Annotated in this window: 39 protein-coding genes and 4 pseudogenes; 27 read left to right on the top strand and 16 right to left on the bottom strand. The window is 71.1% G+C overall.

What is annotated here, in order from left to right:
• Positions 1 to 470 precede the first annotated feature (470 nt).
• On the top strand, positions 471 to 1,475 hold the full coding sequence (locus H8R17_RS26470; protein ID WP_187825713.1) for a substrate-binding domain-containing protein: 1,005 nt from the start codon (positions 471 to 473) through the stop codon (positions 1,473 to 1,475).
• 549 nt (positions 1,476 to 2,024) lie between these two features.
• On the opposite strand, the gene H8R17_RS26465 is transcribed toward H8R17_RS26470, so the two are convergent.
• Complete coding sequence (locus tag H8R17_RS26465; protein WP_187825712.1) at positions 2,025 to 3,023, bottom strand: LacI family DNA-binding transcriptional regulator; 999 nt, start codon at positions 3,021 to 3,023, stop codon at positions 2,025 to 2,027.
• Between the two features lie 191 nt (positions 3,024 to 3,214).
• On the opposite strand from H8R17_RS26465, the gene H8R17_RS26460 reads away from it, so the two are divergent.
• The 7 genes from H8R17_RS26460 to H8R17_RS26430 all read left to right on the top strand — a co-directional run bounded on the left by H8R17_RS26460 (position 3,215) and on the right by H8R17_RS26430 (position 10,154).
• On the top strand, positions 3,215 to 4,165 hold the full coding sequence (locus H8R17_RS26460; protein WP_187825711.1) for a TIM barrel protein: 951 nt from the start codon (positions 3,215 to 3,217) through the stop codon (positions 4,163 to 4,165).
• 10 nt (positions 4,166 to 4,175) lie between these two features.
• On the top strand, positions 4,176 to 5,603 hold the full coding sequence (locus H8R17_RS26455; protein ID WP_187825710.1) for a sugar porter family MFS transporter: 1,428 nt from the start codon (positions 4,176 to 4,178) through the stop codon (positions 5,601 to 5,603).
• A 21-nt stretch (positions 5,604 to 5,624) separates the two neighbouring features.
• Positions 5,625 to 6,644 (top strand): Gfo/Idh/MocA family protein, encoded by a 1,020-nt coding sequence (locus tag H8R17_RS26450; RefSeq protein ID WP_187825709.1) that lies wholly within the window; start codon positions 5,625 to 5,627, stop codon positions 6,642 to 6,644.
• A complete protein-coding gene (locus tag H8R17_RS26445) occupies positions 6,641 to 7,510 on the top strand; it encodes a sugar phosphate isomerase/epimerase family protein (RefSeq protein WP_187825708.1) in 870 nt (289 codons plus the stop codon). Before H8R17_RS26450 ends, H8R17_RS26445 begins: the two co-directional genes overlap by 4 nt.
• Before the next feature lie 94 nt (positions 7,511 to 7,604).
• A complete protein-coding gene (locus tag H8R17_RS26440) occupies positions 7,605 to 7,892 on the top strand; it encodes an AbgT family transporter (RefSeq protein WP_316959538.1) in 288 nt (95 codons plus the stop codon).
• Between the two features lie 44 nt (positions 7,893 to 7,936).
• The gene (locus H8R17_RS26435; protein ID WP_187825717.1) at positions 7,937 to 8,122 is read left to right on the top strand and encodes a hypothetical protein; all 186 of its coding nucleotides are present in this window, start codon (positions 7,937 to 7,939) and stop codon (positions 8,120 to 8,122) included.
• 406 nt (positions 8,123 to 8,528) lie between these two features.
• Positions 8,529 to 10,154 (top strand): hypothetical protein, encoded by a 1,626-nt coding sequence (locus tag H8R17_RS26430; RefSeq protein ID WP_399477293.1) that lies wholly within the window; start codon positions 8,529 to 8,531, stop codon positions 10,152 to 10,154.
• Here the strand turns inward: H8R17_RS26430 and H8R17_RS26425 are convergent.
• Positions 10,111 to 10,344, bottom strand: a pseudogene (locus H8R17_RS26425) (GNAT family N-acetyltransferase); the annotation flags it as partial. The gene H8R17_RS26430 and the pseudogene H8R17_RS26425 overlap by 44 nt on opposite strands.
• On the opposite strand from H8R17_RS26425, the gene H8R17_RS48830 reads away from it, so the two are divergent.
• Positions 10,240 to 10,542 carry a cytochrome P450 gene (locus H8R17_RS48830; RefSeq protein WP_187825707.1) on the top strand — a complete coding sequence of 101 codons (303 nt, stop codon included), beginning with the start codon at positions 10,240 to 10,242 and terminating at the stop codon, positions 10,540 to 10,542. The pseudogene H8R17_RS26425 and the gene H8R17_RS48830 sit on opposite strands and share 105 nt — an antisense overlap.
• A gap of 67 nt (positions 10,543 to 10,609) precedes the next feature.
• Here the strand turns inward: H8R17_RS48830 and H8R17_RS26415 are convergent, their stop codons facing one another.
• Together H8R17_RS26415 and H8R17_RS26410 are read right to left on the bottom strand one after the other, a co-directional pair.
• Complete coding sequence (locus H8R17_RS26415; RefSeq protein ID WP_187825706.1) at positions 10,610 to 11,401, bottom strand: hypothetical protein; 792 nt, start codon at positions 11,399 to 11,401, stop codon at positions 10,610 to 10,612.
• Entirely contained in the window at positions 11,367 to 12,632 is a 1,266-nt protein-coding gene (locus tag H8R17_RS26410; RefSeq protein ID WP_187825705.1) for a glycosyltransferase family 4 protein, read from the bottom strand. The genes H8R17_RS26415 and H8R17_RS26410 overlap by 35 nt, the downstream gene beginning before the upstream one ends.
• Before the next feature lie 551 nt (positions 12,633 to 13,183).
• Between H8R17_RS26410 and H8R17_RS26400 the strand changes: the two genes are divergently transcribed.
• A complete protein-coding gene (locus H8R17_RS26400) occupies positions 13,184 to 14,185 on the top strand; it encodes a serine protease (RefSeq protein WP_187825704.1) in 1,002 nt (333 codons plus the stop codon).
• Positions 14,186 to 14,661: 476 nt separating this feature from the next.
• On the opposite strand, the gene H8R17_RS26395 is transcribed toward H8R17_RS26400, so the two are convergent.
• The 4 genes from H8R17_RS26395 to H8R17_RS26380 form a co-directional block, all read right to left on the bottom strand.
• On the bottom strand, positions 14,662 to 16,068 hold the full coding sequence (locus tag H8R17_RS26395) for a cytochrome P450 (RefSeq protein ID WP_187825703.1): 1,407 nt from the start codon (positions 16,066 to 16,068) through the stop codon (positions 14,662 to 14,664).
• Between the two features lie 263 nt (positions 16,069 to 16,331).
• Positions 16,332 to 16,916 carry a hypothetical protein gene (locus tag H8R17_RS26390; protein ID WP_187825702.1) on the bottom strand — a complete coding sequence of 195 codons (585 nt, stop codon included), beginning with the start codon at positions 16,914 to 16,916 and terminating at the stop codon, positions 16,332 to 16,334.
• Positions 16,906 to 17,526 carry an RNA polymerase sigma factor gene (locus H8R17_RS26385; RefSeq protein ID WP_187825701.1) on the bottom strand — a complete coding sequence of 207 codons (621 nt, stop codon included), beginning with the start codon at positions 17,524 to 17,526 and terminating at the stop codon, positions 16,906 to 16,908. Before H8R17_RS26385 ends, H8R17_RS26390 begins: the two co-directional genes overlap by 11 nt.
• Positions 17,527 to 17,671: 145 nt before the next feature.
• Positions 17,672 to 18,385 (bottom strand): GntR family transcriptional regulator, encoded by a 714-nt coding sequence (locus tag H8R17_RS26380; protein ID WP_187825700.1) that lies wholly within the window; start codon positions 18,383 to 18,385, stop codon positions 17,672 to 17,674.
• A 119-nt stretch (positions 18,386 to 18,504) separates the two neighbouring features.
• On the opposite strand from H8R17_RS26380, the gene manD reads away from it, so the two are divergent.
• From manD to H8R17_RS26345, 8 genes and pseudogenes are all read left to right on the top strand, one after another.
• On the top strand, positions 18,505 to 19,713 hold the full coding sequence (manD, locus tag H8R17_RS26375) for a D-mannonate dehydratase ManD (RefSeq protein ID WP_187825699.1): 1,209 nt from the start codon (positions 18,505 to 18,507) through the stop codon (positions 19,711 to 19,713).
• Positions 19,710 to 21,161, top strand: coding sequence for a mannitol dehydrogenase family protein (locus H8R17_RS26370; RefSeq protein ID WP_187825698.1), 1,452 nt, complete (start codon positions 19,710 to 19,712; stop codon positions 21,159 to 21,161). Before manD ends, H8R17_RS26370 begins: the two co-directional genes overlap by 4 nt.
• Before the next feature lie 103 nt (positions 21,162 to 21,264).
• Positions 21,265 to 22,659 carry an MFS transporter gene (locus H8R17_RS26365; RefSeq protein WP_187825697.1) on the top strand — a complete coding sequence of 465 codons (1,395 nt, stop codon included), beginning with the start codon at positions 21,265 to 21,267 and terminating at the stop codon, positions 22,657 to 22,659.
• Positions 22,656 to 22,916 (top strand): annotated as a pseudogene (locus H8R17_RS48825) (alcohol dehydrogenase catalytic domain-containing protein); the annotation flags it as partial. The gene H8R17_RS26365 and the pseudogene H8R17_RS48825, both read left to right, overlap by 4 nt.
• A 34-nt stretch (positions 22,917 to 22,950) precedes the next feature.
• Positions 22,951 to 23,211, top strand: a complete 261-nt coding sequence (locus H8R17_RS48820; protein WP_223125487.1) for a hypothetical protein — start codon at positions 22,951 to 22,953, stop codon at positions 23,209 to 23,211.
• A complete protein-coding gene (locus H8R17_RS48815) occupies positions 23,208 to 23,990 on the top strand; it encodes a zinc-binding dehydrogenase (protein ID WP_316959539.1) in 783 nt (260 codons plus the stop codon). Before H8R17_RS48820 ends, H8R17_RS48815 begins: the two co-directional genes overlap by 4 nt.
• A 158-nt stretch (positions 23,991 to 24,148) precedes the next feature.
• The gene (locus H8R17_RS26350) at positions 24,149 to 25,156 is read left to right on the top strand and encodes a sugar kinase (protein WP_316959536.1); all 1,008 of its coding nucleotides are present in this window, start codon (positions 24,149 to 24,151) and stop codon (positions 25,154 to 25,156) included.
• Positions 25,157 to 25,186: 30 nt separating this feature from the next.
• On the top strand, positions 25,187 to 25,510 hold the full coding sequence (locus H8R17_RS26345) for an SDR family NAD(P)-dependent oxidoreductase (RefSeq protein WP_187825696.1): 324 nt from the start codon (positions 25,187 to 25,189) through the stop codon (positions 25,508 to 25,510).
• Here the strand turns inward: H8R17_RS26345 and H8R17_RS26340 are convergent.
• The 5 genes and pseudogenes from H8R17_RS26340 to H8R17_RS26320 form a co-directional block, all read right to left on the bottom strand.
• Positions 25,507 to 27,549 carry a glycoside hydrolase gene (locus H8R17_RS26340; protein WP_187825695.1) on the bottom strand — a complete coding sequence of 681 codons (2,043 nt, stop codon included), beginning with the start codon at positions 27,547 to 27,549 and terminating at the stop codon, positions 25,507 to 25,509. The two genes, H8R17_RS26345 and H8R17_RS26340, sit on opposite strands and share 4 nt — an antisense overlap.
• Positions 27,550 to 27,678: 129 nt before the next feature.
• Positions 27,679 to 29,273: pseudogene (locus tag H8R17_RS26335) on the bottom strand (beta-galactosidase).
• 490 nt (positions 29,274 to 29,763) lie between these two features.
• Positions 29,764 to 31,104, bottom strand: a complete 1,341-nt coding sequence (locus tag H8R17_RS26330) for an ABC transporter substrate-binding protein (protein ID WP_187825694.1) — start codon at positions 31,102 to 31,104, stop codon at positions 29,764 to 29,766.
• Between the two features lie 77 nt (positions 31,105 to 31,181).
• A complete protein-coding gene (locus H8R17_RS26325; protein WP_187825693.1) occupies positions 31,182 to 32,126 on the bottom strand; it encodes a carbohydrate ABC transporter permease in 945 nt (314 codons plus the stop codon).
• A gap of 3 nt (positions 32,127 to 32,129) precedes the next feature.
• On the bottom strand, positions 32,130 to 33,056 hold the full coding sequence (locus H8R17_RS26320) for a carbohydrate ABC transporter permease (protein WP_187825692.1): 927 nt from the start codon (positions 33,054 to 33,056) through the stop codon (positions 32,130 to 32,132).
• Positions 33,057 to 33,290: 234 nt separating this feature from the next.
• Here H8R17_RS26320 and H8R17_RS26315 point away from each other — a divergent pair, with 234 nt between their 5' ends.
• The 7 genes from H8R17_RS26315 (at position 33,291) to H8R17_RS26285 (ending at position 43,329) form a co-directional block, all read left to right on the top strand.
• Complete coding sequence (locus H8R17_RS26315) at positions 33,291 to 34,442, top strand: LacI family DNA-binding transcriptional regulator (RefSeq protein WP_399477286.1); 1,152 nt, start codon at positions 33,291 to 33,293, stop codon at positions 34,440 to 34,442.
• A 712-nt stretch (positions 34,443 to 35,154) separates the two neighbouring features.
• Complete coding sequence (locus tag H8R17_RS26310; RefSeq protein ID WP_187825691.1) at positions 35,155 to 35,928, top strand: sulfite exporter TauE/SafE family protein; 774 nt, start codon at positions 35,155 to 35,157, stop codon at positions 35,926 to 35,928.
• A 303-nt stretch (positions 35,929 to 36,231) separates the two neighbouring features.
• Positions 36,232 to 37,953, top strand: coding sequence for a hypothetical protein (locus tag H8R17_RS26305; protein ID WP_187825690.1), 1,722 nt, complete (start codon positions 36,232 to 36,234; stop codon positions 37,951 to 37,953).
• Between the two features lie 9 nt (positions 37,954 to 37,962).
• Positions 37,963 to 40,968 (top strand): DEAD/DEAH box helicase, encoded by a 3,006-nt coding sequence (locus H8R17_RS26300; RefSeq protein ID WP_187825689.1) that lies wholly within the window; start codon positions 37,963 to 37,965, stop codon positions 40,966 to 40,968.
• Positions 40,965 to 42,179, top strand: coding sequence for a hypothetical protein (locus H8R17_RS26295; protein WP_187825688.1), 1,215 nt, complete (start codon positions 40,965 to 40,967; stop codon positions 42,177 to 42,179). The genes H8R17_RS26300 and H8R17_RS26295 overlap by 4 nt, the downstream gene beginning before the upstream one ends.
• Entirely contained in the window at positions 42,176 to 42,703 is a 528-nt protein-coding gene (locus tag H8R17_RS26290; protein WP_187825687.1) for a hypothetical protein, read from the top strand. The genes H8R17_RS26295 and H8R17_RS26290 overlap by 4 nt, the downstream gene beginning before the upstream one ends.
• Before the next feature lie 98 nt (positions 42,704 to 42,801).
• Positions 42,802 to 43,329, top strand: coding sequence for a hypothetical protein (locus tag H8R17_RS26285; RefSeq protein ID WP_187825686.1), 528 nt, complete (start codon positions 42,802 to 42,804; stop codon positions 43,327 to 43,329).
• A 34-nt stretch (positions 43,330 to 43,363) separates the two neighbouring features.
• Here H8R17_RS26285 and H8R17_RS26280 read toward each other — a convergent pair whose 3' ends face one another.
• Positions 43,364 to 43,786, bottom strand: coding sequence for a secondary thiamine-phosphate synthase enzyme YjbQ (locus H8R17_RS26280; RefSeq protein ID WP_187825685.1), 423 nt, complete (start codon positions 43,784 to 43,786; stop codon positions 43,364 to 43,366).
• Between the two features lie 45 nt (positions 43,787 to 43,831).
• Here H8R17_RS26280 and H8R17_RS26275 point away from each other — a divergent pair.
• A pseudogene (locus H8R17_RS26275) lies at positions 43,832 to 44,449 on the top strand (FAD-dependent oxidoreductase); the annotation flags it as partial.
• 12 nt (positions 44,450 to 44,461) lie between these two features.
• On the opposite strand, the gene mltG reads toward H8R17_RS26275, so the two are convergent.
• The gene (gene mltG, locus H8R17_RS26270; protein ID WP_187825684.1) at positions 44,462 to 45,319 is read right to left on the bottom strand and encodes an endolytic transglycosylase MltG; all 858 of its coding nucleotides are present in this window, start codon (positions 45,317 to 45,319) and stop codon (positions 44,462 to 44,464) included.
• 43 nt (positions 45,320 to 45,362) lie between these two features.
• On the bottom strand, positions 45,363 to 47,165 hold the full coding sequence (locus tag H8R17_RS26265) for an ABC transporter ATP-binding protein (RefSeq protein ID WP_187825683.1): 1,803 nt from the start codon (positions 47,163 to 47,165) through the stop codon (positions 45,363 to 45,365).
• A 114-nt stretch (positions 47,166 to 47,279) separates the two neighbouring features.
• Between H8R17_RS26265 and H8R17_RS26260 the strand changes: the two genes are divergently transcribed.
• Entirely contained in the window at positions 47,280 to 47,735 is a 456-nt protein-coding gene (locus tag H8R17_RS26260; protein ID WP_187825682.1) for a MarR family winged helix-turn-helix transcriptional regulator, read from the top strand.
• Positions 47,736 to 47,803: the final 68 nt, after the last annotated feature.

The following is a 47,803-nucleotide window of genomic DNA, read 5'->3' as shown; positions in this document are numbered from 1 at the left end:
AACGAACCGATCAACTCATCGAAGCGACCCATACCGCATCAACGAGCCCAACTACCGCAAGAAACCCACTAATTCATCGACAGGCCCGATCAAGACCCAGTAACGGACGATTTGCGGCATCTGCGCCGATCACGCCTGCCGCCTGCGCCGTCGGGGGACGGGGGCTCTACCGGATCGAATGATTTGTTGGTACGTCCTGACAAAGCTGTTGACTTCGCCCTCGGGCCGACCCATAGTACCTGCCACTAGAGCGCGCTAATGACGCGCTCTAGTACAACCAGGCGGTCCCCGACCCCCGACTGCCGCACATGCGCGCCCCCGCCTCGACCAAGGGCACACCCACACCACCCACGTGCCCGCCTTCCCTGGCACGAGCCCGGGGGCCGCGAACGACCGTCCGTTCACACCCGGGGCGTCGCCGCCTCCCCCCAGCCGACACACCCCGACCAGCACACAGAGGTGCAAGGAACATGTACAGACACCACCGAGCCGCCGCCCTGACCGCCACGGTTCTCGCCGGCGCCCTGTTCGCCGCCGGCTGTTCCAGCAGTTCCGGAGGCAAGAAGTCCGAGGAGGGTAGTGACACCGCCGCGGCGGGGAAGGCCAACACGCCCCGCATGACCGTGGCCATGATCACCCACGCGGCCCCCGGCGACACGTTCTGGGACCTGATCCGCAAGGGTGCCACGGCCGCCGCCGCCAAGGACAACGTCAAGCTCGTCTACTCCAGCGACCCCAACGCGGGCAACCAGGCCAACCTGGTGCAGAACGCCATCGACCAGAAGGTCGACGGCATCGCGCTCACCGCGGCCAAGCCCGGCGCGATGAAGGCGGTGGTCGCCAAGGCCAAGGCGGCCGGCATCCCGGTCGTCGGCTTCAACTCCGGTCTGGACGACTGGAAGAAGCTGGGCATGCTGGAGTACTTCGGCCAGGACGAGAACATCGCCGGCCGGGCCTTCGGCGAGCGCCTCAACCAGGAGGGCGCCAAGCACGCCCTGTGCGTCGTCCAGGAGCAAGGGCAGGTTGCACTGGAAGCACGGTGCGCGGGTCTGGAACAGGGCTTCAAGGGCAAGACCGACAACGTGTACGTCAACGGCACCGACATGCCGTCGGTGAAGGCGAGGATCACCGCCAAGCTCCAGCAGGACTCCTCCATCGACCGGGTGGTCACGCTGGGCGCCCCGTTCGCGATGACCGCCACGCAGTCGGTGTCGGACGCCAGCAGCAAGGCCAAGGTCGCCACCTTCGACCTCAACAAGGAACTGGTCGGGGCCATCAAGGACGGCAAGGTCGAGTTCGCCGTCGACCAGCAGCCCTACCTGCAGGGCTACCTCGCCGTGGACGCGCTGTGGCTCTACAAGACGAACGGCAACTTCAGCGGCGGCGGCACCGCTCCGGTACTGACCGGACCGGCCTTCGTCACCAAGGACAACGTCGACGCCATCTCGAAGTTCGCCGCGAAGGGAACCCGCTGACGCTCGGGCCACCGCCGCCCGCAGCATCCAGACCGCCTGAGAGGGCCACTGCCCGCCGCATCGCTGGCACCGTGCGGCGGGCATCGGCCTGCCGGGAAGCCAACGCCCGCGCACCGCTGCACCCGACGACGGCGCCCAGCCATGCCGCGATCCGCAGGCACGCATGCCGCCGGTTCTGCCGTAGTGCCGGCGTTGCGGCTGGCCGGAGGTTGGGTGCGCAGCCCGGCACTGACGGGGTGCCGCCCGCGCCCACCCGTGCCGCCCTGGGGAGTGCCTCCCAGGGCCTTAAGGCGCCTTAAGGCACCGGGGGAGGCACGCATGCCCGCGGCTTGCGAACACCTTGCGCGCCGTCGTCGGCTGCGGCGGCGCGGGCTTGCGGCTGCGGTTGCCCCTCGTCCCAGTGTCCGCGCGGCGTCGCTGACAGCCGTAGCCGCGGACAGTCGTGCCGCTGGGGCGGCACGGGTGGGCGAAGCGGCACCCCGTAGCGCCGGGCTGGCGCCTCCACCCCGGCCCACACCAACCCGACAGTCACCCCGTAACCGGCACCGCTCAGACGGAGTCCTTCGGCGGCGGCCCGCTCGTCCCCCGTACCACCAGCTTCGGGTCGATCACGGCTTCCCGCGGCTCCAGCTCCCGGTTCTCCAGCCGTTCCACGGCGAACCGCACCGCATGCTCCGCCATCAGCCCCGAGTCCTGGCGGACCGTGGTCAGACCGATCGGCATCAGATGGGAGAGGTGGCTGTCGTCGTAGCCGACGACGGACAGGTCGCGCGGCACCTCGACCCCGGCCCGTGTCATGGCGATCAGCACACCCATCGCACACCGGTCGTTCCCGGCCAGCACCGCCGTCGGCAACGGCAGCCCCCGGTCACGTTCCGCGAGCAGCATGCGCCCGGTCTCGATGCCCGACCCCTCGGTGTGCTCGCCGGGTATCACCCGCACCTCGAACTCCAGCCCGTGCCGGCGCATCGCGGCCCGGTAGGCGCGCCGCCGGTCCGCCGAGCCGGGGCCGCGGCCGCCGTCGATGTGCACGATCCGGCGATGGCCGAGTTCCACGAGGTGGTCCATGGCCTGCCGGATGCCCTTGCCCTCGGCGGAGTGCACGAAGTCGACGCGGGCGTGCGGCACCCGGCGGCTGACGGAGACGGCGACCGTGCGGCGGCCCAGCTCGTCCAGGTAGCCCGGTTCGTCGGGCCCGAGCACGATCACCGCCTCGCAGCGGTGGCTGAGCAGCGCCTCGACCGCCTTGGCCTCGCTGCGGCCCTCGGTGGCGGCGGAGAGCAGCACGTCGTAGCCCAGCCGCTCGGCCTCGGGATAGATGCCCTGGATGAGGTCCGTGTGGAAGGTCTGCTGCACGATGAACATCACGCCGATGGTGCGGCTGCGGCCGCGGGCCAGCAACCGGGCGGCGTTGTCGGGACGGTAGCCGATCTCGTCGGCGACGCGGAGCACCCGTTCGCGGGTCTCCTGGCTCGCTCCTGGCTGGTTGCGGAAGACGATCGAGACGAGCGCGCGGGATACGCCCGCGCGCTGTGCGACATCTGACATGGTGGGCCGCTGCTTGCCCGATGCATCCACCTGTGAACCACCCTTCGACTCCGCCCCAACCTTACGGGCGTCGCGAAATCTGCCGGCAACAAGCTATTGACATGACATTTGGGCAGGACCATCGTACTCGTCTAGAGCGCTCTAGTAGAGCGCGACAGCCGCCGTCCGTTCCCGACCGAAGGACACGCACCATGGCAACGGCGCCTCCCCCGCTGCGCACCACCGCGGGCAACCTGTGCCTCGGCTCCGCCCCCGATTCCTGGGGCGTCTGGTTCCCCGAGGACGAGCACCAGGTTCCCTACACCCGCTTCCTCGACGAGCTGGCCCGGGCCGGCTACGAGTGGCTGGAGCTCGGGCCGTACGGCTATCTGCCCATCGATCCGCAGCGGCTCCGGGAAGAGCTGGACGCGCGGGGCCTGAAGGTCTCCGGCGGCACGGCGTTCGGCGCGCTGCACCGGCCTGAGGCCTGGGACGAGATGCTGGCCCACGTCCGGCAGGTCGCCGCGCTGACCGCCGCCGCGGGCGCCCACCACCTGGTCTTCATCCCGCCGATGTACCGGGACGAGAGGACCGGTGAGTTCACCGAGTCGCCGGAGCTGACCGCGGAGCAGTGGGCGGGCTTCGGCCGCGCCGCCGACCGGCTCGGCAAACTGCTGCTGGAGGAGTACGACGTACACCTCGTCGTCCACCCGCACGCCGACAGCCACATCCAGACCCAGCCGCAGATCGAGCGGCTGCTGAACGAGTCCGACAGCCGCTACACGAACCTGTGCCTGGACACCGGGCACGTCGCCTACGGCGGCGGGGACAACCTCGACCTGATCAGCCGCTACGGCGAGCGGGTCGGCTATGTGCACATCAAGCAGATGGACCCGGAGATCCTCGCCCAGGTCGCCGCCGAAAACCTCTCCTTCGGCGAGGCCGTCAAGCGCGGCGTGTGCGTCACCCCGCCCGCCGGCGTGCCCAAGCCGGCCGACGTGGTGACCGAACTGGCCCAGCTGGACGCCGAGTTGTTCGTGATCGTCGAGCAGGACCTGTACCCGTGCGCGCCCGACGTGCCGCTGCCCATCGCTGTACGCACCCGTGAGCACCTGGCCGGCTGCGGTCTCGCGGGAACCCGACGCCCGAAACTCCACCCGTAGGAGGCGGCCCATGGAAGTCACGCAGCCCAACGCTCAGGGCCCGGCCACCGCCGTCGCGGACGACCCCTCACCCGCGGTCTCCCGGCGACTGCGGGTCATCACCATCATCGCCACCTTCGGTGGCCTTCTCTTCGGCTACGACACCGGCGTCATCAACGGCGCACTGCCGTACATGACCGACGACCTGGGCCTGACCCCGGTCACCGAGGGCATGGTCACCAGCTCGCTGCTGCTCGGCGCGGCGCTCGGCGCCGTCGTCGGCGGGCGCTTCTCGGACGCGCGCGGGCGGCGTCGTACGATCCTCGCCCTCGCCGTGCTGTTCTTCGTCGGCGCGCTCGGCTGCACGCTCGCCCCGACCACCGCGGTGATGGTGGTGGCGCGGTTCGTGCTCGGCCTCGCGGTCGGCGGCGCGTCGGTGACCGTGCCGGTCTACCTCGCGGAGGTCTCGCCGGCCGAGCGGCGCGGTGCGCTGGTCACCCGCAACGAACTGATGATCGTCAGCGGTCAGCTGCTGGCCTTCACGTCCAACGCGATCATTGCTCGGGTGGGCGGCGAGTCCGGTGGCGTGTGGCGCTGGATGCTGGTGATCGCCACCATTCCGGCCGTCGTGCTGTGGTTCGGCATGCTGGTGATGCCGGAGAGCCCGCGCTGGCTGGCGTCCAAGAGCCGCTGCACCGACGCCCTCGACGTGCTCAAGCAGGTGCGCTCGCAAGCGCGGGCCGAGGCCGAGCTGAGCGAGGTGACCGCGCTCGCCGTCAAGGAGGAGCAGGAGAAGCTCGGCGGCTGGCAGGACATCAAGAGCGTGCCGTGGATCCGCAAGCTGATGTTCGTCGGGTTCGGCATCGCGATCGTGCAGCAGATCACCGGCGTCAACACGATCATGTACTACGGCAGCCAGATCCTCACCGACGCCGGCTTCGCCTCGGACAGCGCGCTGACCGCGAACATCGCCAACGGTGTGATCTCGGTACTGGCCACCTTCGTCGGCATCTGGCTGCTGGGCCGTGTCCCGCGCCGGCCGATGCTGATGACCGGCCAGGCCGGCACCACCGTCGCGCTGCTGCTGATCGGCATCTTCTCGCTGGTGCTGCCCTCCGGCGACCCCCGCGCCTTCGCCGTGCTCGCCATGACCGTCACCTTCCTCGCCTTCCAGCAGGGCGCGATCTCCCCCGTGACCTGGCTGATGCTCTCGGAGATCTTCCCGATGCGGACGCGCGGCTTCGGCATGGGTGTCGCGGCGGTGGTGCTGTGGCTGACCAACTTCGTGATCGGGCTGGTCTTCCCGTCGCTCGTGTCGGGCATCGGGATCTCCAACACGTTCTTCCTGTTCGTGGTGGCGGGGATCTTCTCCCTCGGCTTCGTCAAGTTCTACGTCCCCGAGACCAAGGGGCGCACGCTGGAAACGCTGGAAGCCGAGCTCCGGGCCCGCTTCTCCTGACCTCTCTGTAAGGAATCGACCATGCCTGTACGTGTAGGCGTCATCGGCGCCGGAATGATCGGCCAGGACCACATCCGCCGGCTCACCGAGGTCGTCACCGGGGCCACCGTCACCGCCGTGACCGACATCGACGCTGAGCGGGCCGCGGAGGTCGCCGTCCGCGTCGGCGCGAGCGCGCTGCCCACCGGCGCCGACCTGATCGCCTCCCCCGACGTGGACGCCGTACTCGTCACCTCGTGGGGTCCCACGCACGCCGAGCACGTGCTGGCCGCGATCGCGGCCGGCAAGCCCGTGTTCTGCGAGAAACCCCTCGCCACCACCGCCGAGGACTGTCTGCGCATCGTCGAGGCCGAGCGCGCGCACGGCCGCCGCCTGGTCCAGGTCGGCTTCATGCGCCGCTTCGACCCCGGCTACCGCCAGATGAAGGAGCTGCTCGCCTCCGGCTCCCTCGGCACCCCGCTGATGGCCCACTGCGCGCACCGCAATCCGACCGTCCCGGACTCGTACCACTCCGCGATGGCCGCGCAGGACACCGCCGTACACGAGATCGACGTGCTGCGCTGGCTGCTGGACGACGAGATCGTCTCCACGCAGGTGGTCACGCCGCGCGCCACCACCAAGCGGTTCCCGCACCTCAAGGACCCGCAGATCATGATCTTCGAGACGGCGAACGGGGTCCGCATCGATCTGGAGGTCTTCGTCAACTGCCAGTACGGCTACGACATCCAGTGCGAGGTCGTCGGCGAGGACGGCCTGGTACGGCTGCCCGACCCGGCCGCCGTCGGGGTGCGCACCGCCGGCCGGCACGGCACCGCCGTCCTCCAGGACTGGAAGGGCCGGTTCGCCGAGGCCTTCGACACCGAGTTCCGCGAGTGGATCAACGCCGTCGCCACCGGCACCGAGCCCACCGGCCCGTCCTCCTGGGACGGCTACGCCGCCACCGTCATCACCGACGCCGCCGTCCGCTCCCTGGAGTCCGACGGCACCGTCGTCCCCGTCGACATGAAGCCCCGCCCAGCCTTCTACGGAGGCACCGCATGAAAATCGCCCTCGACCCGTACATGCTCCGCGCGCTGCCGATGGACGAGATGGTGCGCACGGTCGCCGAACTCGGCTACGAGTACATCGAGTTGTCCCCACGGGACGACTTCATGCCGTTCTTCCTGCACCCGCGCGCGGACGCCGAGCGCATCGCCACGCTGAAGAAGTCCCTGCGCACCCACGGTGTGCAGCTCTCCTCGGTGCTGCCGCTGTACAAGTGGTCGTCGCCGGACGAGACCGAGCGGCAGGCCGCCGTCCGCTACTGGAAGCGGATGATCGAGATCACCACGGACCTCGAGTGTCCGCTGATGAACTCGGAGTTCAACGGCCGCCCCGAGCGGGCCGCCGAGAGCGAGGCGGCGTTCTGGCGGTCGTTGGAGGAACTGCTCCCCGTGTTCGAGCGCGAAGGCATCGCCCTGAACCTGGAGGCGCACCCGGACGACTTCTGCGAGGAGAACACCCCGGCCGTCGATCTCGTCCGCGCGATCAACAAGCCGTGGGTGAACTACCTCTACTGCGCCCCGCACTCCTTCCACCTGTCCGGTGCCAAGGAGGTCGGCGCGGACATCGCGGCGATGATGCGCTACGCCGGCGACAAGCTCCGGCACGTGCACATCGCGGACTCCTTCAACCACAAGGGGTCCTCGGGCCTGCGCTACATCATGAACCCGCCCGGCACCCCGGCCCGCATCCACCAGCACCTGGACATCGGCCAGGGCGAGGTGGACTGGGACGCCTTCTTCGGCACCCTGCGGGAGCTGAACTTCGACGGCGTCGCCACGTCCTGTGTCTTCGCCTGGGAGGAGCGGGCCCGCGAGTCCTCGGCGTTCATGCTGGACAGGATCACGAAGGAGCTCGCCGGATAGCCCCCGAGGGCTGCTCACCGAGGTCCCAGAACAGGCCCGCCATCATGGCGAGCCCCTCCCGGGCCACCGGCGCCAGCAGGTGTTCGTCGGGGGCGTGCTGGGCGCACGACGGGTGGGAGTGCGGGATCCACACGGTGGGCAGGCCGAGGATGTCCGCGAAGGCGTCATCGCCGACTCGTGCACCAATGCGGCGACCCCGATGAGCGCGTACTTCGTCACGACGCTCGGTGTCGTCCAGCGCTACCGGCGCTCGGCCGGCATCGGCACACTGCTGTCGCTGACGCTGCCGCTGTGTCTGGTCATGCTGGTGGCGTGGACGCTGCTGTTCTACGCGTGGTGGGCGCTGGGCATCCCGCTCGGCCCGGGGGTACCCGTCCGGTGACCGCCGCCCCGACGTACGAAGGTCACGCGGAAGGAGTGCCGCCCGTGCCGCTGCGCGCCGTCGAGTCCCGGGCCCGTGCCGCCCTGCCGGAGATCACCGGCGATCTGCGCACGCTGGTCGAGCTGGAAACCCCGAGCGACGACAAGGAGTTGCTCGACCACGTCCCCGCGCGCACCGCCCTGCTCGCCGGGCTCCTCATGGCGTGCGCGGGGTCGCCTGCGGCGGGCTGAGCGGGCTGGGCATCAGGTTCTCGTTCTCGGTCAGCACCAAGGGGTGGCGCTGCGCGGCATGCGGGGCGAACCGCCGTCGCCCCGATGCGGCACCTCGACCACGAGCGGCCCCGTGCCACCTTCTTTCTCCCCGTCAGCGCAGCATGCCTGTTTGAGTCGCCGGAGTGCCACAGCACAGCGCGCGCCACTCCACCGCCTGCGCGGGCCACCGAGTGCCACCCCTGCAACGCACACACCTCCACAACCTGCACCCCACCGACCTCAGGGCCCCGACGGACGGCAGCCCGCTTGAGCCGCCGGAGTGCTGTGTACCGCTCTGCCGATGACCTTCCGGCCCCGGTGCGGGTTGAGAGGGGCGGGCTCGTCTGACGTGGCCCGCCCCGTATCGACCCCGCGACCGAGCAGGATGTCCGTGACGCCACCGGCCGACGCCGCCCCGCACCTCCGCGCGCACCCGCCCGCGCCACCGGTCGCCGGACTCCGGCACCGGTACCGCGTCCCGCTGCTCGCCACCCTCGCGGCGCTCCCGCCGTACGCGGTGTGGTGGGCGTTCCTCGCCACCGGCGGCGGCGACCTGGCCGCCCAGCGGGCCTGGGCGGACTTCGCGGCGCAGTACGGCGGGTCGGCGTACCCGCTGTTCTGGTACGGAGGGACGCACACCGCGAGCTACAGCGTGCTGTCGCCCTATGTGATGGCCGCGTTCGGCGTGCGTGCGGTGAGCGTCGGCTCCGGCCTCGCGGCCACCTGGCTGACCGCGTTGCTCCTCGTCCGCGCCGGGGTGCGCAGGCCGCTCGGCCCGGCGCTGCTCGCCGCGCTGACGCTGTGGTGCGACGTCGCCGCGGGCCGGACGACCTTCGCGCTGGGCGTGGCCCTCGGGCTCGCCGCCTGTCTGCACGTGACCGGCGAGCGGCGCCCCGGCCTCGCGGCGGCGTACGCGGCCCTGGCCCCGCTGGCCTCTCCGCTGGCCGGGCTGTTCCTGGCCGTGGTCGGGGCCGCCTTCCTCGCCGTACGCGACCGGGGCAGCGCGCTCGCCCTCCTGGTGCCGCCGGCCGTCGCCGTAGCGGCGACCACGGCGCTGTTCCCGTTCACCGGCGAGCAGCCGATGCCCCTCCCGCGGCTCCTGCCGCCCGTGCTGCTCGGGTCGGCCGTCGCCGCGCTCGTCCCGCGCGGCTGGCGCGTGGCCCGGTGCAGCGGGGCCGTCTACGCCGCCGGCGCCGTCCTGGTCCACCTCGTGCCCTCACCGGTCGGCACGAACGTCGAGCGGCTCGCGGGCCTGTTCGCCGCGCCGGTGCTGCTCGCGGCGCTGGCGGCCACACCGCGGCGGCCGCTCGGGCGGCGTACCGCTCTCGGTGCCGCGCTCGTGTTCTCCGTCGCGTGGATCCTGCCGGGGACGCTCGCCGACCAGCGGGTGACCGCGCCGGTACCGGCCTGGGCGTCCGACACGCACGGCGTCGTACGGGCCCTGAAGGGGCTCGGTGCCGACCGCACCCGCGTCGAGGTGGTCCCGGCCGCCAGCCACCGCGAGGCCGCCCTGTTCGCCCCGCACGTCCACCTGGCCCGCGGCTGGAACCGCCAACTCGACGTGGAGCGCGGGCGCCTGTTCTACGACGGCACCTTCTCGGCCGCCGCCTACCGGGCCTGGCTGGACCGCTGGGCCGTCGGCTTCGTCGTCCTGCCCTCGGCCGCGCCGGAGCGCCATGCCGAGGCCGAGGCGGCGCTGCTCCGCGAGCACCGGCCGCGCTGGCTGGAGCCGGTGTGGCACGACCGTCACTGGCACGTGTACCGGGTCCGTGACGCGGTCCCCCTGGTGTCGCCGCCCGCCGTGGTGCTCCGCACCACGGGTGCCGCGCTGGAGGTGCGTCTCCCCCGCCCCGGCACGGTGACCGTGCGCATCGCCCACTCGCCCTGGCTGCGCTCGGACGGCGGCTGCCTCACCCGCGACGGCGCGTTCACCCGCCTGACGGCCGCCGCGCCGGGCGAGTACCGGATCAGCTCGGAGTACCGCCTGCCACGGACCGGGGGTACGTGCTGACGTCGCCCATCCCGTGCAGCCGGGCGAACTCGTCGGCGAGCATGCCCATCAGCACGACATCGCGGTGCCGGCCGGCGAGAAACGCGTGATCGCGCAGGCGGCCCTCCGGAACGAACCCGAGCCGCCGGTGCAGGGTGAGCGAGGCCTCGTTGTAGGCGTAGATCCGCACCTCGCACTTGTGGCAGCGCCGCGCAGATGGGCCTCCGCCTTCAGCCTGCTGGCACAGCATCCGGAGGCGGAGCGCCGGCTGCACGCCGAGGTCGACGACATGCTCGCCGGCCGGCAGCGGCTGAGCCACGACGATCTGCCGCGTCTCGTCTACACCCGGGCAGTGATCAACGAGACGCTGCGGCACTCGGCCAGGCGCTGCACGCGCAGGCCGACGTGACCAGCGGCAAGGTGGCGCTCGACCTGCACGCGGAGGCCATCGACCACCTGGAGCAGTCCCCGGCCGCCTACGAACTGGCCCGCGCGCTGGTCCACCATGGCTCCGCGCTGGCCCGCAACGGCCGGCTGCAGGAGGCGCCGAGCGGCTCTACCAGGGCCTGGAGGGCGCCGTCCACCGCCCTGGCCGACGGATGGACGAAGACCGCCTTGCGGTCGGCCACGTCGTCGAGGAGCCGGCCGATCCGGATCAGCGGGGCGTCCGCGGCGGGCTGGACGGAGAGGTCCCAGATGCCGGCCGTCAACTGCCCGTGGTCCACGGTGAAGGAGAACCCGCGGCCGTCGCCGTCGGCCCGTGCCCCGGCGGACAGCGCGGTGCCCTTGCCGCCGCGCAGCCGCAGGCGCACGACGGCCCCGTCGGCGAGCGAGGCGCCGTGCAGCCGGGCCCGGACGGTGGTCGACCCGTCGGTGACGTGGAGGCCGTGGACTTCGGCGTGGGCGGTGCGCAGCCAGGCCCGGACCGCGAGGTAGCCGTCTTTCGTCGCGTACGGCACGCGCACGGCGACCGGCGACGTGCGTTCCCGCAGGTGTCCGTCGACGAGGGCCCGCACATCCCGCGGTCCGGGGCGCAGCCGCTGCCGCTGCGCACCGGGCCCGGAGAGCAGGTACAGGTCCCATCGGCCCTCGGCGAGGACGGGCAGCGGCTCCAGGACGGCGTGGCAGCGGCCGTCGCCGCCCGGTTCGGGATCGAGGGTGTGCAGGACCTTCTCGGGCTCCCCCGGGTCTCCGTGGCGTGGTCCCTGCGGGTTTCCGTGGCGCGTTCCATGGTCAGCTCCGTCCCTTCCGTACGGCGCGCAGGGCACTGCCGGCCGCGGCGTGGGCGGCGTCGCGGGCCGCGCAGCCCTGGCTGACCAGGACGCGCTGCACCGACCCGCGTTCCGGTGCGACCGGTCTCCCGTTCTTCCGCGCCGTGATCGCCTCCTCGAACAGCTCCTCGGCCAGGGGCACGACCGGGCCGGGTGCGAACCGGCGCGCGTTCTGCATCGCCGTACGGCCCATGCGCCGGCGCAGTTCGCCGTCGCGGACCAGGTCCAGCAGGGCGGCGGCCAGCGCGTCGCGGTCACCGACCGGCACGAGGCGGCCGTCGGCGCCGTCCGCGATGATCTCGCGGGGGCCGTGCGGGCAGTCGGTGCTCACGACGGGCAGTCCGCAGCGCATCGCCTCGACGATCGTCATGCCGAACGGCTCGAAGTTGGACGCGGCCGCCCCGATCGAGCCCTTGACCCACTCCGCCTCCATGGGGGCCGCCGCGCCCATCAGGAAGACGTTGCCGTCCAGGCCGAGGCGCTCGATGAGCTGCCGCAGCCGGTCGTGTTCCTCGCCCTTGCCATAGATGCGCAGCCGCCAGTCCGGGTGTTCGGCGGCGACCCGGGCGAAGGCCTCGACGAGCAGGTCGTAGCGCTTCACCGGGACCAGGCGGCCGGCCGCGATCACGATCTTCGCGGTGCCGTCCGAGGGCGGCAGCACGGGGTCGGGCACGCTGTTGGGCAGCGCCGCCACGCGGACTCCGGGCAGCCGCATCTTGCGCCGGTAGGCGGTGGCGTCCGCCTCCGTGACGGTGGTGAGCACGTCGAGCCCGCGGTAGGCGCGGCGCAGCGCGTTCCGCAGGCGGGGATGGTGGTTGTCGAGGGTGAGGTGCTCCTGCCCGACTCGGACGACTCCGGGCGGGGCCTGGAGCGCGAGATGCACGTTGAGCCCCGGGCGGGTGCCGATCACCACGTCGGCGTCGGTCACCGCCAGGGACTCGGCTATCCGCTCGTCGGTCAGCTCGCTGTACTGGTGGTGGCGGTACTCGGCGGAGGGGAAGACCCTCGCCGGTCTCAGATGCAGCGGATGCTCCTTCTCGTGCCGCAGATCCACCAGCGGTCTGAGCGTCACTCGCGGGTCCAGGGCGAAGTTGGGGCGTTCCCGGTGCCGCAGCACGGAGACGATCTCCACGTCGTGCCGGTCGGCCAGCGCCCCGGCCAGGTTGAAGGTGGTGGTGATGGTGCCTCCGATGCCGTAGGCGTTGTGAATCAGGAAAGAAATCCTCATGGCGGACCAGACCGAGCCAACTCCCCCAGGGTTGCCCGCCGTTACCGCATCGTTCCCCCGAAGGTCACGCTGTGTTGTGTACTGTGCGGGAGATCCCGTTATGTGTCGTCGGTGCGATGATCGCCCTGCTCATGGCCATCGCCATGGCACTTGCGGGGCGACCCCAGCCCTGGTCGCACCCTCCTGCCTCCCCCTGCGCTTCGACTGCATCCGCGCCGACGGCACCAGCTACTCCGGCAAACCCGACTACACCTGAATGAACTGGACTTCCCTGATCCTCGCCCTCGTCACCGCCCTGCTCACCACCGGGGCCGGATATGTCATCGAGTTCCGGGCGCGGATGGCCATGCGGTGCTCCGGCAACTGGCGCTGACCAGGACCTTCGCGTGTCGTCCATGCAGAGAGAGTGTGGCTTTTCGGTCATCATCATGACGCGTACCTGTCCAAGACGCGTTCCCGGTGACACGCTGCCCTTCCTGACCGCTCACAGGAACAGTCCCTGCATGCCTGGCCGGACGGTCCGCCCGGCCCTCACCGCAGAAGGAGACCGCGTGATAGGCAGCCTCCGCATACGCCGCCCCTCCGACGGCACCCGCCGCAGCGTCCTCGGCACGCTGGCCGGCGTCGCCGCGCTTCTGGCCACCGGTGTCACCGCCGCGCCGGCGAACGCCGCCGACGCGGCGCCGGGAGTGAGGACACTCTCGGCGCAGGAACACGCCCGTGACTTCTGGACCTCGGAGCGGATGCGTCAGGCAACTCCCCTCGACGTGCTGTCGGTCGACCGCTCCGACGTGCGGGACTCGGCCCCGCGCAGGGGCGACAAGACCCTCATCCAGCCGTCCGCGCCGAACTCCGCCGCCGGGCTGCTGGAGCTTCCCCACAGCGGTGGCCCCTGGACCGGCGGCGGAGCCGTCGTACAGACCGCCGGGCGGGTGTTCTTCACCTACCAGGGCCGCACCGCCTCCTGCTCCGGCAACGCGGTCACGAGCGCCAACAAGAGCACCGTGATGACCGCCGGCCACTGCGTGAAGCTGGAGGGCTCCTGGCACACCAACTGGGTGTTCGTGCCGGGCTACCACGACGGTCAGGCCCCGTACGGCAAGTGGGCCGCCTCCAAGACCCTGTCCACACCGCAGTGGACGGCCAGTGAGGACATCAACTACGACGTCGGCGCGGCCGTCGTCGCGCCGCTGGACGGCAAGGAGCTGACCGACGTCGTCGGCGGCCAGGGCCTGGCCTTCAACACGGGCTACAACAAGACCATGTACGCCTTCGGCTTCCCGGCCGCGGCGCCGTACGACGGCGAGAAGTTCATCTACTGCAGCGGCACCACGTACCGGGACTTCCTGCTGTCCGACGACCACGGACTGACCTGCGACATGACCGGCGGCTCCAGCGGAGGCCCGTGGTTCACGCAGTTCGACGAGGCCACCGGCAAGGGGCTGCAGTCCTCGGTGAACAGCTTCAAGTACAACTTCCTGCCCACCGCGATGTACGGGCCGTACTTTGGCGCGGACGCGCAGAAGCTGTACCAGACCGCCGAGTCCTCCTGACGGTCGGCGCAGCGGAGCGGTGAGCCGGACGGTGACGAACTCCTTGCCGTCCGGCTCACCCGGCGTGCGCGCCGAGGAGAACGGGACGTTGCCGCGGCAGGAACGGGTTCAGGCATCCCTTCCCGGCCGGACCAGGCCGCCCGAGACCGGCGCGGCGCCGAGGTCGCTGTCACCGTCCGCGGGCGCAGTACCCAGTCGCCGAGTGGCGGCCTCGAAGAACCGCTACTAGGCAAGCAGCCACGGCGCGGCGGCGTCGAACGACGCGGCGGGCAGCGCCAGCAGCAGACGGCACCGACGGCGCCGCCGGCCGCACTGGTCGCGTTCGCCGGCCTCAGCCTCCTCGTCACCCTCGCCGCCGCCGGGCTGGCCGTCGTACCGCTGCGCGCCGCCGCCTGCTGCTGGCCCGGGGCGGCAAGGACAGCGCCGGGTCGGCGGGCGCCGCAGCGCTCGCCGGGCACCTGCGCCGGGCGGCGGGGTCAGCGGCCGCCACGGATGAGGTCGGTCAGGTAGCGCCACAGGGATGAGCGCTGCCGGGCGGACGCGTCCGGCGTCACCGGTTCCCCGGCCGACTCCGGTGCGGGGTGGGCCGGCGACGGCGGCGGCCCGGGCGCCGGGCCGAGTTCGTACCGTACGGGCAGCGAGCGCAGGCCGCGCATGAACGGCGAGGAGCGCCACGGCAGTTGGTCGGCCGGGAGCGCCAGGTCCAGCTGGGAGAACCGCTCGAACAGGCGGCCCACCCCGACCGCGGCGACCGTCGATGCCAGCTCGCGCGCCGGGCACTGGCGGCGGCCCGCGCCCCAGGACAGGTGGGCCCGGGTGCTGATCGTGGTGCCGGAGGCCACGTGGTCGGCGAAGAGCGGGTCGGCGTGCGCGGCGGCGGAGGACACCCACACCGGGTCGCCCTCGCGGATCGTGTAGTTGCCGAGCAGGGTGTCCTTGGCCGCGAACCGCGGCACGAAGTTGACCAGCGGCGGCTTGCGCATGACCACCCGGTTCATGGTCTCCCGGACCATCCCGGCGGACAGGCTGGCCCGCACGCCGCTCTCGCCGGAGATGACCTCGACCACGGTGTTCGAGATGAGGATCCCGACGTGGTCGGAGGTCATACCGAGCAGCATGAACAGTTCTCGGGCCAGTTCGTCGAGCGACAGGTTCCGGTGCGCGGCCAGCAGGTAGGAGGGGAAGTCGTCCCCCGGCGTCTCGAGCTTCACCGATGCCAGTTCCGCGAGCGTCGCCAGCAGCCGGTCCAGGGCGGCCTCGGCGTCCGGTCCCGCGTCGAGCACCCGCCACATGTCCATCAGCGCGTCGTCGCCCTGGGAGCCGGGGAAGCCGAGCAGATGGCTGGCCACCATCAGCGGTAGCGGCCGGGAGAACTGGGCGGACAGATCCGCGACGCCCGTGACGCCGCCCTGGCCCATCAGGGTGATCAGATCGTCCGCGTAGGCGGTGACGGCGTTCTTGAGCCGCCTCGCCTGGGGGTGGCGCGGGTCCTGGAACGGCTTGAGGGCCGCGTCCCAGGCCGTGCGCAGCGGGCGGTATCCGGGGCCGCCCTGGATCAGGATGTGGTTGACCTCAAGGGACGGCCCGAGCGGCCAGTCGGCCGGCACGCGTCCCTCCGAGCGGGCCCGCCAGTTCTCCAGTCCCTTGGGCCACCCGTCGTCGTCCTGGAGCACCTGGAGCGCCTCGCGGTAGCCGAGGACCAGCCAGGCGGGCACGCCCAGCAGATCGACCGGTGCCACCGGGCCGTGCCGCTGCCGCAGCCGCTCGTACACCAGGGAGGGCCGCGTCTCGTAGTCCCTGGTGAGGAGCGGTTCGAGGGTCATCGTCTCCAACCGGGTGCCGTCCAGGTGTACGGATCCGCCCTCACTCCAGTGGGATTCCATCGTCTCGCCCCTCCGGCACTCTCCGCGTCCACCCACTACCGACCGGTAGCTGGAAACCGTCGGGACCCTACCCCAGGGCGCGGCAACGGGGAACGACGGGGGGCGAATTGGGCGGCAGGGGCGAGGGCTGCACCGAGGGCAGTACGAAGACGCATGGAAATCTCCCCGTGTTGTGTGCTGTGGTCGTGCTTGCACACGGCACACGAAGACGCCGCTCTTCCCGTATGACAGGAAGAGGGTGACGCTCGTCACACATCAAGTCCTCAGGGCGCCTCGCCCTCCGAACAGACGGGCACGTGCACGGTGTTGCGGGTACGCACTCCCGGCAGCCAGCCCTCCACGCCCGCGCCGGTTCTGACGAGGTACCAGCGCGTCGACGTGATGCCGCTCTCGTCCCTGACCATCGTGCCGCGGGTGACGACGCACGCCGCCGCGAGGCGGTCCCCGTGCCAGACGCGGCCGGCCGAGTTGCCCGGGTCCGCGTAGTCGCCGTACGGATCCTTCGCCAGCCGCAGCGCGCACTCCAGCGTGCGCAGCGGGCGGCACGGCCGCTCGGCGTTGAACACCGTCACCGTGGAGGCGAACCGCGCGGGCCCGGACGGCGGTGTCCGGCCGACCGGCCGGACCAGCCACCAGGAGCCCAGCACGACGGCGCTCACCAGGACGGCGGCCGCGACCGCCCACCCGAGCCGGAGCCGCGCACCGAGGGCCGCGCGGCGGGGCGGGGGATCGGGCGCCCGGACGCGGTCCCACAGCCCGGGCGGCGTCGCGATCTCCTCGTCCGCCGCCCGTAGCCGCTCGCGCAGCAACGCGGCCACACGGTCGTCGGGCTCCGCGTCAGGCCTCATGTCCCGGCTCCTTTCCCGAACCGTCCGCGCGTTCGCCCTGCGTCCCGGACAGCAGCGAGCGCAGCTTCTCCAGCGCACGCGCGCGGTGCCGGGCGGCCGTTCCACGGTGCACCTTCAGGATCCGTGCCGCCTGGTCGATGGTGTAGCCGTCCAGGTCGACGAGTACCACCACTCCGGCCTGCCGGGAAGAGAGCCGCCGCAGCAGCCGGACCGCCTCCATCTCGGCGTCGCTGCGCTCCACTCCGCCGTCCCAGGCCGCGGCGACCACCGGTCCGACCGCCCCCTGCCGGCCCCGGTCGGCGCCTCCGGCGGCCCCCGGGAGGTCCACGTCGTCGACCAGCACCTGGCGGCGCTCGCGGCGGTGCGTGTCGCGTACCACGTTCAGCACCGCCGTGAAGGCGTAGGCGTACGGCTCCGGGTGGTCGAGGAACCGCTGGGGCCGTGCGGCCAGTTTGAGATACGCCTCGTGCACGGCGTCCTCGGCCCAGGACCTCGATCCGGCCAGCATGACCGCGCGCCGGTAGAGCCTGGGCAGGAGTGCGCAGAAACTCTCGTCGAAGCGGGTCTGCGGGGACGGCGAGGTGGAGGGACCGGTCGGCGGGTGTCCCATGCTGCCCGAATGTCTCCCGTACTCGTGTCCGGCGGGCCGTGGTCGGCTGCCCGCCGCGCAGTGCAAGGCGATCATCTACCCACGGGAGCCCGGTGCACGCGGGTCCTTACCGGCTCGGCGCGCAACCGTCACCTCGCGTGCGCCGTTACTCCCAGATCACCACGTTGCGCCGCACCGGGACGGTCGAGGGGCCGGTGGCGAAGAGTTCGGGCGAGTGGGCGCGGATGCGTTCGATGTCGCTGAAGACCGCGCGCAGGTGATCGCGCATGCGGGTGCGGGCGAGGGTGATGTCCCCGCCGACGACCGCCGCGAAGATCTCGTGGTGCTGGGTGGCGAAGACGGCCGGGGACACGTTCTCGTGCAGACCGAGGCGCCGGGCCCGGTCCAGGTGGCCCTTGGCCGCGGCGACCGTGGTCCACACGTTGCCGTGGCCGCTCAGCCGCATCAGTCCCTGGTGGAAGGCCTCGTCGAGCTCGAAGAACTCCTCGAGCCCGAGGTCCGGGCGCCGCTGGCGCTCCAGGTTGTCGCGCAGTTCACCGACCAGCGCCGGGTCGGGCTGCGCGGGCAGGTCGTCCAGCGAGGCCAGCTCAACGGCCTCCCGCAGGAACTGCGCGTCGGCGACCTGCGCCGGGTCCACCCGGGACACGAAGGATCCGATCTTCGGGAAGATCTGCACCAGGCCCTCCTGGGCCAGCAGGATCAGGCTCTCCCGCACCGGTGTGCGGCTCACGCCCAGGGACGCCGCGAGTTCGTTCTCCGACAGGGCGGCGCCGGGGGGGAGTTCGAGCGTCAGGACCATCTGACGCAGTTTCAGGTAGATGCCGCGCCGACTCGTCCGCCGCCCGTTCGCTTGAGCCATGTGCCCATCGTACGGACTGCGGGAACGTGTGCGGCAGAGGTATTGCCGTACTTCACGACCGATGCTTGTATACAAGTACCGGTCGTGAAGGAGTGCCGGTCGACTGGAAGGGAGCCCCTGTGAGCAGGATCGAGCGCGCCGAGGTGTTCGTCGCCTCCCCCGGGCGCACGTTCGTCACGCTGCGCATCACCACCACGGACGGGGTGACCGGGCTCGGCGACGCCACGCTCAACGGGCGTGAGCTGGCCGTGGCGAGCTATCTGCGCGACCACGTGGTGCCGCTGCTGATCGGCAGGGATCCGGCGCGCATCGAGGACATGTGGCAGTACCTGTACAAGGGCGCGTACTGGCGCCGCGGCCCGGTCACCATGACGGCGATCTCCGCCGTCGACACCGCGCTGTGGGACATCAAGGGCAAGGCGGCCGGGCTGCCGGTCTACCAGCTCCTGGGCGGCCGGTCCCGCGACGGCGTCCTCGTCTACTCGCACGCCAGCGGCCCGGACGTCCCTTCGCTCCTGGACGACGTCGAGCGCTGTCTGGAGCTGGGCTACAAGGCCGTACGGGCGCAGGCGGCGGTGCCCGACGTGGGCGGCACGTACGGGGTCCGCAAGGGCAGGCTGTACGAGCCCGCCGCGACCGATCTGCCCGAGGAGCAGCCCTGGGACACGGAGGCGTACCTCGGCTTCGCGCCCACCTATCTGGAGGCGGTGCGCGAGCGCTTCGGGTTCGGCTTCCACCTCCTGCACGACGTGCACCACCGGCTCACCCCCATCGAGGCGGCGCGGTTCGGCAAGAGCGTCGAGGGCTGCCGGCTGTTCTGGATGGAGGACCCGACCCCGGCCGAGAACCAGGAGGCGTTCCGCCTCATCCGCGAGCACACCACCACGCCCCTCGCGGTCGGCGAGGTGATGAACTCGATCTGGGACGTCCAGCACCTGATCACCCAGCAGCTCATCGACTACGTGCGCACCACCGTCGTCCACGCGGGCGGCATCACGCATCTGCGGCGCATCTTCGACCTCGCCGCGCTCCACCAGGTGCGCACCGGCTCCCACGGCGCGACCGACCTCTCCCCCGTCAGCATGGCCGCCGCCGTCCACCTCGACCTGGCCGTGCCGAACTTCGGCATCCAGGAGTACATGGGGCACCCCGAGGAGGCCGCCGAGGTGTTCCGCGGCGGGGCCACGTTCGCCGACGGCATGCTCCATCCGTCCGAGGAGCCGGGACTCGGCGTGGAGTACGACGAGAAGGCCGCCGAGCGCTTCCCGTACCAGCGGCGCTACCTGCCCGTCGCGCGCCGCCTCGACGGCTCGGTGCACGACTGGTGAGCGCCGTGGACCTGCGGACACTGGACCGTGCGGCGCTCCCCCGGCTGGCGGCCGGGCTGCGTCCCCGTATCGACCCCGCCGAGCTGCGCCCTCGCATCGTGCACTTCGGGCTCGGCGCCTTCCACCGGGCCCACCAGGCCGTCTACACCGAGAACGCCGCCGTCCTCTCCGGCGAGCCCTGGGGCATCACGGCCGTCGCGCCCCGGTCGGCCGATGTCGTGCGCGCGCTGCGGGACCAGGACTGCCTCTACTCGCTCACCGAACGCCGCCCGGACGGCAGCGCGGTCCGGGTCGTCGGCGCGGTCGTCGACGCCCTGGCGATGGGCCCGGACGCCGGCGCCGTCGACGCCCTGCTCGCCGGCCCCAGCGTGACGGTGGTGACCCTGACCGTCACGGAGAAGGGCTACCACCGCTCGCCGGTCACCGGCGGACTGGATACCGCGGCACCGCCGGTCGCCGCCGACCTGGCGGCAGCCGCCGGCGGCCAACTCACCACGGCGATCGGCAGGTTGGCCGCGGGGCTGGCCGCGCGGATGCGGGCCGGTGCGCCGCCGGTCAGCGTGGTGTCCTGCGACAACATGGCGGGCAACGGCGCCGCGCTGGACCGGATCGTCCGCGACTTCATCCGGGCGTCCTCCTGGCCCGACCGGGACACGATCCTCGACCGGATGGCCCACGCCGTCGCCTTCCCCGCGACGGTCGTGGACCGGATCGTTCCCGCCACGAGCGAGGCCGACCGGGCGGCGGCCGACGCCGCGCTCGGGCTGCACGACGCCCTGCCGGTGACCGGCGAGCCCTACCGCCAGTGGGTCCTTCAGGACGCGTTCGCCGCGCCCCGGCCGCCGTGGGAGCGGGACGGCGCCCTGTTCGTCCCGGACGTGGCGCCGTACCAGCTCACCAAGCTGCGGCTGCTGAACGGCTCCCACTCGGCGCTGGCCCACCTGGGTCTCGCCGCGGGCCGCGCCACCGTCGCCGACGCCCTGGCGTCCGACTGGGGCGAGCGCCTGATCCGGGGGCTGTGCGCCGAGGTCGCCCCGACCCTCCCCGCCGACGGTCCCGATCCGGTGGCGTACGCCGACGATCTCGTCGTACGTTTCCGCAACCCCGCGATGCACCACCGGCTGCGGCAGATCGGCTCGGACGCCTCACTGAAGATCACGGAGCGCTGGCTGCCCGCCCTGCGCGAGCTGCGCGCCCGCGGCCGTAGCACCCCGGTCCTCGAACTCGCCCTCGCCGCCTGGGCGTACGGCACACGGCCCGGCAGCCCCCTGAGCGACCCGGCGGCGGACGCGCTCACCGACTGCTGGAGATCTCCGGCACGGCCCGTGGAGACGGTGCGCGCGCTGCTGCGTGCCGTCGGCGCGGCGGACCTGGCCGGCGACGACGCGCTCACCGCCGCGGTCGCGGACCGGCTGCCGGCGCTGCGGGCCGGCCGCGTCGAGATCTGAGTCCGTTCCCGACGTCGGCGGGCCGAGGCCCGGGCCCCAGCCATCTGTTGCTTCACCCCCCACGCCACCGCTCGCAGTCCCCGAACGAACAACGGAGTTCACAATGAAGGACAGCGCCGTCAGCGCGGAGCCGACGCGGCCCGCGCAGCGCAGCACCGGCGATCTGGCCAGAGCCGCCGTGTCGGGCTGGCTCGGCACGGCCATGGAGTTCATGGACTTCCAGCTCTACTCGTTGGCCGCCGCGATCGTCTTCAACAAGATCTTCTTCCCGGATGTCAGCCCCGCCATCGGGCTCATCGCCGCGATGGCCACGTACGGCGTGGGCTATGTCGCCCGGCTCGCGGGCGCCGTCTACTTCGGGCGGATGGGCGACCGGATCGGCCGCAAGAAGGTCCTCTACCTCACCATCCTGCTGATGGGCGCCTCCACCACACTGATCGGCGTCCTGCCCACCTACGCCACGATCGGCATCCTCGCGCCGGTCCTGCTCGTCGTGTTGCGGCTGGTGCAGGGGTTCGGCGCGGGCGCCGAGATCGCCGGGGCCACCGTGCTGCTCGCCGAGTACGCGCCCGTCCGGCGGCGCGGTCTGATCGCCTCGCTGGTCTCGCTCGGCACCAACTCCGGGACACTCGCCGCCTCCGGACTGTGGGCCGTCCTGCTCGCCGTGCTCAGCGAGGACCAACTGCTCTCCTGGGGCTGGCGGCTGCCCTTCCTGCTCAGCTTCGCCCTGATGCTGTTCGCCGTCTGGCTGCGCCGCGGGCTCAAGGAGAGCCCCGTCTTCGAGGAGCGCGCCGACGTGGTGGACGGGGTGGCGCTCGCCCGCGACGAGGTCGAGTCCGTCATCGCCGACGCCGACGAGCAGCGCAGCGATGTGCTCGCAGCCGGCATACGGCAGCGCAAGGGCAAGGCCTTCTTCCTCGCCCTGGGGCTGCGCTTCGGTCAGGCGGGCAACTCCGGGCTCGTCCAGACGTTCCTCGTCGGCTACATCGCCACCAACCTCGCCGTCGGCCGGTCCGTGCCCACGGACGCGATCGTGTACGGCTCGCTGCTGGGCTTCGCCACGGTGCCGTTCGTCGGTCTGCTCGGCGACCGCTTCGGGCGCCGCCCGCTCTATCTCGGGCTCACCGTGCTGACCATGGCCGTCGCCTTCCCGGTGATGCTCCTCATCACCTCCGGCTCGACGCCCGCCGTGATGATCGGCATGATCCTCGGCCTGAACGTCGGCGTCCTCGGCCTGTTCTCGCTGGAGAGCGTGGCGATGGCCGAACTCTTCGGCGCCCGCACCCGGTTCACCCAGCTGGCGCTCGCCAAGGAGATCGGCGGCATCCTCGCCACCGCGATCGGCCCCGTCCTGGCCGCCACCCTCACCGCCGTCACCGGCAGCTGGTGGCCCATCGCGGCGATGCTCGTCGTCTACTCCCTCATCACCTTCGTCAGCGCGTATCTCGCGCCCGAGACCCGCGGACGCGACCTGGTCCGCCTGGAGGACGCCGTATGACAGCGGCAGCCGGAGAACGCGATGCGGTCGCCCACGGGGGGCTCATGCGGGCCGTCGTGGTGCACGGTCCCGGCGACGTACGCGTCGAGGAACGGCCCCGGCCGGTACCCGGCCCCGGCGAGGTGCTGATCGCCATGGAGTGGGGCGGGATCTGCGGATCCGACATCGCGTACTGGCGGAACGGGGCGTCCGGTACGGCCGCGCTGACGCATCCGCTGGTGCTCGGGCACGAGGTCGCGGGGCGGGTCGTCGCGTTGGGGCCTGGGGCGGGCGGGAGTGGGGGTAGGGGGGGTGGAGGCACCGGGCGCGGCGGTACCGGGGGTGTCGATACCGGGCGCGGCGAAACCGGGCGTGGCAGGGCGGGGAAGGAAGGCACCGGACACGGCGATGCGGGGCGTGGCGATGCCGGGCGTGGAGACACTGGGCTGGGCGATACCGGGCTCGGCGGCGCCGGGCGTGGCAGCGCGGGGCGTGACGGTGCCGGACGTGACGGTGCCGGGCGTGACGGTGCCGCGCGTGACGGTGCCGGGCTTCGTGAAGGGCAGCCGGTGACCGTGCATCCCGCCCAGCTCGTCGGCGACGGCGTGCTGCCGGAGCGGATCGCGGGGCGCACCAACCTCTATCCGCACGTCCGCTACTTCGGCTCGGCGGCCCTCACCCCGCACACCGACGGCGGGTTCAGCGAGTACCGGGCGGTGCGCGCGGACCAGGTCCGGCCGCTGCCCGACGGCGTCGGCACGGAACTGGGCGCCCTGGCCGAGCCGTTGGCGGTCGCCCTGCACGCCGTCGCGCGGGCCGGCGACCTGCGTGGCCGGACCGTACTGGTCAACGGTGCCGGCCCGATCGGCTCCCTGGTCGTGGCCGCCGCCCGGTATCGCGGGGCGGACACCGTCGTCGCCGCCGACCTGGCGGCCCCGTCTCTCGCCGTGGCCCATGCCATGGGCGCCGACGACACCCGCGACCTCACGGCCGGCGACGAGCTGCCGCGGGACGTGGATGTCGTCTTCGAGGCGTCCGGCGCCCCGGCCGCGCTGGGCCCGGTACTGCGGGCCACGGCCCGGGGCGGCACCCTCGTCCAGGTAGGCAACCTGCCCGGTACGGCCGCGCCCGCGGCCCTCGGTGACCTGGTGACCCGCGAGATCACCTGGATCGGCTCGTACCGCTTCGTCGAGGAGATCGACGATGCCCTGCGCGCCCTGCGGGACGGCCTGGACGTAACACCCCTGATCACCCACCGCTTCCCGCTCGCACGAGCCGAGGAGGCCCTGGCCGTCGCCGCCGCCCCGGACAGCGGCAGCAGCAAGGTCCTGCTGCGCCTGAGCGGAGCGTGAGGCCGCGTACGGGTCCCGGGGCGACGTACGCCTCCCGTAAACCACCACGGTCACCGCATTCCCGCAACGCACCACATCTTCCCCGCAGTTCACCGCGTCACCGCAAACCACCGGTCGTCACCGCATGGCCCGTACCCACCCCCCGCCAGGAGGATCCCGTGCCCCTGCCGCCCCCGCCCCGTGCCGTCGACGGTCGGCGCCGCGCGGCCGAAGTCGTGTGCGTCGGCGAGACGATGGCCGTCCTCGGTCCGCCGGACACCGGTCCGCTCGCCGAGCAGGCCACACTCAGAATGACGATCGGCGGCGCGGAGTCCAACGTCGCCTGCGGGCTGGCCGGACTGGGGCACCGCGCCGCCTGGCTGAGCCGCGTGGGCGACGATCCGTTCGGACACCGTGTCGTGGCCGAACTCACCGCGCGCGGCATCGACGTGAGCCAGGTCGAGACCGACCCGGACCGGCCGACCGGTATCTACTTCAAGGATCCCGGCCCGGACCGCACCCGCACGCACTACTACCGCGCCGGCTCCGCCGCCACCCGCATGGGCCCGGACCTGGCCCGGCTGCCCGCACTGCGGGGCGCCCGCCTCGTGCACCTGTCGGGCATCACCGCGGCGCTCTCCAAGAGCTGCGCCCGCCTGCTGGAGGCGATCCTCCTCGACCGCGTGACCGGCGCGACGCCGGCCGTCTCCTTCGACGTCAACCACCGTCCCGCGCTCTGGAGCGGAGGCACCGCGGAGGCCGCCCGGCGCCTGCTGTCCCTCGCCCGCGCCGCGGACCTGGTGTTCGTCGGACGCGACGAGGCCGAGACCCTGTGGGGCACCGCCCGCCCGGACGACGTGGCCGCACTGCTCGCGCCCGCGCCGGTGGTGGTCGTCAAGGACGCCGAGCACGGGGCCACGTCGTACACCGAGGGCACCCCGGCATTCGTCCCCGCGCTGCCCACCAAGGTCGTCGAACCGGTCGGCGCGGGCGACGCGTTCGCGGCCGGCTACCTCTCCGGCGTCCTGGACAACCACGACGAACGGTCCCGCCTGCGCCTCGGCCACCTCGCGGCCGCCGCCGCACTGCGCACCAGGGACGACGTACCCACCATGCCCTCCCGCACGGAGACCGACCGGCACCTGGCACTGGACGACGCCGCGTGGGCGGCGGTGGCACCGCGGTGAACCGAAGCCGCGTGCTTCGGCTGCCGTACGATGGTCTGGAACTGCTCGAACCCGGTTTCACGCTGGCGCCCCGACGCCGGCGCCTGGGAACTCCCCGCGGAGGTACACCCGGCGGAACTCGGCGGCCGGTCCCGCAACCTGCGCCTGGACGTCAGCAGCGCGGACGACTGGCAGCGAGTGGTGGCGGAGACGGAACGGGATCTGGGTCCCGTCTCCGTGTTGGTGAACAACGCGGGGATCATCGAGTGGGGCACGATGGAGCGACGGGAGCAGCGACGAGAGCTCTGCCGCACCGCGGCGGACGCGGTCCGGCAGAGCTCTCGATGCGGGACCTCGGGACCGATCCGGATCTAGCCGTCCGCCCCCTCGTCGGTCACGTCCGTGACCCTCCAGCGCTGGTTGGAGCCGGAGTTCGGCTGCCAGGTCGTGACGGCAGCGCCCTCGTTCGTGGCCTGGCCGCCGACCTCCAGAAGACGCCCGGTGGCCGCGTTGACCAGCGTCCACGTGCCGTCACCGGTGGTCGACATGATCCACTCGGTGGCCGCGTCCCGCTCGCCCGTGTCGGGCTCCACTACGGGCACGTTGTCGCGGACGGCCAGCCGCTTGCCCTCGGCCGGGTTGCTGAAGACGTAGCGCTGACGGGCGCCGGTCTCGCCGTACCGCGCACTCAGCTGCCACAGCTGGGCGGTGGAGCCGTTGCCCGAGCCGATCACGAGGTTCGTACCGTTGCTCGCGACGGTGACTGCCTTGCCGCTCTGGACACCGGTCAGCGTGTAGCTGTGCCCCTTGCTCAGCAGCGGCGCGTCCTTCGCGACGCCGGAGACACCCTTGACGGCGAAGGAGGTCACCGACTGGGCGGGCACGGTGAAGGTGGCCTTGCGGTCGCTGACCTCGATCGGGGCCTGCCGCTCGAGCTTTCCGTCGGCGTCGGTGACGACCGGAGTGACGGTCGCGTCGCGGCTGACGGTGCGGAACTTGGACAGGTCGACGGTGACCGTGCGGGGCGCCGTGGTGCTGTTGACGTGGACGAGCGAGGCGCCCTTGCCGTTCGCGGTCACGGCCGCGGCGCTGGAGGTGTCGTCCACCTTGATCAGCTTGTCGCCGGGCTTGATGAAGTGCGTGAAGTTGCGAGCCGTGTCGAACTTGGTGTTCGTGTAGATCGGGCAGGACTCCAGCGTGTCCTTCGAGGTACAGCTGAACGGGATCTGGATCTCGCCCCAGTTGCCGCCCTTGGCGGACTCGCCGCCCGGCTTCATGTTGTCGTAGTCCTCGACCGGCTGCCAGAACACCCAGGCCTTGGGCTCCAGCTCCCTCAGGTCGTCGACGATGCGCTGGGCCAGGCCGAGGCCGGGCCGCATGTCCGTGAAGCTCTGCCCGTCGCCCCAGTCGCCCTCGACCTCGCTCATCCACAGCGGCTTGTCCGCGGCCTTGGCCAGGTCGCGCACGGTGGTGCGCTGTCCGGTGCCGTAGGTGTGGACGTTCATCTGGTCGACCAGATCGCGGGACTGCTGCGAGTAGGTGTTCCAGTTCTGCGCGAAGATCGACGGGTTGGTCTCGTCCATCGCGGAGATGTCCGCTCCGACCCTGGCCTTCTTCAGCGCGGGCGCCAGTGCGGCGAGGACCTTCTGCTGGAGCGCGGGACCGATGTGCGCGCCCTCCTGACGGCCGCCGACCGGCTCGCCGTCCGCGCCGAGGCGGGTGCTCCAGTAGTCGGTGTTGGGCTCGTTGAACGGGTCGACGGTGTCGACCTTGATGCCCTCCGCCTTCTCCAGCCGCTTGGTCGCGCCCGCCATGTAGGCCGCGAAGTCGTCGACCGAGTCGGCCTTCAACTGGTCCGCGCTGGCGTCGAACCCGCCGGAGACGTAGCCGCTGACCGTCATGAACCACGGCGGGGAGTTGCTGAAGGTCTCCCAGTGGGTGATGTCCTTCTTGATGCGGTCCACCCACCACCGCTGGGTGACGTCGGCGTCGTTGTTCCAGTCTGCCGGGTCGTCGGCGCTCCACCAGTCGGTGTCCTCACGGGTGGTGCCCGCGGGCGCCTTCCACCAGCCCTCGACGGCACCGCCGGCGCGCAGGTAGTCCTTGACGTCGGGGGCGTTGCCGCCGCCGATGTTGTACCGGGCGATGTTCAGCGCCAGGCCGTCGTCGCCGAAGAGGAGCCTGGCGAGCTTCTCGCGTATCTCCGGCGGGTAGTCGCCGGTGGCGTTGGCGAACCAGACCAGGCTGGTGCCCCAGCCCTCGAACTTCTCCTGCTTGTACGACGGGTCCGGCGTCACGGTGACGGAGGCAGCGGCCTCGGCCTGTGCGGGGACACTGAGCAGGGCGGCCCCGGTGGCCAGGGCTGTCAGGGCGGCGGCCCCGAGGGACCGTCTGGTGCGGGTACGGCGTGCCATCGTGTGCTCCCAACTGGAGTGTGGTGGCTGTGCTGCCCCTTCCCGCCACGGAGCGGGAAGGGACGGGCCTCGGACGGGTGTGTGCCGTCCGAGGAGTCGTGGGTGCGGGTGCGTTACGGGTCCCGGGGCTCAGCTGGTGGGCTGCCGCAGTACGGCGACGTCCCGGGGCCCGAGGGTGAGCACACCGTCGGCGAGGGCGTCGCCGAGCAGGACCTCTCCCGTGAGCCCGGGCACCGGCACGGCGCCGTCGGTCCGGTTGACCAGGAACAGGAACCGGCTGTCGGTGCCGCGGCGCACGGTCAGCTCGACCAGACCGCGTACCGCCGCCGGAAGTTCGCTCTCCACGCCGGCCGGTTCGAGCAGCCGCGGCAGCAGGGCGGTGAGCCCTTCGACGCCGAGCCGGGTGGAGACATAGGAGGCCGAACCGCCGCCCGTCGGACGGCGGGTGACGGCAGGGCGGCCGGCCTGCGCGCCGGTGAGGTAGCGGGCCAGGACCTGTGTCTGGGAGTCGGTGACGGTGATCCGGTCGGTCCACAGGCTGCCGGTGGTCGCGTCGTCCAGCTCGACCGTGTCCCCGGCGAGCAGCGGCCCGAACTCCTCGATGCGCAGGCCCAGCAGGTCGCGCAGGGCGCCCGGGTAACCGCCCAGCCAGACGTGGTCGTTCTCGTCGACGACCGCCGAGAAGTAGGTGGTGATCAGGTGGCCGCCCTGCTCGGCGTAGCGCGTGAGCTCCTTGGCCAGGTCGGCGGGCACCATGTGCAGGATCGGGGCGATCAGCACCTGGTGGCGGGACAGGTCGGCGCGGGTGACGAGGTCGGCGCGGACGCCGAGGCGGAGCAGCGCCGAGTACCAGTCGAGCGCCTCCCGGCGGTAGTCGAGCAGCGAGGTGGGGCGCGAGTCCTGCTCGCTCGCCCACCACGACTCCCAGTCGTAGACGATCCCGACCCGGGCCGGCTCCCGTTCGCAACCGGCGACCGGGGCGAGGGCCCGGAGCGTGGCGCCGAGACCGGCCACCGTGCGGAACAGATCGCTGTCCGCGCCGGCGTGCGGGACCATCGCCGAGTGGTACTTCTCGGCGCCGGCCGCCGACTGCCGCCACTGGAAGAAGCACACCGCGTCCGCCCCGTGCGCCACGTGCAGCAGCGAGTCGCGGGCCAGGTCGCCCGGCCCCTTGGCCACGTTGACGGGCTGCCAGTTGACGGCGCTGGTGGAGTGCTCCATCAGGCACCAGGGCCGGCCGCCCGCGATACCGCTGGTGAGGTTGGCGGAGAAGGACAGCTCGTCGCGGTCCTGGGGGCCGGGGTGGACGTAGTGGTCGTTGGAGACAAAGTCGATCTCCTCCGCCCAGTCCGGGTAGTTCATGCCCTTGGTGCCGCTCATCACCATGAAGTTGGTGGTGACCGGCACGTCGGGTGTGAGCTCGCGCAGGATGTCCCGCTCAGCCCGGAGGTGGTCCTTTGAGTGGGCGCGGTGCTCAGCCAGGGCGGCCGGGACGCGGTGGCGGTGGCCAGGTCGACGCCAATGCCGGCTTGGTGCAGCAGGTCCATGACCTCGTCGAGCCAGCCGAAGTCCCACTGGTCCGCGGCTGGCTGGATGCGGGCCCAGGAGAAGATCGCCACGGACACGACGTTGGCGCCGGCCTCCCGCATCAGCCGGACGTCCTCCTCTCACACGTCCCAGGGCCACTGCTCGGGGTTGGTGACTGCTCGCTGGGGAGTGCGCACGAGGTCGGTTTAGCTCGATCGTGTGATGGTCCGCTTGCGGGCTTGCGGTGCCCTGAGCCGATCGGGTTAACGTGATCGTGCGATCTGGGACGCCGGATACGGCGCCAGCGTGCGGGGCCCCTGCTCCACCAGCGTGATGGTTCAGGGCCTCCCCGTCGCCTCTGGCCGTACCCACATGGCCAGGCCGTGTAGGGATCTGGCCTCCCGGGCCCGGACCACGCACAGGATGCGTGTCGCCGCCCCGGGGTTGAGTACGCCGGGGACCAGTGCGCCCAAGACCGTTCGGGGCGTGCGGCTGAATGGGCTCACTCCTGCTCAGCCCAAAGGAACGGTTGTAGTCGGCACCGTAGCCGAGACGGGGGACGGGGTCGCCGTCCGCCCCGCGCGACGAGCGGGACAGGAGGGTGGAGATCATGGCGGTCCTTCCGGATGGGGTGCACGGGGGCGGCGCGGTGGTCCACCGCGCCGCCCGGCGCTCAATGCTTCCCGGCTACTTCTCGACGGTGAAGCCCTGCTCGTTGCCGTACTTGATCGAGGCGTCCTGCCAGGCCTTCAGTCCCTGCGTCAGCGTGGTGCCGGAGACGTAGGCCTTGCCGGCGGTGTCGTTGAAGATCGAGTTGGCGTACACCTGGTACGGCAGGTACGACCAGTTGGGGCCGACCTTCGCGGCCGACTCGGCGAAGATCTTGTTCGCCTCCTGTCCGCCGAAGTAGTCGAACTTCGTGGCCTGGAACGCCTGGGAGTTCAGGTCCGCGGTGGTCGCCGGGAAGGCGCCGGCCTTGATGCGGGTCTGCACGCCCTTGCCGGCGTTGGCGTACTCGATGAAGGCGTAGGCCAGAGCCTCGTTCTTGCCCGCCTCGGGCATGGCCAGCGAGCTTCCGCCGTTCTCCGCGGTCGTCTTGTCGCCCTTGGTCCACTGCGGCATCGGGGCCACGCGCCAGTCACCGGACGCGTTCTTCACGCCGGAGACGAAGTTGGCGGGCATCCAGGCGCCGGTGGTCAGCGTGGCGATGGTGCCGTCGCCGAGGCCCTTGTACCAGGCGTCGGTCCAGCCGGGGACGGGCGCCACCAGCTTCTCGCTGATCAGCTTCTGCCAGGTGCTGGTGTACTTCCGGGCGGCCGGGCCGGAGAAGTCGATCTTCACCTTGGTGCCGTCGACCTTGTACGGGCGCGAACCGGCCTGCCACAGCAGGCTGGTGGTCATGCCGGCGTCGCCCATGTCGCTGGTGATGTAGGCCTTGGGGTCGGCCTTGTGCAGCTTGCGCGCCGCTTGGACGTACTCGTCCCAGGTGGTCGGCACCGCGATCTTGTACTTGTCGAAGACCTTCTTGTTGTAGAACATCGCCATCGGGCCGGAGTCCATCGGCAGGCCGTAGATGCCGTCACCGGACTTCACGGAGTTCCACGGGCCGGGCGAGTACTTCTTGGCGAGCTTGTCGGCGCCGAAGGGCTTGAGGTCAGTCAGTTCCTTCGTGAGCGCGTACTGGCCGAGCGCGTAGTACTCGATCTGCGCGACGTCGGGGACGCCCTTCTTCGCCGAGATGGCATTCGACAGGGCGGTGTACGCGTCGGCGCCGGTGCCCGGGTTGACCAGGTTGACCTTGACCTTGGGGTGCGCCTTCTCGAAGTCGGTGACGACCTGCTTGAGCGTGGGCTCCCAGGCCCAGACGGTGACGGAGCCGCCCTTCTTCAGGGCCGCGTCGATGTCCGCCTGGGACATCGCCTTCTGGCCGGAGTCCCCGTTGTCGGATCCGCCGCAGGCGGTCGCGCCCAGGGCGAGCGTGGAGACGAGGGCGATGCCGCGCAACAGGCGGCGGGTCTTCATGGACATGGAGGTGCTTCCACTTCTTCGTGGCCGGAACAGGTTGAGGGTGACAGTCGTGGGGGGCATATGGGGCCGGGGCCCGGCTACTCCTTGACGCTTCCGGCGGCGAGGCCGGACTGCCAGTACTTCTGCAGCATCAGGAACGCGGCGATCAGCGGGAGGATGGTGAGGACCGAGCCGGTGATCACGAGGTTGAAGACGGGCTGGCCGCCGGCCGTGGCGGCCTGGGCGTTCCAGGCGTTGAGGCCGAGCGTCAGGGGATACCAGTCCGGATCCTTGAGCATGATCAACGGCAGGAAGTAGTTGTTCCAGGTCGCGACCGTCGTGAACAGCAGAACGGTCACGATGCCTGGCGCCAGCAGCGGCAGACTGACCTGGAAGAAGGTGCGCACCTCGCCGGCGCCGTCCATCCGGGCGGCCTCCAGAAGTTCGGTGGGGATGGCCTCGGTGGCGAAGACCCACATCAGATACAGGCCGAACGGCGAGATGAGCGACGGGATGATCACCGCCCACGGGGTGTTCGTCAGGCCCATCTTGCTGAACATGAGGAAGGTCGGCACCGCCAGCGCGGTGCCGGGCACGGCGACTGCACCGATCACGACGGCGAACACGGTGTTCCTGCCGGGGAACTTGAACTTCGCCAGCGCGTAACCACCCATGACAGCCAGGAAGGTGGCGCCGCCCGCCCCGAGCACGACGTACATCAGGGTGTTGAGCAGCCAGCGGGTGAAGACGCCGTCGTCGTAGGTGAACGTCTCCTTGATGTTGTCCCACAGGGCGAAGTGGCCGCCGTCGAACCAGAACCCGAACGAACTGGCCAGACCCTCCTGGGTCTTGGTGGCACTGATGAGCAGCCAGGCCAGCGGGAGCAGGGTGTAGAGCAGGACCAGACCGGTGAGCAGGGTGAGCAGCACGCTGCGCCGGGGCCGCCCGGCCGTGTGCTTGCGGGGCGTGCGCAGCCGGGGCACTGACCCCGACGATCCGGAGGACGAGCGCGGCCGGGTGGCGGTGGAGGCAGGACTGGTCATCGGTCACGCTCCCTTGCGCATGCCGCGAAGCTGGACGACGTAGGCGATGACCATGGTGATCAGCCCCATGATGATGGCGACCGCCGCGGAGTAGTTGTGCTGCTGTCCGTTGAAGGAGAGCGCGTACGTGTAGAAGTTCGGGGTGTAGTCGGTGGTGATGGTGTTCCTCGCGAGGTTGCGCAGGATGCTCGGCTCGTTGAACAGCTGGAAGCTGCCGATGATCGAGAAGATCGTCGCGATGACCAGGGCACCGCGGATCGCGGGGAGCTTGATGGCCGTGATGACGCGGACCTGCCCGGCACCGTCGATCTCCGCCGCCTCGTACAGGGAGGTCGGGATCACGCGCAGCGCCGAGTAGAAGATCAGCATGTTGTAGCCGACGAACTCCCAGGTCACGATGTTGCCGATCGATGCCAGGACCCAGTCGGCGGAGAGCGGGTTGGGGAGCGAGATGCCCAGCGCGCCGTTGATGTCACCGACCAGGCCGAACTGGCTGCCGTACATGAAGCCCCACATCAGGGTGGCGACCACGGCGGGCACCGCGTACGGCAGGAAGATCGAGATGCGGAAGAAGTTCCTGCCGTAGAGCCGCCCGCTGTCCAGCGCGAGGGCCACCAGCAGGGCGATGCCGAGCATGATCGGCACCTGGACGCACAGGAAGAGCGAGACCCGGGCGAGCGACTCCCAGAACTGGTCGTCCTGCAGGGCCTGCTTGTAGTTGTCCAGGCCGACGAAGGTGTTTCCGCCGATCAGCTGGTTGCGGTAGAGGCTGAGATAGATCGAGTACGCGATCGGAGCGAGGAAGACCAGGGCGAACACGGCCACGAAGGGACCGATGAAACCCCACCCCGTCCAGGAGCGGCGGTCCCGTCGCGCCGGAGGTGGGGCCGGCCGTGCCTTGGCGGCCACCGGCGGTTGAAGCGTCGTCATGTCGTTCCTCGCTCGTCCACGTCCTGGAACCGGTGGTGGCGGCGGGGCGTCCGTCGCGGTGCCACACCACCGCGGGATGTTTACGCAAACATCGATCACCCCAAGGGGGCCGATGTGCTGTTATGTTTACGTAAACATCTGATGGCGGCATGTCTACACTGCCCTCTTGAGGAGGGTCAAGGGGGCCCCTGGGAATCGTGAAGGGAGAGTCAGTGGAGAGGAGGCGGACAGCGAGTGGACACGGCTGAGAGACCGCCGGTCGGCGTGCCCGGGCAAGCCGCGAAAACCGCGGGCGGGCCGGGGGCCGCGATCGACGACGGGCAGAAGCGCGCCCGTGGCCGCACCAAGGGCGGCGGCCGGGCCAGCGCCTCCATGGCGGACGTGGCCCGGCTGGCGGGCGTGTCGTCGCAGACCGTTTCCCGGGTCTCCAACGGTTACGCAGGAGTGAACGAGGAGACCCGCCGCCAGGTGCTCGCGGCGATGAAGGAGCTCGGCTACCGGCCCAACAGCGCGGCCCGCGCGCTCAAGCGGGGCGAGTTCCGCACCATCGGCGTCATCACCTTCTCGCTGTCCACCACCGGCAACGTGCGCACGCTGGAGGCCATCGCCAACTCCGCGGCGCACGAGGGATACGCGGTGACGCTGCTGCCGATCGCGGTGCCGACCCAGGACGAGGTGCGGGGCGCCTTCACCCGGCTGGAGGAGCTCGCGGTCGACGCGGTGATCGTCATCATGGAGGTCCACCTGGTGGACGCGGTGACGGTCACGCTGCCGCCGCGCGTCCAGGTCGTGGTGGTCGACTCCGACGCCGGCGACCGCTACACGGTCGTGGACACCGACCAGGCCGGCGGCACCCGAAACGCCGTACGCCATCTTCTCGACCTGGGCCACCGGACCGTATGGCATCTGGGCGGGCCCGAGGGCTCGTTCGCCGCCCAGCGCCGCGCCGACGCCTGGCGCGCGGCGCTCGCCGAGGCGGGCCGTCCCGCACCGCCTCTCGTACGCGGCGACTGGTCGGCGGAGTCCGGCTACCGGGTGGGACTGCAACTCGCCGCCCAGCAGGAGTGCACCGCCGTCTTCGCGGCCAACGACCAGATGGCCCTGGGCCTGCTGCGTGCCCTGCACGAACGCGGGCGGCGCGTGCCCGAGGACGTCAGCGTGATCGGCTTCGACGACATCGCCGAGGCCGGCTCCTTCCTTCCCCCGCTCTCCACCGTCCACCAGGACTTCGCCGAGGTGGGACGACTGTGCGTGGAGGCGGTGCTGCGCAAGATGCGCCGGGCCGACACACCGGAACGGGGGACGACCCTCGTGCCGACCCGGCTGGTGGTACGCGCGAGCACGGCACCGCCGCCGGGGTGGGACGGGTCGGAGAGGCGGGGCTGAGACGGGGCCGGGGGTCGTGAGGGCCGGGAGGCTGACGGTGGACACCCACCGGAGTGGGTTGGCTCGGGCCATCGGTCGGGGAAAGGGCCCGTCGGCCCCGTCCCGATGTGGCGAAGCCGCGTCACCGAAGAAGGTCCCGGTCCGTGCAGCCGCGGAGCTGCCGCGGCCATGACTCTGCATGGCCGACGGTCAGCGGCCACGAGCAAGACCGCTTGCGGAGCGAGGGGTGCGCCGCTCCGGGCAACGGCCGGCAGCGGACTGCCTCGGCGAAGTCCCGGCCCAGCAGGTGCTGCTGACCCGTACGGTGCCGACCGGGCCGGTGACAAGCCCGGCCGCCCGTCGTGCGGCTGCCAGGCCCGGCCTTTGCTCGTTTCGTCATCCCGCCCAACCCGGAGGAACGAACCACCCCCTCTTCCGGCGGTCGCACCGACTCCCTTCCGGCGAGTGCCAGTTCAGCCTGCCCAGCCGACCAGGATTCCGTCCGCGTCAGCTGTGTCCGACATGCCTTCCGCAGATCGCCGCGCCCTACGGCGAGTGACCCACGGCATGGCGACCGACGGCACCGGCACCGAGCGCCGCGGACAAGCCACGACCGCTGAGCCCACATGCTGAGCACGCGCGCTGAGCCACACGCTCGTTCGTGCATGATCAGTGCGAGCCCCTCGACCGCCCGCTGCGCGGCGGGGAGGTGACACGCTGATCATGTAAGGAGATGGCGTTGTCCATCTGGGAAGCAGTGGCCGTTCTCGTGGCCGGTATCGGAGCCGGCGCGATCAACACCATCGTCGGTTCCGGCACCCTGATCACCTTCCCGGTGCTGCTCGCCACCGGACTGCCGCCGATCACCGCCAACGTCTCCAATGCCCTGGGCCTCGTCCCCGGCTCCATCAGCGGAGCCATCGGCTACCGCGCCGAACTCCGCGGACAGGACCGCCGCGCACTCGTGCTCGGCCTCACCGCTCTCACCGGCGGACTCGGCGGCGCCATCCTGCTGCTCGCCCTGCCCTCCGAGGCCTTCGGCACGATCGTCCCCGTGCTGATCGGCCTCGCGCTCGTCCTCGTTCTGCTCCAGCCCCGGCTCGCCAGAGCCGTACGGCGCCGCCGCGAGAACAACGGCACCACCGGCCGCCCGCACGGGGGACCCGTCCTCCTGGTCGGACTGCTCCTCGCGAGCGGGTACGGCGGCTATTTCGGCGCCGCCCAAGGGGTCCTGTACCTCTCTCTGATGGGCCTGTTCCTCGACGAGGACCTGCAACGCGTCAACGCCGTGAAGAACATCCTCAGAGCCGTCGTCAACGGCATCGCCGCCTGCTTCTTCGTCTTCGTCGCCGAGTTCGACTGGACCGCGGTCCTGCTGATCGCCGTCGGCTCCGCCCTCGGCGGGCAGATCGGCGCCAAGGTCGGCCGCCGCCTTCCGCCCACCGCGCTCCGCGCGGTCATCGTCGCGGTCGGTGTCATCGCGATCGCGCAGCTGCTGCTGCGCTGACCTGTTCGGCGACGCCCGTGACACTGCTGGCGTACTTCGACGAGGTCGCCCCCATCGGCCTCCGCTCGCACATGCTGCTCGGCGCCTCGGGCATCGTCTGGTGGCGACCACTCGGGCATGCGGGTACAGCGTGCGTGCGCCGAAGTACCACGTCGACGGCCGCCGGCAGAGTTGACCGGCCACCTGGGCCACTTGAAGGCATCCGGGCTAGAGTGATCCTTCCCTCCACTTCATGTGCCGGGCGGAATCACCGGCCGGAGTCGTGAGGTCAGGTCGCAGATCCCGTGAAGGTGAGGGGTTCCGTTGGCGGGAGCGAGGGGGCCGCGGCCCACCGTGGTCGTACTCACCGCGTTACAGGTGGAGTACGAAGCGGTGCGTCGGCACTTGGAGGATGTCCGCGAGGTCGAGCTGCCACAGGGCACCCTCGTCGACGTCGGCCGGATACCCGGCCTCGACTGGGAAGTGGCGCTGGCCGAGACGGGCCCCACCAATACCCGTGCTGCGCTGGTCACGCAGCCCACGATCGAGTACTTCGAAGCCGAGGCAGTGTTCTTCGTCGGCGTCGCCGGTGCGCTCAAGGACGATCTCCGCCTCGGTGACGTCGTCGTCGCCAGGAAGGTCTACGGCTATCACGGGGGCCGTGAGAGCGTGGACGGGTTCAACGCTCGGCCTGATGCCTGGGAACCGGCGTACGACGTCGACCAGTTGGTGCGCTCCGCCCGCCGCAACAACCCATGGGCCTTCCTCTCCCCGGATACACGGCCCGCCGCGCCGCCCAGGGTCCACTTCGAGCCGATCGCCTCGGGCGATGTGCTGATCGGCTCCCGTGACTCCGAGACGGCCCGCCGGATCCGCAGCCACTACAACGATGCCGTGGCCGTCGACATGGAGAGCCAAGGCGTTGCCCACGCGGCCAGGATGCACCGCGCGGTGCGGACGCTCTCTGTCCGCGGCATCAGCGACTTCGCTGACTCCGGCAAGGCCACGTCCGACGCCGCGGGCTCCCAGGAGACGGCGTCACGGCACGCCGCCGCCTTCGCGCTGCGGGTGCTGCGGGACCTGCGCCCCGCCAGGCGCCCAGCCCAAGAGCGGCCTCAGGGGCCCGCGGTCGTCGTGGTGTCCGGACCCGACCGCGGCTCCGGCCCCGCAGCCTGGGACAGCCGGCCAACCGTCGAGGTGGAGGGACGGGAGTACCTGCTGTACGAAGGTCCCGGAGACCTTCTCCACGAGTTGCGGGACGGCGACGTGGTACGGCGTCAGGCGGTGGCACGTGTGGTGTCCGACCGGGATTCCCGCGGCTCGTACGCCTGGCTGCGTCAGGTCGAGTGGGTACGGCCGCTGCCCGGTCCGGGCCGCTTCGACCCCCTGGCCGCGCTCGAACAGGAGGCCGCGCTGTGCCGTGCCTTACGGGGCCCTGACGTCGTACAGCTGACCCGTCGTGGGAACACCGCCACCCTGGCTCTGGCCTGGCCCGCCGACCCGAAGCTCGGCCGTCCCCTGGAGACCCTGCACGAACTGCTGCCCGAGCGACCTGAGCCGACAGACTCGCTGCGGCTGTGGTCGACAGTGAAGGGGCTCGCCGAGGTGGCCGAAGTCATCGAGCGGCTGGGCAGCGAGAATCTCTCGCACCGGGCGCTCCGGCCGACCGCGGTCGTCATGAACCGGCCGCACATGGTGCTGCGCGACTTCGGCCTCGCCACCTTGCCACCCCGCCCGGGCGAGAACCCCGGGCCCTATCAGGCACCCGAGCAGCGGTACGGCTCCGGCTTCCGCCCCGGACCTGCCACCGACGTCTACCAGTTGGGCGCGCTGCTGTACCGAGCGCTGGCCGGCCGAACCCCCGCCCCCGGCCCACCTGGGCTGTCTCCCCAGGTCGCCCCGGCCTCCGTACCGGACAGCCTCGCCCACGTGGTCGCCGGTGCACTGCGGCAGGACCCGGGCGCGCGCCCGGGCGTCCGTACGCTCCGCCTCGCCCTGCTCGCCGCCGCCCGCGAGCTGTCGTCCGTCCCGCCGACCCAGCGCTGAGGAGCGCCGATGTCCGTCACCACCGTCGCCCTGCGCGCTCCGCTGGTACTCGTCCCGGGGCTCACCCTGGACGAACAGCTCCGCACGAAGGCCGAGTCCAGCGCCGGGCTGCCGCGCGATGTCTCGCAGATCATCCACGATCTGAATCAGCTCGAAGGCGGCGCCGCCGTGAGCGTCAGCTCGGGTAACGGCAGGTACAAACCGTCTTTGCTGGTTCACACGCGTACGTACCGGCTGCGCCTCGAAGCAACGAACCGAGGTACTGGCTACTTCGTCAAACACATCGATCCGCTGCGCCTCGCCGACCACGCGCGCCTTGCCCGGTCCTGTCTCCTGGTGCGCCCGCCCGTCTGGCAGATGGTGTTCGAGCTGAGGGCGGTGCCCGAGGGCTCGGACGCCCAGTGGCAGGACCTTGAAGAGGCCTGGCAGAGTCTCGGCCAAGCACACACGCAGCAGCGAGAGACCCCCTCCGTCAGCGAAGCCCAGTCGGAGTTCCTCGACACGGTGGACCGGCTGGTCGACGCGACCGAGGAGATCACCACCCGGGAAGAGCGCGAGGCCGACCCCTTTCTGTATCAGGGCGTGACCGCCACCGGGGGCAGACGCAGCAGCGCTCCGCAGTCGGCTTACGAATTCCAGCTCATCGGGCCGGAGTTACCGCCGGGCGGCACATTTGTCCGCATTCAGGGTGACACGGAGACCCGCGGCAAAGTAGGCCGGACCACGGAAAGTTCCGTCACCGTCCGCTTCGACCAGCCCGTGTCGTGGGAACGTATACCGGCTCGCGGAGCACTGGAACTCATCCCGAGCAACGTGGTCTTCAACAAGCAGCGGCAGGCCGTTGCGAGCCTCCGCACGGGGGACACCAAGAATCCCGGTCTGCTCCCGGCAGTGGTTGAGCACCGCGTGCGCACCATCCCGGCCACGACCGCGCGGCCGCACGAGGAGCTCGACCCCGAACAGCTCGAAGCTTTCCGTAAGGCGCTGACAACCGAGGACCTCCTGGTGGTGCTCGGCCCGCCCGGTACCGGCAAGACCCGGACCATCACCGAGATCGCCCACACCACCGCGATCACGGCCGCCACCGGCGGCGGCCGGGTCCTCGTCACCTCCCACACCAATCGCGCGGTGGACAACGTGCTGGCCCGGCTGCCACCGGATCTCGTGGTGATCCGGGTCGGAGACGAGAGCACGGTCCACGCCGATGTGAAACCACTGCTCCTGGAGGAACAGTCGGAGAACCTGTCCGACGGAATCCGGCACGCGATGGTCCAGCGCACCCAGGACTACCGAGAGGCGGAGGCCGCCGCGCCCTGGACGGCAGAGCTCGCCACCCGACTCCACCAGGTGGACGACCTGATCCAGCACGAGAGGGCCGCGGCCCTGCGTCTGCAGGACGCGGTTCAAGCGGCCGCAGCGCCGGCCCGGGAGCGGCTGGCATCACTCCAACACGAGGAGAGCGAACGGGAGTCGGCTCGGCAGGTGCTCACCGAGCGGGCTTCGCGGCTCCAGATGAAGGTGCAGTCCGAACAGCAGCGGTCCAACGCCCGGTTGACCGGTCGGCTGCACCGCTCAAGGGCCCGCCGCGGAGAAGAGGAGCTGACCACGGTGTGGCACGAGATTCAGCGGCTTGAGGCGCTGGGCCCTGAGCTGAGTCGGCAGGCGGAAGCGGCGAGCGCCCAGGCGGACCGCGCGGTCCGCGAGTCCCCTGCCGTCAGTTCGGCCCTGGCCGCCCGCCAGGCGGCAGAGCATCGGCTCGGCAAAGGGCTTCAGTCCGCCCACGAGGCCGCCGACATGGCCGTCCGGGCGCTTGGCACGGTCATGCCTGGCGTGTCCGCGCCCACTCGACTGCCGGATGCGGCCGATTCGGCAGCGGCACTGCACGCTCTGCACCGACAGCTGGAGGCGTGGCTGCCGCTCCTCTCCCGGCGCCAGGAACTCGCCCGGCAGTGGCAAGCCGCCATCGGCCAGGAGCCGGGCCAGTTGGTGCCCGAACTCGTCCGCTACGCCCAGGTGGTCGGCGCCACCTGCATCGGGGCCGCGTCCCGCTCCGAACTGTCCGGAGTCGACTTCGACTTGGGGATCGTCGACGAGGCCGGCCAGATCGGCGTCGCGGATGCGCTGGTGCCACTGACCCGGGTCCGCCGCGGCGTTCTGGTCGGCGACGACCGGCAACTGCCGCCCTTCCACGACCCCGAGGTGGCCGACTGGGTCCAGGGCGTCGGCGACCCCGAACTGGTCCGGCTGATGTCGCAGAGCGCCTTGGAACAGCTGCGTGCTGGACTGCCCTCCTCGCATGTCGTCCAGCTGACCCGGCAGCGCCGGATGCCCGCCGAGATCGCCGACTTCATCTCGGCCGCCTTCTACCGGGGAGAATTGCTCACCGAGAAGGAACACCGGCACACCGACCCTTTGTTCGCGAGCCCGATGGCCTTCGTCGACACCGCCGCCCTGCCCGACCGTGTACGTCACGAGTCGAGTGGACGTGGTACCGAGCGCCGCGGCCGCAGAGGCGCCTTCAACACCTGTGAGGCGCGCCTCCTGGCCCGTCTCGCCGCCTTCTACCACCGGCGGGGTTCCGAGTGGGTGGTGATCGTCCCCTACCTCGCGCAGCGCCTGGAGGTCGTCCGCCACCTCACCCCCCTGATCGGCGACTCCCAGCTCGCGGATGCCTCGGTCGGCAGCGTCGACTCCTACCAGGGCGGGGAGCGCGAGGTCGTCCTTTACGGCTTCACGCGCAGCAACCGCGAGGGCCGGATCGGCTTCCTGAAAGAGCTGCGCCGCGCCAACGTCGCCTTCACTCGCGCCAAGAGCCAACTGGTGCTGATGGGTGACCTGAGTACCCTGCTCCGCGCGGACGACCCCGGCTTCCGCGCTCTCGTCGAGGACATGCACCAGCATCTGCTCGACCGCGGCGACCTGTGGGACTACCAGGACGTCGTGGCGGCGCTCGCCGAAGCCGCCCCGGGCCTTGACGAAGCCGCTGGCCTGGCCCCGGGAGGAGGCCGACCGTGACGACCGCGCGCCGCCTGATGCCCTTCCCCGAGGAGCGGGTCCTGGAGGATGCCGCCTTCGGCCAGGGCATGGTGCCCACCTGGCTCCACGCCCTGCTCCTGCCCGTCTGGCAGGTGGAGATCCGCGCCGACATCACCGAGGGCGAGGACTTCTTCCTCATCGACCGTTTCCTGGAGCGCGGGCTGCGCCACGGCGCCCTGCACACCGTCGACGAACTCGCCGCGTTCTTCGCCCTGGACCGTGCCCTGGTCGCGCAGGCCGTGCGCTTCCTGACCGCGATCGGCCACTTGCGGGAGTCCCAGGACCGTCTGTCCCTGACGTCTCTGGGGCAGCGCTCCGTGGACGACGACATCCGCTATGTGGTCACCCGTCAGGACCGCCGCAAGCTGTACTTCGAGGCCCTGAGCTGCACCCCGCTGCCCCGGGCCCACTACGACGAAGAGGTCGTGACCCTGCTGTCCGGTGACGAACTGGCCACCGCGACGCGGAGCGACCGCTACCCGCGCTTCACCCCGATCCACATGACATCCGGCTTCGACCGCTCAGCACTGGACCGCCTCAAAGACCGCAAGGACCGGGCCCGGTTCAATCTGCCCGTCGCCCTGGACGCGCTGGAGAGCCTGGACGAGAAGCTCGCCTTCCTGCCGGTCTATCTGGTGCGTGGCCGGGACGGACTCCTGGTCTACGGCCAGGCTGGGGCGGGGGCCGCGCATGACCCGGAGCTCAGCGAGCTCTGCGCCCGTGCTCCAGAGCTGGTCAACGCCCTCGACAACGAGGAGAAGGGCGAGGATGCGGACGAGCGCGTCCTGCGGGCCGCCCGGAACTGGCTCCGCGAGCAGGACCTCGACTCCATAGCCCCGGAACAGGACGACGACGGCACCTGGTCCGTCTCGCTGCCCGCCACCGCCTTCGGCGAGAACGGGCTCCCGTGTTCCCGCATCGGCACCTACCGCATGGCAGGCAGCCGCTTCTTCCGCCTGTGGTGCCCGGAGGTAACGCCACGGAAGCACGCCCTGCTGGAACGCCTGGACCAACGCCTCGGCTCTCGGAGGCAGGTCACGCGACAGGAGGCGGAGGAACTCATCGCTCGCCTGGCCCGCCAACTGCGCCTGGAGGTCCCCGACCTGTCCCGCCTCCGGGGCGGCGCCGGGAGAACCGGCCTCAGCGGACTGGAGGCCCAGCTGGCCCGACTGGAGAATGAACAAAAGTGATCGAAACCGGCCAACTCCTGCTCGCCGAGTACGAGCAGATCAAGCAGGAGCAGCGAGCCCGTATCGGCTTCCGCGACAACCTCATCTACGCCACCCTCGGCGTCATGGCAGCGGTGGTCGGCTCGACGCTGACTCGGGGCGGCCATCTCGAAATGCTGCTTCTGCTGCCACCGCTGTCGGTCACCCTCGGCTGGACCTATCTGATCAACGACGAGAAGATCTCGGCCATCGGCCGGTACATACGGGACGAACTGGCCCCTCGTCTCAAGGAACTCACACCGGAGCGGAGCGAGGTCTTCGGCTGGGAATCCGCACACCGCCGCGATGTGCACCGGCACTCCCGCAAGCGATTCCAACTTGCCGTGGATCTGCTGACGTTCTGCATGGCCCCGCTCGCGTCCCTCGCCGTCTACTGGCTGCTCGGCCCGACACAGTGGCCGCTGCTCCTGGTCTCTCTGGCTGAAACAGCCATGCTTGTCGGCCTCACCGTCCAGGTTGTGCGCTACGCGGACCTCGAAGTCTGACCGATTCCGACCTCCGGGCAGGCAGCTCATCCACGTTATGAAGCGCATCGGGGGAATGGATCAGAGAACGTGATCACAACATCAAGGAGGAAAGCAGGATGAGCGCCTCACTACTGTCACCGACCGGATGGTTCGTGCTGGGTCTGCCCTGGCCGGCCGAAACCGGCGGCGACTGGGGAGAGTGTGCGGCTGCCATCGCACCGTCGATGATCCCCCGCTCCCTCGTCAGCCAGAGCGCCGGCACCGCACTCGATCTCGCGTCCGCCCTGGCCACCGACGCGATCGAGGGGCCGGGAAAGGCCGTCTTTTTCTCCGACGTCACGCTCTGGCTCGACAAGCAGGGTCAGACTTGGGCGAGCCTCGGCATCGACCATGAGGCGGTCATCGACGAACTCCTGAACGCACCTGTCCCTCAGTTGTTCCTCACCCTCACGCAGAAGGCCCACGCCATCCTGTGCGATGCCAGCCGGGACGGTCTGCGCCTGCACTACCCGAACGGCGGCGTCGAGCACGTCAGCCCGCAACTGCGGCGCGACGTGCACAACGGCATCGCCCAGAGCCTGGAGAGGGACTGGCCGCCCTACATACAGGGCCTCATCGACAGCGGCGCCCTTCAAGCCCGCTGAACCTGCCAGCTTCGGGCTGCCCTTCCTGTCTTGGCTAACCCAGGAAAGTCAATCGAACCCTTCGGTCGGGGTTGTCGACGTTCGTGTCGACCAGACACACCGACTGCCACGTTCCCAGCTCCAGTCGCCCGTCCACCACCGGCAGCGTGGCGTGGGGCGGGACGATGGCCGGGAGGACGTGGTCGCGGCCGTGGCCCGGGCTGCCGTGGCGGTGCTGCCAGCGGTCGTCGGCGGGCAGGAGGGTGTGCAGGGTGGCCAGGAGATCGTCGTCGCTGCCGGAGCCGGTCTCGATGATCGCGACGCCCGCCGTAGCGTGGGGCACGAAGACGTTCAGCAGACCGTCGCGCCCGGCCGCGGCCTCCCGCAGGAAGGCCTCGCAGTCGCGCGTGATGTCGACGACGCGCTCCGAGGAGCCGGTGGCGACGTTCAGGATCCGGGTGGTGAAGGCATCGGACATGCCCCCATCCTGACTCATACGCAGGGTTTCGCAGGCGACCGCTGACGCCAGCTGCACACCGCGCAGTACCCCGGGCCCGAGGAGTTCGCGGGGCAGCAGGTCGTGGTGGTGGGCGGGGGCGCCTCGGGCACCCAGCACCTGCTGGAGATCGCGCCGTACGCGGCCGCCACCACGTGGGTGACCCGGCGGCCACCGGTCTTCCGCGAGGGCCCGTTCGACGAGGGCGCGGGCCGGTCGGCCGTCGCGATGGTCGAGGAGCGGGTGCGGCAGGGGTTGCCGCCGAAGAGCGTCGTCTCGGTCACGGGTCTGCCGCTGGACGACGCGATCCGGCAGGGGATCGAGGACGGAGTCCTGGACCGGCGGCCCATGTTCGAGCGCATCACGCCCGACGGCGTGGAGTGGAGCGACGGGCGGCGTGTGGCCGCCGACGTCATCCTGTGGGCCACCGGGTTCCGGGCGGCCGTCGACCATCTCGCGCCGCTGAAGCTGCGCGAACCCGGCGGCGGGATCCGCGTCGCGGGGACACGGGCGTTCGCCGATCCGCGGATCCACCTCGTCGGCTACGGGCCGTCGGCCAGCACCATCGGCGCCAACCGGGCCGGACGCGCGGCCGTACGGGACATCAGGCGGCTGCTGGCGAGGGAGCCGGTGGCCGCCGCGTGATGTCCCGCCGGGTCACGTTTTGGTCCGCGCGCTCTTGTGGTGGGCGTTGAACTCGGCGACGTTGCGCTGGTGTTCGCCGTAGTCGGAGGTGAAGCGGGTGTCGCCCGGCTTGACCGTGACGAAGTAGAGCCAGTCGCCCGGGGTCGGGTTGATCGCGGCCCGTAGGGCCTCCTCGCCCGGGTTGGCGATGGGCGTGGGCGGCAGGCCCATGCGCTGGTACGAGTTGTAGGGGCTGTCGATCCGCGTGTCGCCCGCCGTGGTCCGCAGTGTGGAGCGGCCCAGCGCGTAGTTGATGGTGGAGTCCATCTGGAGCGGCATGCCGCGCTCCAGCCGGTTGAAGATCACCCGGGCCACCTTGCCCATGTCGGCCTTGGTGGCGGCCTCGGCCTGGACGATGCTCGCGATGGTGACGGCCTGGTAGACGTTCATCGCATTGCGCTGCGCTCCGGCGGCGATCGGGGCGCCGTTGAACTTCTTGTTCGCCGTGTCGACCATGAACGACAACAGCTTCTCGGGCGTGGCCTTCTCGTCGAGCGGATACGTCGACGGGAAGAGGTAGCCCTCGGGGTTGCCCTCGGCGTCGTTCGGCAGTTTCAGGTTGGCCTTGGTGAAGGACTTCTTCGTGGTACCCGCGGGCAGCTCGAGCGCCTTGTCGACGGCGCCGTAGACCTGGCTGGCGCGCCAGCCCTCCGGGATGACCAGGGTGGTGGGCTTCTCGGGCTCGCCGGCGCCCAGGCTCAGCAGCGGCACCGCCACGGCGGTGCCGGCCACGACGGCTCCGGTCGCGATCAGGGCGATACGGCCCCGGCGCGTCAGTCGGATCGTGCCCCGTGAGCCCCGCGGGCTCCGTGGCGGTGTGTTCATCTGCATGCGGGCACGGTAACCCGCATATCGTCACAAACCTGGCATATCTTCAGTTTGTCGGCTCAAGTCGGGCGTCCCTCCGCACGAGTGCCGCATAGCGCCCACCCCGGTCCAGCAGCTCCTCGTGGGTGCCGCGTTCGAGGGCGCGGCCGGAGTCGAGGACCACGATCTGGTCGGCGCCCCGGACGGTGGACAGCCGGTGGGCGATGGTGAGCGTGGTACGGCCCGCCGACAGCGCGTCGATGGCGTCCTGGACCGCGGCCTCGGTGCGGGTGTCCAGAGCGCTGGTCGCCTCGTCGAGGATGAGGACGGGCGGGTCGCGCAGGATGGTCCGGGCGAGGGCCAGACGCTGCTTCTCGCCGCCGGAGAAGCGGTGGCCGCGCTCACCGACGACCGTGTCGTAGCCGTCGGGCAGGGCGGCGATGTGGTCGTGGATCTGAGCCGCCTTCGCCGCCTGGTGCAGCTCCTCGTCGGTGGCGCCGGGCTTGGCGAAGCGGAGGTTGTCGGCCACCGAGGCGTGGAAGAGGTACGTCTCCTGGGAGACGACGCCGACCGCGCGGGCCAGGGTGTCGAAGTCGAGGTCGCGCACGTCGACGCCGTCGAGGGTGACGCGGCCACCGGTCACGTCGTACAGCCGCGGCACCAGCGCGCCGAGCGTGGACTTGCCGGCACCGGTCGCACCGACGACCGCGAGGCTGGTCCCGGCCGGGACGGTGAGGTCGATGCCGTCGAGGATGGCGTCGCCCTGGTCGTCGTAGCGGAACTCGACGCGCTCGAAGCGGACCTCGCCCTTGATCTCGTCGAGGCGGACCGGCCGCTCGCGCTCGGTGATGTCGATGGGCAGGTCGAGGTACTCGAAGATGCGCTGGAACAGCGCGAGCGATGCCTGGATCTGGACGCCGGTGCCGAGCAGGCTCACGGCCGGGCGGAACAGGCCCTGCTGGAGCGAGACGAAGGCGACGATGGTGCCGATGGAGACCTGGGGGCCGCCGAGCTGGAGGGCCAGGCCCGCGGTCCAGTAGATGACGGCGGGCATGGCGGCCATGACGATCGTGATGACGGCCATGCGCCAGCGTCCGGCCATGTTCGACCGCACCTCGAGGTCGACAAGTTGCTCCGACTCCGCGGCGAAGGACTTGGTCAGCGAGTCGGAGCGGCCCATCGTGCGGCCGAGCAGGATGCCGCTGACCGAGAGCGACTCGGTGACCGTGGCGGCCATCGCGGCCATCTGGTTCTGGCGCTGGGTGGTGATCCGCTTGCGTTCGTTGCCGACGCGGCGGCTGATCCACACGAACAGCGGGAGCAGTAGCAGCGAGACAACGGTCAGGCGCCAGTCGAGGGCGACCATCGCGACGATGGTGGCGACCACGCTGGTCGCGTTGGAGACCAGGGAGGTCGCGGTGGAGGTGACGGTGGCCTGCATGCCGCCGATGTCGTTGGCGATGCGGGACTGCACCTCGCCGGTGCGGGTGCGGGTGAAGAAGGCGAGCGACATGCGCTGCAGGCGGCCGTAGACGGCAGTACGCAGGTCGTGCATGACGCGCTGGCCGACCGTCGTGGAGATCAGCGTCTGGAGCACGCCGAAGACGCTGGTGAGGACGGCGCTGAGGATCATGCCGAGGGCGAGCAGGGTGAGCAGGCCGGTGCGGCCCTCGGGAATCGCGACGTCGAGGGTCGCCTTCAGCAGGAAGGGCGTGGCGACCGAGACGAGCGAGGAGGCGCCGACCAGCAGGCCGACGATCGCCAGCCGGCCCCGGTAGGGGCGGAAGAGACGCAGGATGCGGCGCACCTGCCGGGGCTGCTCCTCGGCGTCGGCGGATGGGTGCCAGTCGGGTACGTGGTCGGGGTGCATGGGCTCCTTCGGGAGACGAAAGGCCGGATACTCACGGGAACTGCACAGGCCTGACGGAGCTTAGCTCATTGTTACCTATGCTCACAATGAGCGTGGTCCTGATATCGTTCCCGCATGACCACCCCCGATCCCGACGGCGTGCTCGCCGAGCAGTTGCTTCGGCTCACGCGCCGGGTGCACCGCATCCAGAAGCGCCACCTCCAGCAGCGCGATCTCGGTGTCACGCCGGCGCAGTCCCGGCTGCTGCGCACGTTGGCGCACTACGGCTCGCCGCCGCGCATGGCCGACCTGGCCGAGCGTCTGGAGGTGGTGCCGCGCGCCGTGACGACGCTGGTCGACGGGCTGGAGGCGAGCGGCAAGGTGCGCCGGGCGCCCGATCCGGCCAACCGCCGGGTGATCCGGATCGAGCTCACGGACGACGGCCGCAAGGCCCTGCGGGAGCTGCACAGTGCGCGCCGGGAGGCGGCCGAGGAGATCCTCGCACCGCTCACGGAGGAGCAGCGGAAGGTGTTCGGGGGGCTGCTGGACACGCTGGTGGACGGGGTGGCGGAGCGGGGGCGGCGCTGCTGAACCGGGCGTCGGCGGTTTTCCGGGGCGAGGCGGGAAGTCCGGCCCGGGCTGTCGGGTCCGGCGCAAGG

It is taken from the genome of Streptomyces sp. TRM68367 (assembly GCF_014495685.1).
Taxonomy (GTDB): Bacteria; Actinomycetota; Actinomycetes; order Streptomycetales; family Streptomycetaceae; genus Streptomyces.
This window is presented reverse-complemented; position numbering and strand designations above follow the sequence as displayed.

Bases quoted from the DNA above. Each gene is read 5' to 3' on its own strand.
- H8R17_RS26470 (WP_187825713.1), top strand. From the start codon at position 471: ATGTACAGACACCACCGAGCCGCCGCCCTGACCGCCACGGTTCTCGCC.
- H8R17_RS26465 (WP_187825712.1), bottom strand. From the start codon at position 3,023: ATGTCAGATGTCGCACAGCGCGCGGGCGTATCCCGCGCGCTCGTCTCG.
- H8R17_RS26460 (WP_187825711.1), top strand. From the start codon at position 3,215: ATGGCAACGGCGCCTCCCCCGCTGCGCACCACCGCGGGCAACCTGTGC.
- H8R17_RS26455 (WP_187825710.1), top strand. From the start codon at position 4,176: ATGGAAGTCACGCAGCCCAACGCTCAGGGCCCGGCCACCGCCGTCGCG.
- H8R17_RS26450 (WP_187825709.1), top strand. From the start codon at position 5,625: ATGCCTGTACGTGTAGGCGTCATCGGCGCCGGAATGATCGGCCAGGAC.
- H8R17_RS26445 (WP_187825708.1), top strand. From the start codon at position 6,641: ATGAAAATCGCCCTCGACCCGTACATGCTCCGCGCGCTGCCGATGGAC.
- H8R17_RS26430 (WP_399477293.1), top strand. From the start codon at position 8,529: ATGTCCGTGACGCCACCGGCCGACGCCGCCCCGCACCTCCGCGCGCAC.
- H8R17_RS26410 (WP_187825705.1), bottom strand. From the start codon at position 12,632: ATGAGGATTTCTTTCCTGATTCACAACGCCTACGGCATCGGAGGCACC.
- H8R17_RS26395 (WP_187825703.1), bottom strand. From the start codon at position 16,068: ATGGAATCCCACTGGAGTGAGGGCGGATCCGTACACCTGGACGGCACC.
- H8R17_RS26390 (WP_187825702.1), bottom strand. From the start codon at position 16,916: ATGAGGCCTGACGCGGAGCCCGACGACCGTGTGGCCGCGTTGCTGCGC.
- H8R17_RS26385 (WP_187825701.1), bottom strand. From the start codon at position 17,526: ATGGGACACCCGCCGACCGGTCCCTCCACCTCGCCGTCCCCGCAGACC.
- H8R17_RS26380 (WP_187825700.1), bottom strand. From the start codon at position 18,385: ATGGCTCAAGCGAACGGGCGGCGGACGAGTCGGCGCGGCATCTACCTG.
- H8R17_RS26365 (WP_187825697.1), top strand. From the start codon at position 21,265: ATGAAGGACAGCGCCGTCAGCGCGGAGCCGACGCGGCCCGCGCAGCGC.
- H8R17_RS26345 (WP_187825696.1), top strand. From the start codon at position 25,187: ATGGTCTGGAACTGCTCGAACCCGGTTTCACGCTGGCGCCCCGACGCC.
- H8R17_RS26340 (WP_187825695.1), bottom strand. From the start codon at position 27,549: ATGGCACGCCGTACCCGCACCAGACGGTCCCTCGGGGCCGCCGCCCTG.
- H8R17_RS26330 (WP_187825694.1), bottom strand. From the start codon at position 31,104: ATGTCCATGAAGACCCGCCGCCTGTTGCGCGGCATCGCCCTCGTCTCC.
- H8R17_RS26325 (WP_187825693.1), bottom strand. From the start codon at position 32,126: ATGACCAGTCCTGCCTCCACCGCCACCCGGCCGCGCTCGTCCTCCGGA.
- H8R17_RS26320 (WP_187825692.1), bottom strand. From the start codon at position 33,056: ATGACGACGCTTCAACCGCCGGTGGCCGCCAAGGCACGGCCGGCCCCA.
- H8R17_RS26310 (WP_187825691.1), top strand. From the start codon at position 35,155: ATGGCGTTGTCCATCTGGGAAGCAGTGGCCGTTCTCGTGGCCGGTATC.
- H8R17_RS26300 (WP_187825689.1), top strand. From the start codon at position 37,963: ATGTCCGTCACCACCGTCGCCCTGCGCGCTCCGCTGGTACTCGTCCCG.
- H8R17_RS26285 (WP_187825686.1), top strand. From the start codon at position 42,802: ATGAGCGCCTCACTACTGTCACCGACCGGATGGTTCGTGCTGGGTCTG.
- H8R17_RS26280 (WP_187825685.1), bottom strand. From the start codon at position 43,786: ATGTCCGATGCCTTCACCACCCGGATCCTGAACGTCGCCACCGGCTCC.
- mltG (WP_187825684.1), bottom strand. From the start codon at position 45,319: ATGCAGATGAACACACCGCCACGGAGCCCGCGGGGCTCACGGGGCACG.
- H8R17_RS26265 (WP_187825683.1), bottom strand. From the start codon at position 47,165: ATGCACCCCGACCACGTACCCGACTGGCACCCATCCGCCGACGCCGAG.
- H8R17_RS26260 (WP_187825682.1), top strand. From the start codon at position 47,280: ATGACCACCCCCGATCCCGACGGCGTGCTCGCCGAGCAGTTGCTTCGG.